Genomic DNA, 57,671 nt, shown 5'->3' with positions numbered 1-57,671 from the left:
TTAGCGCTCAGCGCGATAATGTTTTGAGGCACATCTTTAATCGCCACCCGCCCCAAATACGGCTGTCTCTGCTTTACAACGGTAATGTGTTCACTCTTCGTGTACGAAGCCTCGGTAGAAGGGAGGGCCGCCAATGCCACCGGTACAGACAACAACACCCCATAAAAGAAAGGAGGTGCCCAGAGAACGTATTTCCAAAACATCGCAAAAATCCATAAATTTATTTTTAATCTATAGACATTTTTTATGTGCGAAACATCGATAAAGTCTTAATGGAAACATAAAATTAATTACTTATTCAAAACAATTTCAAGGGCATGTATTATATCTTTCATATATAATGATCCGACCTTTTTTTACCTATTTGCGTATGATATACGCCAATACGCTTCTCAAGATGTCTAAAAGAAATACAAAATGACCGCTATTAATCAGAAAATAATATCACATAAAAATATAGACATAGAATATCTTCGTGGAATATCAATTTCCCTCATCCTGATCGAACACATTAAAAATATATTCCACAACAATACCCTCAATACCATTAGCTCAGATTTTTTATCTTTCTGGGGTGGAAATGATATTTTCTTCGCCATATCAGGCTATGTCATCTCTTTATCACTGTTTAAACAACGCTCAAAAACCGAGAATCATCTCGAAAAAATTATACAACTCGTCGTTTTCTGGATTAAGCGTGTATGGCGTTTATGGCCTTCAGCATGGCTCTGGATGCTCATCCCAGCCGTCGCCCATATGGCGACAACCCCTATGTTGCATGACATCAATGCTCTACGCAGTTTAATCGCCAGCACATTATGCGCGATTTTAAGTCTTTCTAATATCCAAGAGTTCTACGCAAAAATAGGTGCCGGAATACCCAATAATATGTGGGAGCATTACTGGAGCCTCTCCGCAGAAACTCAGTTTTATCTTATTATAGCACCCATCATACTTTTCTTACGCCAGAGAATTGTTGTTATTCTGATGCTGCTGGTCATTGCTGCACAATTTTTCTTAATCCGCCCTGCCAGTTCAACAAATCTCTGGTGGTTTATCCGGAGCGATGCCCTCGCATGGGGTGTTCTTTTAGGCACCCTTCAAACACATACCCCCTACAAAACACTGCTCGAACCAACATTTTTACGCCGTAAATGGGCTGCACGGAGCATAACAGTCCTGATGGTTTTATTTATTTGCGCGACACAATTACTTTATTTTTTACCTTTTTCAGTCGCTTTAATGGCTTTATCCAGCGCGGTACTTGTGTTCATAGCCAGTTACAACACATCCTATCTCGGATTTTCTGGAGTTATCGGAAAATTTTTGCTTTGGCTCGGAGATAGATCTTATTCTGTATATCTTCTTCATTATTTCGTTATATGGTCCGTTACGACCTTCACACCCATTGGTAAACTGCCTCAAAATTTCATGGGCACTTCCACCACCACGATCTCAATCTTGCTAGGAATCTTTCTCTTAAGTGAAATCAGCTACAGGTTTATTGAAGTACCCTCTCGCATGCGTGGTCACCAATTAGCGCGCCATTATGAAGAAAAGCACCGCAAGATCATCGCCGAGACTGGAGGTTCCAGGGGCTAATCCTGCACCAAACATGCATAGGGATAGAGAGCACTCTATCCCCCCCTCAATACAGGTGTGTCTCGCGAACGCATCTTATAACAAACCGCTTATAGCCCATCACACGATGCCCCATTTTACAAAGGTGCAGGCACTTCAGCCCGCAGCAGAGCATCGCGCTGGCGCACCTCCAAGGCTTCCACGCTGAAACCTTCAATCAGCTCCTGAAACATTTCATGCCAGTTCAAACGCGCACCTAACTTCAAAAATGCGCTCCCCAAGCCAATGGCTGAGCGATCTAACAGCACAAATTCACGTGGCAGCTTCACCCCGCCCGTGCGCTTCAAGCCTTCATAAACACGCCCTAGGACTGCTTTAGCGTCTGCCGGGTCATTGCTCTCCTGCATAGAGCACACCCGGTCCGTCATGAGTGGGCGATAAAAGAAGCGCGCCCATTCATTCAAAACTTGCGCCGTATCACGCGAAATATTCTGGAAGCCCCATTTTGCATACGCATGAAAGGCCAAATCGTCATCATTCGTTTGCAGCGCTTTGAACAACTGCACCACACCCTCCACAAAACGGGGAGAAAAAATACGAATAGCACCGAAATCTAACAGGTTCAGACCATCATCATCCCGCACAGTAAAATTACCCATATGCGGGTCACCATGAATGACACCGTAACGATAAACTGGCGTGTACCATCCCTTAAACAAAGCCCGCGCCAATGCATCACGTGACTCTTGTGACATATCCCCTTCCAACATGGAGCGCATACTGCGACCACTGACCCATTCCATACTCAAAAGTCGGCCCGTGCAGAGTTCTGGCACCGTCGAAGGCACAGTAACCTCTGGCACGTCCTTCAGCATATCGCGGTACAAACGCAGATGACTGGCCTCACGCCGGTAATCCAACTCCTCCCGCAAGCGGTCGGACAGTTCAGCATAGACTTCATCTTGCTGAATGGTTCCATCAATCTGCCGGAACACACTCAACGCTGCTTTAAACTGCTTCAGGTCCGTATCAACAGCGCCCTGCATGTCCGGATATTGCAGCTTACACGCCACCTCGCGCCCATCAACCAAACGCGCACGATGCACCTGCCCTAAAGAGGCCGCGGCCACAGCGTCATGACTAAACGAACGGAAGTGCCGCTCCCAATTCGCCCCAAGCTCCGCACGCATACGACGGCGCACAAAATTCCAACCCATAGGGGGCGCATTGGCCTGCAAATGTGCCAATTCATTCGCATACTCTTCCGGCAACGCCCCCGGAATGGTTGATAAAAGCTGCGCCGCCTTCATCAACGGCCCTTTAAGATTCCCTAAAGCCGCCTTCAAATCCTCTGCATGGCCCGCTCGGTTACCGCCAATACCCAACTTATGACCGGCCAAGCGTGCAGCAATTCCTCCCACAGCCCCGGAGGTCCGCGCAAAGCGCTGAACCCCGCCCAGAAAACCGGTATCGTCCAAATCACGCGCCATGAGAGATCACCCTTCCTGCTCAAGCTGATCAATCAGCCCAGAGATAACGTCCAACCCTGTTTTCCAAAAATCTGGCTGAGACGCATCCAACCCAAACGGAGCCAAAAGCTCTTTATGGCGCAACGTACCACCCGCCTTGAGCATGGTGCGATATTTCTCTGCAAACCCATCTGGCTGCGCACGATATACACCGTATAGCGCATTCACCAAGCAGTCCCCGAAAGCATACGCGTAAACATAAAAAGGTGAGTGTACAAAGTGCGGAATGTAAGACCAGTAATGATCATAATCCGGCGTAAAATGAAAAGCCGGACCTAAACTCCGTTCCTGTACCTCACGCCATATTGCGCCAAGCTTCTCCGACGATAGCTCTCCACGCGCACGCTCATCATGAACCTTAACCTCAAACTGATAGAACGCCACCTGACGCACCACCGTATTCAGCATGTCCTCAACCTTTGAGGCTAAGAGCAGCCGGCGACGCACAGGGTCCGTCTCACGCTCTAAAAGCGATTGAAACGTCAGCATCTCACCAAAAACGGAGGCCGTTTCTGCCAAGGTTAACGGTGTGGAAGCATTCAGATAACCCTGCGCCTCTCCCGCCAAAATCTGATGAACCCCATGCCCAAGCTCATGCGCAAGCGTCATCACATCACGCGCACGGCCATGGTAATTCATCAAAATATAGGGATGTACTGAAGGCGTCACGGGATGCGCAAACGCGCCAGAGGATTTCTCCGGCACCGCCGCCGCATCAATCCACGGCTTATCCAGAAAGCGCTCCACAAGCGCACCCAACTCAGGGTCAAACTGCGTGTACGCATCACGCACAATCCCGCAGCCCTCGCGCCATGACAGGTCCGCATCCACAACACCAGGCAGAGGCGCATTACGGTCCCAATGCTCCAATGTCTCCAGTCCCAACCACTTAGCCTTCAGCGCATAATACCGATGGGACAAACGTGGATAGGCCTCATCCACAGCAGACACCAATGCATCCACGACCTCATCTTCCACCATATTCGCCCGATTGCGCGACGATGTCGGGCGTGGATAGCCCCGCATCTTATCCGTAATGGCCTTATCTTTTGCCAATGTATTGGTAATCTGCGTGAGCAGCCGCGAGTTCTGGCCCAGAACATGGCTAATCTGCTCCGCAGCCTGCGCCCGGCGCGTCCGGTCACTGCTGGTCAGAGCATTAAACGCATCCCCCAGCGGGCGCGTTGCACCATCCAAGGTCACCGTTAGTTCCGCCATTGTCTCATCAAAGAGACGATTCCACGCATTACGCCCCGTGACGGATTTATCCATCAGGACCTGTTCAACCTCATCGGAGAGCTGATACGGACGAAAAACGCGCAAATCCCGCAAATATGGACGCCATTTTTCCATCTCAGGTGCCGCTACAAGCGCTTCCACCCGCTCATCAGACAAACGGTTCAGTTCCAGCGTAAAGAACAACAAATACCCGGAAATATCCGTCAAACGCTCTTGCACACCCTGAGAAAAACGCCCCCACACAGGGTCTGTCGTATGTGCCGCAAAACCTAGCTGTGCGAACGACCCAATACGGCCTAAGCCTTCTTCAATACGCTCATAAACGGCAAAAGCATCAGCCAAAGACCGCGCAGCGCTCTCACCCAGTTTGCCTTTCCATGCCTCTGCAAACGCTTGAGCCTCGCGCTCCAAAGCATCAAAATCCGACGTGATCTGAGGATCATCAACCGATGCATACAAATCACTTAAATCCCATCGTGGGGGAGTATCCGCCCCAGCATGAGACACCCCCTGCCCCGAAGCGGCAGAAGCAACAGAAAACGGGCGAGCAAAAAGATCGTATGTCATAAGAAAAGGATATTAGACGCCTTGCACGTACCGTCAAACGGATCTCTGCACATAAACCACCACTCTACAGCATGACGCCCCCTTCATCTTTTTCACAATTACGGGATATCGCCTTCATTCTCCCCAACAACCCTTGGCGAGGGACCTAAAAAGGCGTTAGCCCTCACAAGACATTCCTTTTCAGGATACGTGACCATGAGTATCCCCTTTGCGCTGTGCCTCGTCGTAGGCTCCATCCTCGCCTTGATTGTCCTCATCGCCCGGTTGCGGCTGAACCCGTTCATCACGCTCTTTTCTGTTTCCATTATTCTCGCACTCATCGCAGGGATGCCGGCAGATCACGTCGTCGCGTCGTTTGAGAATGGTGCAGGCCATGTGTTGGGTCATGTCGGCACGGTCATTGCACTTGGCACCATGCTAGGGAAAATGTTGACAGAGTCCGGCGGCGCTGATCGCATTGCCCTCACAGTCTCTGACCTCGCCGGCCGCAAACGCGTGGACTGGGCCATGATGGTCATCGGCCTACTCGTCGGTCTTCCAGTTTTCTTCGAAATCGGGTTTGTATTGCTGATCCCGCTCGCCTTCGTTCTGGCAGAGCGCACCAAAACACCTCTTCTACAAGTGGCCTTACCCATGGGGGCTGCCCTCTCCGTCACCCATGCCTTGATACCGCCACATCCCGCCACTTTGCTGGCTCTATCGGCTTATCATGCCAATATCGGGCGGACGATCTTCTTCGGTATTCTCATTGGCACCCCCATTGCCATTATCGCAGGGCCACTTTTTGGGCGCTTTGCCGCCAAACACGTCCCCCTCACCGAGCATAACCCACTCGCTGCACAATTCCTGAAAACCACTCCCCCAGAAAACCTGCCCAGCTTCAGCGCAACGGTCATTACGATCTTATTGCCCGTCGTACTGATGTTCCTCGGCTCCTCCGCAGATAGCATCAGCACGCCCCATAGCGGCATCAACCAAGCGCTCCATTTCTTCGGCAATACAGACATCGCCCTTGCCGTTGCCACCATCCTCTCATTTTACGTGCTCGGCCTCGCCCGTGGCTTCTCCCGTGAAACCATCTTACGCTTCACGAATGAATGCTTGGCTCCCACTGCCCTCATCATGCTGCTGGTTGGCGCAGGTGGCGGATTCGGCCGAGAACTGATTGACAGCGGCGCTTCTAAAGCCATTACAGACGCTGCACTGAGCATTCACATGCCCATGCTGCTACTCGGCTGGCTCCTCGCCGTCATTGTGCGTGTAGCCTGTGGTTCTTCCACCGTTTCCATGGCAACAGCCTCCAGCATTATGGGCCCCATTTTGGCCCATACACACGGCGTCTCCCCCGAACTCATGGTCCTCGTCACCGGCGCTGGCTCCGTCGCGCTCGGCCCCATGAACGACGCAGGCTTTTGGCAAATCAAAGAGTATCTTGGCCTCACGGTCCCACAAACACTCAAAACATGGTCTGTGCTGGAAACAATCATCTCCGTCTTCGGCCTGCTCTTTGCCTTGCTTGTCTCTGTGGTGGTTTAAAGCGGCACAGCTTTTCCAAACAAATACAGCTTCATGGTCCCTGCTGATATCCAGCGAGACTATGACGTTGTGAACATGTCTTTCCACACACTCTCAGCAGCACATAAAAAAAAGCCCGTCCTTCTGCGAATAACAGAAAGAACGGGCTTTTCTAAAAACTCTCGCTCGCAGCAAAAACTAAGCTGAGAGCTTCGACAAATCCTCCTGCACGTAACCAATCACCTTAGCGTAGTCACGCGGCACAACATGCCAGAACTGCTCCAGCGTTTGCTCCCAGCAGTGCAGAAGATCTTCCGCATAGGTGCTGCCTGTTTCTTGAACATGCGCCTCAACCAAGGCACGCAGTTCCTGATCCCAGCGGCTACCCGGCGCAACACGGTTCAACATCACCGTATCTGCATTCACCTGCGCTTCAAAACGCCCCGCGCGATCCAGAACATACGCCATACCGCCAGTGAAGCCTGCGCCAAAATTGTCGCCCGTTTCACCCAAGATCACCACGGTACCACCCGTCATGTACTCACAACCATTGGAGCCACAACCTTCAACCACCGTGATCGCACCGGAGTTACGCACAGCAAAACGCTCACCCGCTTGCCCGGCGGCAAAAAGCTTACCACTCGTCGCACCGTACAAAACGGTATTACCAATGATCGAGTTTTCTTCCGAACGCCACGGCGCTGATGGCGGCTTACGCACCACAATCGTCGCACCAGACAGGCCCTTGCCAACGTAATCGTTCGCATCACCCTCAACGTCCAGCTTCAAGCCCTGCACAGCGAACGCCCCAAGGGACTGACCGGCAGAACCACGTAGAGACAGCGTCAAATGCCCTTCTGGCAGCGTATGCATACCGAACTGGCGCGTAATCTCACCCGAAACACGGGTACCAATCGCGCGGTGCGTATTCTGCACTGTATAATGCAAATGCAGCTTCTCACGACGTGAGAAAAGCGGACGCGCATCGGCCATGATGTCTGCATCCAACGTGTCCGGCACTTCATTGCGCCCTTCACGGGTGCAATAACGCGCATGCTCACCCGGATCCGCCTGAACGAGCAAAGAGTTCAGATCCAAATCATCCAGATAATCCGCACCACGTGAAACCTGACGCAACAGATCCGTACGGCCGATCACATCCTTCAATGAACGGACACCCAAATCAGCCAGAATATGACGCACATCTTCCGCGATCAGCGTGAAGAGATTGATTACCTTCTCCGGTGAACCATCAAACTTCTCACGCAGACGCTCATCCTGCACGCACACACCCACTGGGCACGTGTTGGAGTGGCACTGGCGCACCATGATGCAGCCCATCGCCACCAACGCTGCCGTGCCGATACCAAACTCTTCAGCACCCAGCATCGCCGCCATCACCACGTCACGGCCCGTCTTGATGCCACCATCAGTACGAAGCACCAAACGGTGACGCAAACGGTTCAGCATCAGCACCTGATGCGCTTCACTCAACCCCATTTCCCACGGCAAACCCGCATAATGGATGGAGGATTGAGGGCTCGCACCCGTCCCGCCTGAATGACCGGAAATCAAAATAGCATCAGCATTCGCCTTGGCCACACCCGCTGCAATCGTACCAATACCCGTACGCGCTACCAGCTTCACCGTAACCGTCGCCGTCGGGTTCACTTGCTTCAGATCATAAATAAGCTGTGCAAGATCTTCGATGGAGTAAATATCATGATGCGGCGGCGGTGAAATCAGCGTCACACCCGGCGTTGCATGGCGCAGACGACCGATCAGTTCCGTGACCTTAAAGCCCGGCAACTGCCCGCCTTCACCCGGCTTTGCACCCTGCGCCATCTTGATTTCGATTTCACGGCAGTCATTCAAATACTGCGCTGTGACACCAAAACGCCCAGATGCCACCTGCTTAATCGCAGAAGACGCGTTGTCCCCATTCGGGCGCGGCGTCGCACGGATCGGATCTTCACCACCTTCACCGGAATCCGACTTCGCACCGATGCGGTTCATCGCAATGGCCAATGTCTCATGCGCTTCTGGGCTCAAAGCACCAAGCGAGATACCGGGAGCAACCAAACGACGGCGGATCTGCGTGATGCTTTCAACATCATCAATGGGGATAGGTGCATGTGCTGGCTTGAAGTCCAGCAAATCACGCAGCGCCACTGGCGCAGTCTGGCGCACGCCTTCTGCATAACGCTTATACAGCGTGAAGCTATTCGCCGTCACAGCCGATTGCAGCATATGCACCAACTGGCCGGAGAATGCGTGCGTTTCGCCCTTGCGGCGCAGCTTATAACGCCCGCCAATGGGCAACGCCTCAACCTTCTGGTCCCACGCCTGCTTATGCGCCTTCAGGATATTCCGCGCGATACCGGGCAGGCCAATACCCGAAATACGAGACGGCATACCGGGGAAAAACTCCGCCACCAGCGCACGAGACAAGCCAATGGCCTCAAAATTATACCCGCCACGATAAGCCGAAATAATCGAAATCCCAAACTTGGACATGATCTTCAAAAGACCCTTGTCCACGGCCTTACGGTAACGCTCCATCGCCTCCCGAATGGTCAACGTACCGAACAAGCCACGACGCAGGCGGTCCGCAATACAATGCTGTGCCAAAGACGGGTTCACCGTCGTTGCACCAACCCCGATGGTCACTGCAATGGCATGCACATCAATCGCGCCTGAACTCCGTACGTTTAGAGAGGTAAAGGTCCGCAGCGATGTCCGCACCAAATGCACATGCACAGCCGCCGTTGCCAGCACCATCGGAATACCTGCACGTTCTGCGCTGACATTCTCATCCGTCAGAAACAGGTGAGAACAACCACAACGCACATGCTCTTCCGCTTGCGCACGGATAGATGCAATGGCCGCACGCAGCCCTTCTTCTCCATCCGCAGCAGAGAACGTGCAATCAATTACCGCCGCATTTTCACCGCACACCCGGCGGAGCGCGTCAAACTCACCAATGGTCAAAACCGGGCTCGGCAATTGCAGCAAATCACACTGCTCAGCCGATTGGTCCAAAACATTACCCAAATTACCCAAACGTGTGATCAAGCTCATCACCCGTGTTTCACGCAGGGAATCAATCGGGGGATTGGTGACCTGACTAAAACCTTGGCGGAAATAATTGGACAAACCACGCTGCGTCTTGGACAAAACTTGCAACGGCGTATCGTCCCCCATAGAGCCCAGCGCCTCTGCCGCGGTCTCCACCATGGGGTGCAAAATCGTTTCCAGCTCTTCATGCGTCAGGCTGACAGAAACCTGCAAACGCCGTAGCGCCTCCCCTTCCGGTCCTGCAGGCTCCACCGCATCTCGCACCACAGGCGCGATATCCGTGATGCGCTGCGTCCATTCACTATAATCCTGACGATCTGCCAGCATTTCCAGAACATCACTCGGCTGATACAGCCGCGCTTCTTGCAGATCGAGCGCCAAAGTCTCCCCTGGGCCAAGTCGCCCACGGCGCTGAACACGGGATTCTGGCACCCGCACCATGCCCGTTTCGGAACCTACGATCAGCAGATTATCTGTCGTGATAGAATAACGCAGCGGACGCAAACCCGCACGATCCAACCCAGCAACAATCCAGCGTCCATCTGTGGCACATAACGCAGCCGGGCCATCCCACGGCTCCATCACCGCATTACAATAGCGGAACATCGCCCGTGCCTTTTCAGACATCGCGGAATCTGCACCAGCAGAGGCGGGCACCAATAATGTCTTCGCCATAGGCGCATCACGCCCAGAGAAGGTCAGTAATTCAAAGACATTATCCAATGCCGCCGTGTCAGAACCCGACGCCTGAATGACCGGCTTCAAATCATCCAAATACGGGTTCAAATTCGGGTGCGACAAACGCGTCTCATGCGAACGCATCCAGTTAGTATTACCCGAAATGGTGTTGATCTCACCATTATGCGCCACCTTGCGGAAAGGCTGCGCCAACTTCCACGTTGGGAACGTATTGGTCGAATAACGCTGATGGTAAATGGCAAAGCGGGAGACGAAACGCTCATCCAGCAAATCTGGATAAAAATCCGTCAGGTTTTCTGCCAAGAACATGCCCTTATAAATCAAAGAACGGCATGACAGTGAGCAGACATACAGATCCACATGATCCTGCGTCGCACGGCGTTCAATCCGGCGGCGGATTACATATAGATCGCGCTCAAACGTCTCTTCATCGCTCCCCAGAGCGTTGCGGATCATGATTTGTTCAATTTCCGGGCGCGTCTGGTTTGCTTTTTCACCAATGCAAGAGGCATCGATCGGCACCTGACGCCAGCCATAAATGCCGTAACCGAAGTTCAGAACCTCGGTCTCAACAATCTGGCGCCCGCGCTCCTGCGCGCCCAGATCCGTCTTCGGCAGGAAGATCATCCCAACCGCAATGCGGCCATCAATCGTGTCATCCTGCGCGCTGCTCTGCACAGCATCGGCAAAGAAATCTTGCGGCACTTCAACGTGAATACCCGCACCATCGCCGGTCTTACCATCAGCATCCACCGCGCCACGGTGCCAGATATTGCCCAGCGCCTCGATCCCGGCTTTCACAACGGCGCGTGAAGGCTGGCCATCTAGAGCAGCGACAAGACCAACACCACAAGAATCGCGCTCTTGTGACGGGTCATAAAGCCCTTCCAAGCGCTTCACATTGGCGGCGTATTCTGCGGTGAAATTTTCTGAAGTAGAATGCGTCATATCGTTCACTCCGCCGCTTCCAGCGTGTCCTGCCCCATCAGGGAACCATCTTCAAATGCACGGTGAATAGCGTCTGCCGCATCGCGCCCATCCTTAATGGCCCACACCACCAAGCTCGCCCCGCGCACAATATCACCGCCAGCGAAAACGCCCGGCAGACTTGTTTCAAACCCACGCGGCGGCACTTTCAACGTCCCCCAGCGTGTCACAGCCAAGTCAGGCTCTTCCCATTGTCCCGGCAAATCTTCTGGATCAAAACCCAAAGCACGGATGACAAGGTCACCTTCCACAATGGCATGTTGTCCTGTTGCCTCAATCGAGCGGCGGCCTGTCGCATCTGGTGTACCCAAACGCATCTTCTGCACACGTACGCCCGAAACCTGCTCATCCCCCAAGAACGCATCCGGAGCTGAGAGCCACTCAAACCGAGCCCCCTCTTCCTCAGCATTATACACTTCCTGGCGGGAGCCCGGCATATTAGCTCGGTCACGACGATACACGCAGGTCACTTCTGCCGCACCTTGGCGGATAGAGGTACGCACACAATCCATCGCCGTGTCGCCACCACCGATCACGACAACCCGACGACCTTTTGCATGCAGCGCCACATCATTACCGGGGTCTTCATGATAGCCACGACGATTAGACGCAGTCAGAAAATCAATGGCATTCACCACACCGGTCAACTCAGAACCGGGCACATTAATCGCGCGCGAACGATACACGCCCGTTGCTAAGAACACGGCGTGATGGCGCGTCCGTAAATCTGCCAGAGACATCTCACCAGTACCTGCGCCAATCGGCGTTGACAGATGGAAGACCACCCCCTGCTCTTCCAACAGCTTCCAACGGCGTTCAACCACATCTTTTTCAAGCTTGAAGCTCGGTATGCCGTAGGTCAGCAAACCACCGACACGGTCTTGGCGCTCATACACATGCACCTCATACCCTTTACGACGCAGGCGCTCAGCACATGCCAACCCTGCGGGGCCAGACCCGACAATCCCAACACTCCGTTGGATCTCATGATCTGGCTTAACCGGCTTCACCCACCCCTCGGCAAAGGCATTTTCCGTAACAAAGCGTTCAACAGCGCCAATCGTGACACTCTCAAAACCCTTATTGATCACGCAATTACCTTCACACAGACGATCTTGTGGGCAAATGCGGCCACAGATTTCTGGGAACGTATTGGTCGCTGCAGACATTTCATAAGCGTCCTGCAATCGGTTTTCCGCCGTGAGCTTCAACCAATCAGGAATATTATTCCCTAAAGGACAATGCACAGAGCAAAACGGAATGCCGCATTGTGAACACCGAGAAGCCTGCTCTTCTGCGCGGGCACGCGCGAAACCTTGATAGATTTCACCAAAATCCTGCTTCCGCTCCTCTGCGCTACGCTTCTCAGGCAGCTTTTGAGAGAGCTCGACGAATTGCAGCATTCGCTCCGTCATGCACCCACACTCCTCTTCTCAATGCTCAACACACGCAGCAAGTCCCCTCACCCGCGCCACAGAACACGTTATTTTTTAAGTTTCTCCCTGCTAAAACCTCACCCGCAACAATAATAGTCAGCATTGCTGACCTATTTTTTTATTCAATCGATCAAGAAATGATCAATGCGCCTCAATTTTTAATAACAAGGTCCTTTTCGGACCTAATTGTTGAGAATGACTATCAAAAACAACTAGTTTAGTTGTTTTATATCAATATCTTATGAGTATTTTTGTTTTTTAAACGTAATATCAAAAATTGGCCACCACACACCTTCAAGCATATGCCCCATTCCAAAAACTCATACCAAAGACACCTCAATTCATATTTTTTACATTTTTATGGATATTCACCATTTTCACCATTGACGCGGCCACCCCGTCGGGCTAAACGCCTCTTCACCGAGCCGGAGCGCTTCAGGAAACTGAAACGAAAACGGTGGCCTCTATGCCCAGATGGCGGAATTGGTAGACGCGCAGGTTTCAGGTACCTGTGTCCGAAAGGACGTGGAAGTTCGAGTCTTCTTCTGGGCACCATTACTTTATAGATCAGGCCGGATCGGCCCCCAACTACTGGCCGCATCGCCCTGCATCTTCAAAACAGCGGTGATACGACATGAGCCAGCAGAACGCCATCCATCTTCATGACGGCGACCTGCCGGCAGATCTCGACCTCGGATCAGTTGTCGCCATTGACACTGAGACCATGGGCCTCAACCCACATCGTGACCGTTTGTGCCTTGTGCAGCTTTCTTCCGGCAATGGCGAAGCGCATCTCGTGCAAATACGCCCCACGTCCCTTGGTGGCCGCGGCGCAGATGCCCCCAACCTTAAAGCCCTGATCAGCAACCCCAACATCACCAAGCTCATGCATTTTGCACGCTTCGATGTTGCCGTGCTTCAACATACATTCGGCGTTGATGTTCCATCCGTCCTTTGCACAAAAATTGCCGCACGCCTTGTTTATACCTTCACAGACCGCCACGGCCTCGCTTATCTGTGCCGTGACCTTCTTGGCGTTGAACTCAGCAAGCAGCAACAAAGTTCTGACTGGGGCTCCCCAACCCTAAACGAAGACCAAATGCGCTATGCGGCATCAGACGTCTTGTACCTGCATGCGCTTTGGGCCAAGCTCGAAGCTATGCTGATCCGTGAAAACCGCCGCGACCTCGCACAGTCTTGCTACGACTTCCTTTCCGCGCGCGCAAAACTGGATCTACTCGGCTACGAAGACCCCGATATTTTCTCACATCGCGCCTAACACCCAGATGTCCCAGCCTTCAGCAAGCCTGCACGCTCACCAGTCAGCATACCAAACCCTGCTCACAGAACGCGCAGGGCTGGAGGCTCTCAGCGCCGCGTTAAACGGCCCCCTCGGCCAATCATTTGATCATGCCGTGCACATTATTTACGCCTGCACAGGGCGCTTAGCCGTTACCGGCATCGGGAAATCCGGTCATATCGGCCGAAAAATTCAAGCAACCCTCGCCTCAACCGGGACCCCCTCCCTGTTTATCCACCCCGCCGAAGCCGCCCATGGTGACCTCGGTATGCTGGCAGAGGGGGATCTCATCCTCGCCCTCTCCAACTCAGGTGAAACCGCAGAACTCGCTGCCATCTTAACCTACGCAGCACGACGTAACATTCCGGTCATCGCCATAACGGCTATCGCCGATTCTGCTTTGGCGCGCGCAGCCTCTCTCACCCTTCTTCTCCCACGCACCCCAGAAGCCTGCCCAATGGGCCTTGCCCCCACCACAAGCACATTGATGCAGCTCGCTCTGGGAGATGCCCTCGCCATTGCCTTACTCGAACGCCGCAATTTCACCGCAGAAGATTTCGGCACATTCCACCCCGGCGGCCGCTTGGGCGCTCAACTGCGCCCCGTCCACGAACTCATGCACACGGGCGACGCACTCCCCCTCGGCAGCCCCAACCTCCCCTTGCAGGATGTTATTCTTGAAATGACACGCAAGACATTCGGCTGCATGGGTGTTATCAATGACGAAGGCGCTCTATGCGGCCTGATTACAGACGCAGATTTGCGTCATGCCCTTTTAGGCAACTTGCACACCACCACCGCAAGGGACGTCATGAACCATAAACCCATCACGACGACCCCATCGACATTAGCACAAGACGCATTACGCCAGATGAATGCACGCTCGAAGCCCATTACGAGCCTCTTTGTCCTTGATCAGAAGCAACATCCAATCGGCATTGTGCATCTTCATGACCTTCTTCGTGCAGGCCTCCGGTGAACCAAGACACCCCGCCGCCTAACGGCCACACGCCACGCGCCCAGCGCGATGATTTCAACCAAGAACGTCGCGAAACGATTTCACGGCTAGATGCTCTGCGTCAGGCAGCGCTTGAGCGGGACCGCGCCATCCCAAACGCGCAGGACCTTGCTCGCCGCCGCACAGTCGTTGCTTTTGCAAAAAAAGCTCTGCCCACTTTAGCTATTCTACTGCTCATTTCTATCGCCGCTTGGCCCGAAGTGACGCATCTCGTCAGCCAAAACCGCGCTGCAATGCGTGAAATGGCACGCCTCCGCGTCGAAAGCGGCAATATGGAAGATGCCATATATCGTGGCCTTGATGAACACCAACGCCCCTACACAATTTCAGCACGCATTACCCACCAAGAAGGCCCAGACCGCGTTGACCTGACCAACCCCGTGGCAGACATCATGCTCCCCGACGCCGGTTGGGCACAAATCCAAGCCGATCGTGGAGTCTATATGCAACACGAACAGACACTGAACCTAGACGGACATGTTGTTTTGTATCGTGACGACGGCACCCTTCTCAACGGCCCCTCCGCCGATCTAGACTTAAAACATGACGTCGTCGCCTCGCATGACAGCGTCCATGCAGAAGGCCCCTTTGGCACAGAAGATGCTCAGGGGTATTTTCTGGATCAACATGCGGGTATCATGCAGTTCACCGGTGCGGGACAAACCGTCCGGTTTGACGATTCCAGTACTGGGACACACTCTGGGCCTCAGCCCTCACCCAAAGGAGCACATACGGCACCATGATGCGTCCCTTTCAAACCCACTTCCTCAGCGCGCTGACCGCACTGCTTTGCACCGCAACACCACTTTGCGTCAGCACAGCCCACGCGACGGCAGGAGAACAAGACCTTTCACACGGCCAAACCGTCAAATTATTCTGGAAGGGTGAAGAGGTTTATGACCGCAACACCCAAACCGTTACGCTCAGTGGCGGCGCACGGGCTATTCGTGGGGATGTCACCGTCGATGCTGATACGCTAATCGGTTACCTCCGCAAAAAGAACCAACCGACCCAAGAACCGCAGCAAAAAAGCGACAGCTCCGACCCCATGAGCGGCTCGCTGGAACTTTACCGGCTCGAAGCCCGTGGACACGTCCATGTCTACAATCAGGCAGACCAAGCATGGGGGGACCGCGGCATGTATGACATGGACCAAGCCGTCATGCTGCTCACTGGCCATGCTCTACGCCTCACAACTCCACAAGACATTCTCACTGCGCGTGATGTCATGGAATATCATGCACGAGATCACATGTCCGTCGGGCGCGGCAATGCTACCGTGACCACCAATGACGGCAAACAAGTCCAAGCAGATGTACTCGCTGCTTACACCGCCCCACAAGGCACCACACCCACAACACCAGCCCCACAATCTGCCAATACGAATACCACCAATGGCCCACTGGGCGGCGGCAGTTCAAAACTGGACCGCGCCTATGGTTGGGGCCATGTCATTATTCGTACGCAGAACCAAACCGCCACAGGTGATCGTGGCGTCTATGTGGCCGATAGCCAAATCGCGCGTTTGATTGGTCATGTGCATGTGACACAAGGCCAAAATCAAAATAACGGTTCCCAAGCTATCGTGAACATGAAAACGGGCATTGCCACCATGCTGCCCGGCAGCGATTCTCCCATCCAAGGGCTTGTCGTTCCCAATGAAGCCGCCCCGTCTCAGCCGCATAAGTGACCAAACCACCGTGACTTCTGAAACCTCTCCCAGCACCACCCACACACTCAACACCAGCACTGGCTTGGTCGCAACGGGCATCGGCAAAACGTATAAAAAGCGTGCCGTTGTTCAAAACGTCTCGCTCAAAGTGCAGCGTGGTGAGGCCGTGGGCCTACTCGGCCCAAACGGAGCGGGCAAAACAACCAGCTTCTACATGATCGTCGGCCTCGTACAGCCGGACACTGGCTCCATCACACTGGATGGCGCAGAAATTACAGAACTCCCCATGTACCGCCGCGCCCGCTTAGGCGTTGGGTACCTGCCACAAGAAGCCAGTATTTTCCGTGGCCTTAATGTTGAGCAAAACATTATGGCTGCGCTTGAAGTCATTGAGGCGGACCCAGACGTACGGGAAACCATGCTCGACGGCCTCTTGGCTGAGTTTGGCATTACACATCTCCGTCGCTCCCCTTCTCTCGCACTTTCCGGCGGGGAACGTCGCCGCTTAGAAATTGCCCGCGCCCTCGCCAGCCAACCCAACTATATTCTCTTGGATGAACCACTCGCTGGCATTGACCCGATTGCCGTGGGTGAAATCCGTGACCTTGTCTCTCACCTCAAAGACCGTGGCATCGGCGTGCTCATTACAGACCATAACGTCCGTGAAACTCTTGAAGTCATTGACCGCGCTTACATCATGCATGGCGGACAAGTCTTAATGGAAGGTACCCCCGAGGCGATCGTGGCGAATGAAGATGTCCGTCGGGTCTATCTGGGCGAGAATTTTTCTCTCTAAAAACAAAAAAGCCACTCAATAGAGTTTTTCTATTGAGTGGCTTCTATAAGAATGAACCTTCATATTAAGGAAAGTTTCCATTCCCAACCAAAGGTGAATAAGAAACACCATCCGGAACACTTGAATGAGATACATTGCCAATAGAGGAGCATGCAGCCAACATTGACAATGACAAACCAATAATACCAACCTTAACAACAACACGGCTATTCTTTGACATGATACGAGACCTCCTTTTCTCAAGAAGGTTTATGCTTATTAGGTCTTATAAATAGAAATCGTTTGAGATTATATGTGTCATAAGCGCCGGTCACGCCGATCTTGGCCTCTCAATAGCTCCAGATCGCAAGCCAATGCCGTGACGCTATGAAGGCACTTTGTGCACGCCAAAAAGAACGCACCCGTCCCTAGCTATACATCATTAAAAGCATCATTGACGCAAAAGCGCCTAGGCATCCCAGGCTGTGTAAAAGATGCCTTGAACATTCGCATGCTTGCGGAGGCTCAGGCTCAATCGGCCAGCCCCCGCAAACATGCCGCCCTCACACTCGGATCAAGCGCGCAGCGAAGAACCCATCCATACCGCCGCGGTCCTGCCACAAGCCCGGATGTGTCCGGAAATAACCTTCCGCCGTGCGTGCCGCCGCCATAGATGACAGTTCATCTTCAGAGAACGGATCCAAACGCCAACCGCCACGCTCCAACGCAGCGGCGACACGTTCCGGCCCCTCTTCATCCTGAAGCGAACAAACGGCATACAGCATCATACCACCAGGCTTCAGCATATCACGCACAGCATCAATAAAGCTGTCTTGCGCTTCTGCCAGTGCTACAACATCACGCGGACGCTTAATCCACAGCACATCTGGGTGACGGCGGAATGTCCCTGTTGCAGAACATGGCGCATCCAAAAGAACCGCATCTACCGCTTCTTTCGGCTTCCAGGTCAGAGCATCAGCCTCAACAACCTGCACCGTTTCCAGCTTCAAACGCTTGATATTTTCTCGCAAACGCTCCGCTCGCGGCGCTTCTCGTTCAACAGCCGTGACCGTAGCCCCTGCATGCGCTAATTGCGCCGTCTTGCCACCGGGAGCCGCACACAAATCAACAACCGTTTTACCTGATACGTCACCCATCAGACGTACCGGCATCGCCGCAGCAACATCCTGCGCCCAGAATGCCCCGTCCTCAAAGCCTTCCAGCTCTGCAATACGTGTCCCGGCGGGAAAACGTACACTCCCAGTCGGCAATTCTTCGCCGTCATTCGGTACAGCAGCCCCCGGCTGCAACGTTAAATCCAACGGAGCCTCACGATGCAATCCACGTGAAATCGCACGGGCGCGCGCACCCCATGCACTCCACAACCAAGGCGGAACATCCAAACGCGCTTCATCCAACCCCTCACGCAAAGTCGCCCCTTCGCGTGAGACACGGCGCAGCACCGCATTGGCCAGCCCAGCGAAAGGCGCAAGACCACGACGGCGCAACAAATCAACAATCGTACCCACCGCAGCATGCGGCGGCGTCTCCAAATGCAAAAGCTGAGCCACACCCAGCAGCAACGCGCAACGCACGGGCTCTGGTGGCTCACGGCGCAATAAAGGTTGCAACAATTCCGTCATGCTGCCCATATGGCGGAGTGTCGTTGCCGCTAGACGATGCGCTGATGAGCGATCGCGCGCTTCCATCGCGCCTGCACGGTCTAATGTCGTCTCCAACATACGCCGATGCTCAACAACACCACAAACAATATCAAAAGCAAGATCCCGTGTTGGATCCGCAGACGGACGCGCGGAACGCCCAGAGAACTTGCCTGAAGGCTTGCCGGAAGGTGCTTTACGGGGACCGCGTGACCCGCGGTTGGTGGTCGGTTTATTCATATATGACGAAATCGCATCTTGCGGCGCTCGACGCAATGGCGTCATGTGCCTTCATGTCTGACATTATTGCTTGCAACCTCGATAAGATTCGAAACCGCATCCGTAACGCATGCGCCGAAGCAGGACGCGCGGCCGATGCCACACACCTTGTCGCCGTCAGTAAGTTCCACCCACTCGAATCGATTGAAGCAGCCTTAGCAGCTGGCCAACGTCTTTTTGGTGAGAACCGCGTACAGGAAGCGGCCACGAAATTCCCAGTGCTCCGATCACGCTATCCGGATCTATTGCTCCATATTATTGGTGGCCTGCAAACAAACAAAGCCCTCGAGGCCTGCCGTATTGCCGATGTCATCGAAACTTTAGACCGCCCCTCTCTCCTCACGGCCATCGACAAAGCTACGCAGAAAACTGGCCGTTTACCGCGCCTTTATGTGCAGATTAATACTGGCAATGAGCCACAAAAATTCGGCACCCCCCGAGAACAAGCCGACAAGTTCATTGAACAAGCTCTCCAAACCTTTGGCCCAGCCGTAAAGGGTCTCATGTGCATCCCGCCGGAAAATGAAGAGCCACACACGCATTTTCAGCTTCTCGCACAGCTTGCGCACCGCCACGGCCTCAAAACACTCTCCATGGGCATGTCCGCCGATTTCGAGGCCGCAATCGCCCACGGAGCCACACATGTTCGTGTGGGTAGCGCGATCTTCGGAGGCCGCCCTACACCCCCCACAAAAGAGTAAATTATTTTTCACTCTTAGACATGTCTTCACCGTCAGAATCGTATTACTTGCGTCAAAGGCGAAAATCTTGTCATGAAAGGGGCATTGGTGGTCGAGCCATTCTCAGATGGCTCGGAAGCAAAGCCCAAAACGGAACCCTTCATGTCCGATCAAAACGGCCAAAATACATCTTCGCCCTCTTCTCAGAAGGAGGCTCCTCACGACAATGGGGAGGCCCCCAAACCTGCCAGCACAAGCGCGCCGGTTACACTGGATGAAGGTAGAGACAGTACACACCCCTCCAAGCCCGCAGGTGCAGGCGCACTGGTGGCGGTCCTTGGCGTGGTATTCGGCGATATCGGCACGAGCCCGCTTTATGCGCTTCAATCTTCCGTTAATGCCATTGGTGGCGACAAACATGCCGTCCCCCATGTTGATATTCTCGGCCTCGCCAGCCTGACATTCTGGGCACTGATGCTTATTGTGACGATCAAATACGTCATTCTCATCATGCGTGCAGACCATAATGGCGAAGGCGGGATCATCGCACTGATGTCCCTTGCACAACGCGTCGCCAAATCTCCACGCTTACGCTGGCTCTTCGGCCTCGCAGGGATTGCAGGGAGTTGCTTATTCTTCGGGGATAGCATCATTACCCCTGCCGTCTCCGTTCTGTCCGCTATTGAAGGCATCGAAGTCGCGGTTCCATCGGCAAGCCATATCATTATCCCACTCGCCATTGTCGTCTTGGCGGCTTTATTCGCAGCACAAGGCTTCGGCACAGGGAAAATTGGCCGCGCTTTTGGCCCCGTCATGGTACTGTGGTTCGCGACCCTAGCCGTCTTGGGTATTCGCGGCATTATGCTCTACCCGCAGGTCGCGCTAGCTCTATCCCCCAGCTTTGCTTTGAACTTTATCGCCACTCACGGCACATTATCGTTCGTAGCACTCGGTTCTGTCGTGCTCTCCGTAACAGGGGCTGAAGCACTCTATGCCGATATGGGCCACTTTGGACGATCCCCCATCCGTAAGGCATGGATGTTCTTCGTCCTGCCGGCCCTCACACTCAATTATTTTGGCCAAGCGGCACTACTCATTAAAGACCCCAGCACGTTATCCAACCCATTCTACCACCTCGGCCCAGCATGGGCACAAGTACCGCTGCTCATTCTGGCAACATTTGCAACTGTCATCGCCTCTCAGGCCGGTATTTCGGGCAGTTTCTCTTTGTGCCGCCAACTGATCCAACTGGGTTACCTACCGCGCACGCGTATCATCCATACGAACCCATCAGAAGAAGCACAGATCTATCTGCCCTCCCTGAACTGGATCCTCGGCTTTGGTGCCATCGTCTTGGTGCTGGCCTTCCAGTCTTCTGCCGCGTTGGCCGCCGCATACGGCATCGCTGTGACAGGCACATTCTTGTGCACCTGTGTCCTCGCTATGGTTGTGTTCCGGCGTACGTTCAAATGGAGCGCCATCAGCGTTGGAATCGTCTTCGGCTTCCTCTTCATCGTGGACAGCGTCTTCTTCTCGGCCAACTTGCTGAAAATTCCAGATGGTGGCTGGGTCCCGCTGGCGATCGGCACCATCAGTACCATCCTCATGACCACATGGAAGCGTGGCCGTAGTTTGTTGACCAACCGTCAACAATCCGACTCTATGCCCATGGGGTCCTTCCTGAACCGACTGCCACAATCACGTACTGTGCGCGTGCCCGGCTTAGCCGTGTTCCTCACGGCAAACCCAGACAACGTCCCCAACTCGTTGTTACACAACCTCAAACACAATAAAGTCCTGCACGAGCACGTTCTCTTCGTCACCGTCCAAAACTTGGACCAGCCCGAAGCAGAGCGTGACCAACGCACCATTGTGGAAGAATTGGCCCCCAATATTTACCGGGTCATCGTGCGCTATGGTTTCATGGAAATGCCCAACCTACCGCGCGCACTGCAGGAACTAAAATCCTTGGATGTCGCTTTCGACCCCATCCAAGCCTCCTACTTCACCTCCCACGAACTCGTCGTTCGTTCACGCGTTCCCAAAATGTCGCTCTGGCGTATGTGGATCTTCCTGCTACTGTTGCGTAACGCAACATCGGCCACGGAATTCTTCCGTATTCCACCGGATCGCGTGGTCGAATTCGGCGTACGGATAGCCATTTGACCGACAGTCTCTCCCTCTACATCCACTGGCCGTTTTGTCTGGCGAAATGTCCTTATTGTGATTTCAACTCTCACGTCCGAGACGAAATCCCACAAAAGCGTTTCGCCGCAGCACTACGCCGTGAACTTGCCCATGATGCCGCCCGCCTTGGCCGCCGCCGCCTCAATGCCATTTTCTTTGGCGGCGGCACGCCATCCCTCATGGCCCCTGAAACGGTCGCCGCCTTAATCGAAGATGCAAAAACGCTCTTTGATCCCGTACCCGACCTCGAAATCACGCTCGAAGCCAACCCAACCAGCGTAGAGGCTAGCCGCCTCGCGGCTTTTCGAGAGGCCGGCGTAAACCGCGTTTCCCTCGGTATTCAAAGCCTCCGTGAAGATGCTTTACGCCTCTTAGGCCGAGAGCATTCGGCTCCCCAAGCCATCAAAGCTTTGGAGACGGCGCGCGCCCTCTTCCCCCGTATTTCGTTTGACCTAATCTATGCCCGCCCCGGCCAAAGTCCCGCAGATTGGCGCGATGAACTCTCCACAGCACTCGACCTCGTGGCAGATCACCTCTCCCTGTATCAACTCACCATTGAACCGGGCACGAAATACGAAGCCCTACACCGCCGTGGCGAAATTACCCTGCCAGATGATGAGACAGCCGCCACACTTTACACCCTCACCGGCGATGTCGCCGCCACCCGCGGCCTCCTACCCTATGAGGTGTCTAACTACGCAAAACCGGGCTGCGAAAGCCGCCATAACCTAACCTATTGGCGCTATCAGGATTACCTCGGCATTGGCCCCGGCGCACATGGCCGTATGACCTTTAACAGCACCCTCCACGCCACACGCCGCCACCGCGCCCCCGAACCTTGGGCCGAACTCGTTGAAAAATACGGCACAGGCAGCCGGGAAGAAACGCCCCTCAGCGCAGAGGAACGTGGCCGTGAATCGCTGCTTATGGGCTTACGCCTGACAGAGGGCATCAACGCTGCTGCGTTTCAAAACCGTACTAGCCGCTCCCTAACAGACTGCATGGACCCAGATATTCTCACCGCATGCCTAGAAGAAGATTACCTCTCTTTCGACGGCACAACCCTCCGTGCCACGTCAGAAGGGCGCTTACGCCTTGAATCGCTCCTAGCGCGGCTCGTGCTGTAAGACACACATCAACGAGCGGCCTATAGGGAGAACTCTTCACACGCATAGGCCGCTTACCGTAAAAACTCCCTCGAAAACACAAGCCTGTCACCATCCCACCTCGCCTGCACAGAAACGCTTGTCTTTTCCTATATAATTAGACGATTATTACGGTATCACGATATCTTAGGACGATAGACCTTGCTCCGTTTCCGTTCACTCGCGTCACTCGCCGCTCTTCTCACCTTCTCCGCCACCACAGCGGCTCTCCACGCGGCAGACACAGCCCCACAATACGTCGTGGAAGATAATGACTGGCTTGGCCCAGGCGGCTCAGACATCCAATCCGTCATCCCCCTGCTCAACCGCCCTAATGTCTCGGTCCTCGGCCTCACCGTCGTCATGGGGGATGACTGGGAAAACGCAGAATCAGCGCATATCCGCCGCTTTCTCGAGATTGCACACCAAACACAAATCCCCGTAGCCGAAGGCGCGACCCTGCCGCTCGTCAACACGGTTGAAGCAACACGCCTGCGCGAACAGCAATACGGCACCATTCCTTGGAAAGGCGCATGGGGCGGCCTCGGCAGCATTGATCATACACCAGCCACACAACCTGCTCTCGGCCACCTGCCAGAAGGCATGCCGCACCTCGCAGCAGACGCCACTCACGCCGCAGAATTCCTGATCCGCGCCGTGCACGCACACCCGCATCAGGTCACCGTTGTGGCCGCTGGCCCGCTGACAAACTTAGCCCTAGCCATTCGCATGGACCCCACCTTTGCGAGTACGGCCAAACAGCTTGTTTTCATGGGTGGCCTGCTTGATGCCAGCATGACATCCGTCACAGGCAACGCAGATTTCGCCTCTGACTTCAACATGATCACAGACCCAGAGGCTGCACATATCACTCTCACAGCACCTTGGGCGTCTATCACCTGCGTCGGCAATGTCTCTAACGATATCATGATGACCCCGGCTCTCATGAACCGTATGGATGCCAAACATACACCTGCGACTGACTACCTGAAGCGCTTCTTTTCCCCGCTGCCGCTATGGGATGAACTCACTTCTGCCATCGCCGTTGAACCTAACCTCGTCACCAAATCTGTTGACGCCTATATGGATATCAACACAGCACCGGGCATGGATTACGGCCACGCCCATGTCTGGCCCGACAGCACAGCACCTAAAAAAATGGGCCTCAACAAAGTCCATATCGTGCTCTCAGTCGACACCGCGCGTTTCTTGAATGAGTTTGTCGCTCAATCGCAAAACGCAATGGGTCAACACTAACAGCGTCACGAACGGCTCCGCTCCATGCTGCATATGATCAAACTTGCCGTTGGCTGTCCAACGATCGATGCACTGCGGGAGCGAATGCAACACCCACGCTTTCAAGGGCATGGTGCCATTACAACACGCACCATGCCCAAGCGCGCAGACGAGATCCTCAACAAAGGGTCTCTCTACCGGGTGCTCAACGGCCTGATCCTCTGCCGGCAGCCTATCATCGGGTTAGAGCCTTACGAACGCCCAGACGGTAGCACTGGCACACTCATCCTCGTCTCGGATGAGATTATACCTGTCCAGCCCCGCGCCATGCGTCCCTTCCAAGGCTGGCGCTACCTCAAAGCAGAAGATGCCCCCGCAGATCTCGGAGCCATCTCAGATGGCGTAGCAGACCTACCACCGCGCCTGCATAAAATTTTAAGCGAACTCGCCCTTTGCTAGGCGCAGACAGCACAAAGCGTTTCACCACGCACAAGAGAACCGCGAACTAATCACAAGCCGTGCGCCATTCAGGCGTGCTTTACCAACACACAACGCATTACGCGGCACCACTCCACTCACGCGCCGCCAAAGCCGCCGTCACACGGCCGGTCTCTAACTCTGCGGTCACAGGAGCCAAGGACGCCCCTTCCGTCAGAGCATCCGCCTTTTGCGTCCAATACGCCGCCAATGCAGCATTTCCACTGCAAAGTCCCGCCGCAATATCAAAGCGCAGCAAAGTAACCTCACCACTTAACAAGCGTATTTCCCGTAACAAAGCATGCGCCGCCTCATACTTCTGCCCGACAAAAGACATTCCGCCTAACAAGGGCAAAGCACCCCGCGCAAATTCCGCACGCGTCGTCGCAACGCCAGCCTGCCGCTGGAAGCGATCCACAACAATGTCAGACTTCTCATCCAAAACCGAAGCAAGATAACGAAAATTACTAATCAAGGACTGACGTAACAACCCACTCATATCTTGTGCTTGGTGCTGCGGAAATACGAGGAAGGCACAAACCACACCCACCACACTGCCCAACGTATTATCCACAATACGTAACCACGCCACTCCATGCGCAGGCATGATCATTTCCGTCACCACAATAAATTGAGCCGTCAAAAATAAGACAAGCATCGTATAATTCACGGCCCGCATCGCAATTGCCGCAACCACGAACAGCGCATCCGCAGCCATCATTTCAGGTGCAGCAGGCAAAAACGGCCGCGCTAAAAGCACTAATGCTCCACCACCAATCGTACCCAACACACGCTCCACGGCACGTATCAGTGTCGTATGACCCGAAGGTTGCACCACCAACACAACGGCAACCAGTGCCCAAAAGCCGTATTCTAACCCTAACCAAAACGTAGCCAAATGCGTCATAACCAACGCCACAGCCAACCGAAATGCATGCCGCCAATGCACACGCGTTAACCGGTGCTCCGCCCGCACAGTCTCCGTTTCGAAAGGCGCATGCACATCACGCAAAAGACCACGTGAAATCGTCGCCAATGTCCGCGCGCTCGAAGCCACCAATGCTGCAATCGGCCCGCTTTCTGTTCGTACATTACGCGCCAAATCATAGGCATGCTGCTCCAAAACAGCCCATTCCGGCACAGGAGCAATCACATGCTCACTCGCTTCTTGGCATAGCGCTGAAAACGCGGCCAAAATGCCCCGCGCTTCAAAATCCATGCCACGCTTCTGCGCCAAATGCTCCACGGCCAGCATCGCCGTAAATAAACGCTCAGCCCCGGTCAAAGACGCAATTAAACGCCCCCGAAGCACCGCACTCCCATGCCCGGAATCAATCTGTAGGGTGACCGCTCGCGCACGTTCAATAGCCGTACGCACCGTTTGTCGATGCAGCGTCTCACGTAAGCGCCCTGCGGCCATTTCTCCTGTCATCACCGTCAATAGACGGTAACATTGTGCAACAGCGCGTCTTGCCGGCGCATAGGGGTGCAATGGCCACAAAACAAGACACAACACCATGGCCCACACACCGCCTGACAGGTACGCCGCCACAACTTTTAGTGCGACTAACGGATCATGTGTCGGGAAGCCAACACCAGCAGCCATGGTGCACCCTAAAAGGGCACAAAGCAGAGCCGTCGTCGCAGAAAAAACGCGTCCTAGCCCAACGCCTATACCGGCCAAAGCCAGCCACAATAACACCACCCATAAAGGCCCCGCCGCAACCCACACCGTGGCCCCAGCTAGAGCAGCCCCCACCACCGTCAAACCGCCCAAAATGCGCAGTTCTTCACGTCGTGTACCGCCCGGCTCTAACAGACAGCTCCAAAACGCAACAAAGGACGCCCAGACCAGCGTTGCATCATGCCAATATAATGCTGGGAAAAGTGCCGTGACCGTCGCCACAGCAGCACGCCCTCCCTCAGTCGGCGCAATTTGCTCAGGACTAAGGGGAACGGAATGCTGCGCTAACCAATGGGAAAGCGCCATGAAGGGACTGGTGCGCGTAAACGCTGGTTTTTGAACCCCATCCCTCCATTTCATCGTGTTATTTACCTGTTAGAATACGCTCAACCAATTGCCCAACCGTCGGCACAAAACCATTCGCATAGAACGGGTCCGAACCAAAGCGCCAAGCCGATGTACCACCGAACATCAGATTGTTATCAACAACCTCATCCGCATGTTCATCATTGGCTGTATGCGCAATCGTCTGCAACGTCTTCTGAATACAGAAAGAACGTGGATCAGCCTTTTGACCATTCGTAAAAGGTTCACGCTGTAGCCAATTAGAGAAACGGCAAGCAGACAAACAGCCCATACAGGCTGCTTGATCCGCAAGAATAGTCCGCGCGTCCTCTGGCGTGACAAACACCACAGTATCATCCGGTGTTGGCAGTGCCTTCGTAAAGCCAGCCTCTTCCCACGCTGCAATCTTAGCACGATCATCCGCTGAGACGAACATCTCACGACGGCGTGCACCCATCGCATAAACCGTGTCATGCGCGTCATCTGCACTGCTACGAATAGAGACCTGACGCTCCGAACGCGCACGCAAATCCTGCATGAAGCTATTATTCACAGCAGAAGAATAGAAACCTGTTGGTGAGAAGCGATTGAGATAAACATCACCCTCTTTCAGGTTTTGCAGACGGCGCTTCCAAGCTTCAGGAATAGGGCTTTCCTGCGTCAAAAGCGGGCGTGTGCCAAACTGGAAAGCAACCGGGCCAACCTCGGGGTTGCCAATCCAGTGTTCCCATTCTTCCAAATGCCAAACACCGCCAGCCATAATGATCGGCGTCTCATCCAGACCATAGCGGCGCATCACCTTACGCAGTTCAATGACGCGCGGCAGAGGATCTTCTGGGCACAATGGATCTTCCGTATTGGAAAGACCATTATGACCACCAGCACGCCATGGATCCTCATAAACCACACCACCCAGCAACTCAGATGTTTTGCTGAATGACCGACGCCACAGCGCGTTAAAAGCACGCCCTGAAGAAACAATAGGATAATATGGAATGTTAAACTTCGCGGCGATGTCTGACAAACGATACGGCATACCCGCACCACATGTCACACCGTGGATCAAACCCGGTACGGCTTCTAAAATGCCCGTGATGACGTCTTCAGCACCACCCATTTCCCACAGAATGTTGGCGTGAATACGCCCCTTCCCGCCGGAAATTTCATGAGCAATTTTCGCCTGAGCAATACCCCCCTCGATCCCGTAACGGATCAATTCATGCTGACGCTCACGACGTGTCCGCGCATGATACACCTGAGGGATAGGGTTACCCTGCTCATCATAGCTGTCTGCATTCACAGCAGAGAGAGTGCCAATGCCACCTGCAGCAGCCCAATGCCCTGCAGAAACACCGGTCGATACGGCTACGCCCTTGCCTCCCTCGACCAAGGGTAAAACGTCTTGGCCACCAAAGCGGAGGGTATCAATCGACTTCATGGGGACTCAATGTCTCCGATACACAAAAAAACGGGAGCGGGGTTCACTTCCCCGCCCCCCATAACATCAGCCGAAACGCAGCTTATTCAGCGTCACGGCGGGGCGGACGTCCTGGCTTCGCACCAACACTTTCCGTGATATCGGCACCAGTTTGCTGATCGACAACCCGCATAGACAACTTAACCTTGCCGCGATCATCAAAACCAACAACCATAACCTTCACAGCATCGCCTTGCTTCACAACATCAGTCGTTTTCGCAACACGGCCTTGCGCCAGTTCAGAAATATGAACCAAGCCATCACGCGGACCAAGGAAGTTCACAAACGCACCGAAGTCAGCCGTCTTTACAACCTTACCGTCATAGATACGGCCGATTTCTGGCTCTGCAACAATTCCTTCAATACGAGAAATTGCTTTTTGTGCCTGTTTGTCATTCGCCGCAGCAATCGTGATGACACCGTCATCATTGATATCAACCTTAGCACCTGAGAACTCAACGATCTCACGAATAACCTTACCGCCAGAACCGATCACATCACGGATCTTTTCTTGAGCAATGTTCATCGTCGTGATCTTCGGCGCATTCGTGGAAACGTCTGTACGACCTTCCGTCAGAGCTTTCGCCATCTCACCAAGGATATGAACACGGCCTTCACGTGCCTGCTCCAGAGCGATCTTCATGATCTCTGGGGTGATGGACGTAATTTTAATGTCCATCTGCAGTGCGGTCACACCTTCAGACGTACCCGCAACCTTGAAATCCATGTCCCCGAGGTGATCTTCATCACCCAAAATGTCGGACAGAACAGCAAAGCCACGCTCTTCCTTGATCAGGCCCATTGCAATACCCGCAACCGGACGTGGCAGCGGTACACCCGCATCCATCAGCGCCAGTGAGGAACCACAAACGGTTGCCATGGACGATGAGCCATTGCTTTCCGTGATCTCAGAAACAACGCGCATCGTGTATGGGAATTGCTCCTTAGTCGGCAGCAATGGGTGCAACGCACGCCATGCCAACTTACCATGGCCAATTTCACGGCGGCCCGGGCTCCCCATACGGCCACACTCACCGACCGAGTAAGGAGGGAAGTTATAATGCAGCATGAAGTTTGAACGATATTCGCCTTCTAGGGCGTCAATCACCTGCTCATCCTGCCCCGTACCCAGCGTCGCAACCACGAGCGCTTGTGTTTCACCACGCGTAAAGAGTGATGAACCATGCGCACGCGGCAGAATGCCAACTTCGGAGAGGATCGGGCGAACCGTCTTCAGATCACGGCCATCAATACGCTGACCGGTCTTCAGAATGGAACCACGTACAACATGCGCTTCCAGTTCCTTCAGAAGCGGTTTAGCGATCGACAGATCGTGCCCTTCTTCTTCCAGCACTTCATTGATGCGCTCTTTCGCTTCCGCCACCTTCTGGTAACGCGCTTGCTTTACGCGTTCCTTGTACGCTTCCGCGATCAGCTTGGTGCCAACCTTATCAACGCGCTTACGCAGAGCAATTTCTTCCTTGCTCGGCGCTGGCAGATCCCAAGGTGCCTTCGCAGCATGCTCAGCCAGATCAATGATCGCATCGATCACAGCTTGGAATGACGTGTGACCGAGTGTCACAGCTTCCAGCATCAGTTCTTCTGAGAGCTCGCTTGCTTCTGACTCAACCATCAGCACGCCTTCAGACGTACCGGCCACCATCAGGTCCAGCGTGCTGTGCTTCATATCCGCCAATGCTGGGTTCACGACCAGCTTGCCATCCAGCAAACCCACACGCGCTGCTGCAATCGGCCCGAAGAACGGAATACCAGACAGCGTCAGTGCTGCCGAACAACCGATCATCGCAACCAATGCTGGGTCATTTTCTATATCATGGCTCAGAACCGTCGCCGTGATCTGAACTTCATTACGGAAATTATCCGGGAACAGCGGACGAATCGGACGATCGATCAAACGAGCCGTCAGCACTTCTGCTTCTGACGGACGGCCTTCGCGCTTAAAGAACCCACCCGGGATCTTACCTGCAGCGTAAGCTTTTTCTTGATAGTTCACCGTGAGAGGGAAGAAATCTTGCCCTGGGTTCACGCTTTTCGCGCCAACAGCCGTACATAACACAACCGTGTCGCCATACGTCACCATGACAGCGCCATCAGCCTGACGGGCAATCTTGCCGGTTTCAAGGATTAGCGGGCGGCCTGCCCACTCAATTTCCTTACGGAAGTAATCGAACATTTCGTTCTCCTGTCTCAAGGATCAATACCATCGTCTGGACGACCGGCTGGTGGCGGAGCAGCGTTTCGGACGGCATGGCGGTGGTGGCAGAGTCGTCTGGCACGACACCATGTGGCCTGAAACGCCGGTCGCGCACCCGCACCGCCGAGGGTCCGGATGGCACAACGGGCTGGATTGTAACAGAACAATCCAGCCCTTGCATAATTAGCGACGCAGGCCGAGGCGCTGAATCACAGCTTGGTAACGAGCCTGATTCTTACGCTTCAGATAGTCCAGCATGCTACGACGCTGACCAACCAGCATCAACAAACCACGACGTGAGTGGAAGTCCTTCTTATGGGTCTTCAGGTGCTCAGTCAGGTTAACAATACGTTCCGTCAGCAGTGCAACTTGCACTTCTGGCGAACCCGTATCGGTTTCGCTTTGACGGTATTCAGCGATAAGCGCCGTGCGGCGTTCAGCAGTAATCGACATCGTGTTCTCCAAAAAATTCGTGATTTTCTAGCATACGCACCGCTCTCAGCCGTCCATCACGGATCTGACAAAGACCAAGCACGTGCTCTCCGATCATCGCGCGCCACAAAAGATCACTCTCTTGCAACTGAGCCGGCATAGGATGCGTCAGAGTCATAGGATCAAGTGATTGACCCCAAACCAGCATCTTTCCCTCTGCTGCGGTAACGGCCAGCGCCGGGATGTCGACCAGCGCGGTCGCCGCCTCCAGCAAAGGAACCGGAAGAGCATCGGCGTTGTCCACAGTTTCGGCCGGTTTGTCCAGTGCTATCTCATCAAACTTACGCGCATGGCTCAAATCAAACGGCCCACAGCGCGTCCGGCGCAACACCGAAATATGCCCTACCGTGCCGCAAGCCAGCGCAATATCCCGCGCAAGAGAACGCATATACACCCCCTTACCAGACTGCACTTCAAACAATGCCGTATCCGCATCCGGGCGGCCTACCAAACGCACAGAATCAATACGCGCTGGCCGTGGCGGCAAATCAGGTGGCCGCCCTTCGCGTGCCATGTCATAAGCACGCCGCCCCTGAACGCGCAGCGCAGAAAAGACGGGAGGGACCTGCATCACATTCCCTGTCAAAGCAGGTAATACTGCACGAATCGCGTCATCCGTCGGCCGATGATCAGAGGTCGCCAACACCTCACCCTCACGATCATCCGTGGTACGACTCTCTCCCAAATGCAGCGTGAAGCTATAACACTTCGTCGCATCCATAATGTAGGGAATCGTCCGCGTTGCCTTACCAAAAGCAATTGGGAGAATACCGGAGGCCAAAGGGTCCAACGTCCCCCCATGACCTGCCTTACGTGCCCCGAACCCCCAACGTAGGCGATTCACCATATCGGTAGAGGTCGGGCCGAGTGGCTTATCTAGAATGAGCCACCCATCAATATCACGTCCACGTCGCTTGGACATGTTTTAACCTACTCTCAGTCCAGATCACGGCGCACTTCTGGAGAGCGCAGAATCTGATCGAGTTCCATCGCATTATCCAGCGCCGTATCCGGCTGGAAATGCACTTCTGGCACAATGCGCAAACGCATAGTCTTAGACAACGCTTTCCGCAAAAATGGAGCAGAACGCTTCAGTGCCGGCAAAACTTCATCGATATCCGTGCGCCCAAGACGAGCCACAAAAGCCGTCGCATGGCGGAAGTCCGGAGAAATCCGAACCTCCGTCACGGTCACATGAACATCAAACAACTCAGGGTCGCGAAACTCCGTGCGCGCGAAAACGTCCGAAAGAACGCGCCGCACTTCTTCCGCCACCCGTAATTGGCGTGTGCTGGGGCCGTCAGCAGCAATGCCAGCAGGCCCCTTTATGTCATGACGTGAACTCAAGCTGGGATCACTTCCATTTCATAGCATTCGACGACATCGCCTTCACGCAGGTCATTGAAACCAGCGAAGGAAAGACCGCACTCATAACCACGCGCCACTTCCTTGACGTCATCCTTGAAGCGCTTGAGCTGGCTGAGATCACCTTCATGGATCACAACGTTCTCACGCAGCAAGCGGACGCCACAGCCACGCTTGACCTGACCTTCGGTAACATAGCAACCAGCAACCTTGCCTGTCTTGGTAATATTGAAGACCTGACGGATCTCCGCATAACCCAAGAACTTTTCACGATGCTTCGGCGCAACCTTACCCTTAACCAACTGCTCAACATCATCAGCAACCTGATAAATAATTGAGTAGTAGCGGATATCCACGCTCTCACGCTGCGCCAATTCACGCGCTTGCGTTGTTGCACGGACGTTAAACGCCACAATCACAGCATTCGAGGCTTTCGCAAGCTGAATGTCACTTTCCGTAATCTGACCCACACTTGCGTTCAGAACACGTACCGCAACTTCTTCATGCGCCAGCTTCTGCACCGTCGCGGCAATCGCTTCAGCAGAACCCTGCACGTCCGCCTTGATCAGCAGTGCAACTTCCTTCTGCACGCCAGCCTGAATACGCGCCAACATCTGATCCAGAGTACCACGCGCCGCAACCTGTGCCGCAGCTGACTTCTCTTTGATCTTCCGCTGACGGAACTCACTGATTTCACGAGCGCGGGTATCGTTCTCAACGACGACAAACGCTTCACCAGCACCCGGCACCCCCGTCAGGCCCAGCACTTCTACTGGCACAGACGGACCTGCCTCTTTCAACTGGCGACCACGATCATCCAGAACCGCACGAACACGTCCCCACTCAGCGCCAGCAACAACAATATCACCACGCTTCAGAGTACCCTTCTGCACCAAGACAGATGCAACAGGGCCACGGCCACGATCCAGACGGCTCTCAATCACTGCACCTTCAGCAATACGCTTCGGGTTCGCCTTGAGGTCGAGCATCTCAGCTTGCAGCAGGATCGCTTCTTCAAGCTTATCCAAGCCCGTACGCTTCAGCGCAGAGACTTCAACATCCTGCGTGTCACCACTCATTGCTTCAACCACAATTTCATGGCTCAGCAACTCTTGGCGAACACGGTCAGGGTTAGCACCCGGCTTATCAATTTTATTGATCGCCACGATCAACGGCGCATTGGCTGCTTTCGCATGCTTAATCGCTTCAATCGTCTGCGGCATCACGCCATCATCAGCCGCAACCACCAGCACGACAATATCCGTGACAGACGCACCACGTGCACGCATTGACGTAAACGCTTCATGGCCCGGTGTATCCAAGAAGGTAATCTTCTTACCAGATGGCACCTGAACCTGATACGCGCCGATATGCTGCGTAATACCGCCCGCTTCACCAGCAGCCACGTCGGTCGTACGCAGCGCATCCAGCAAGGATGTCTTACCGTGGTCAACGTGACCCATGATGGTCACAACCGGCGCACGCGGTGCCAGATCTTCTGCGCGATCCTCAACACCTTCAATGCCGATTTCCACATCGCTCTCAGACACACGCTTCACACGATGGCCGAATTCTTCAACCACCAGCTCCGCCGTATCCGCATCAATGCTCTGCGCAGCCGTTGCCATCACACCCATCTTCATGAGGGCCTTAATGACTTCACCCTGACGGGAGGCCATACGGTTCGCAAGTTCAGCAACCGTAATCGTTTCTGGCACGATCACATCACGAACCACACGCACCTGGTCAGAACGCAGACGCTCCAACTCAGCCTGACGACGTTCACGATCACGCTGACGACGTACAGAAGCCAATGAGCGGGTCTTGCCGTCATCACCTTCAATCGCCGCGCGCACATCAATACGCCCGCTACGACGCGCACCACCTGAACTGCTCTTACGCTGTTGCGAAGAGGACGGTGACGAAGAACGGCGCGCTGGCGCACCGCCACCCGCATTCCCCTTACGAACAGGACGGCGCTCTTCTTCTGGACCAGCGGCTGCCGCAGCCGCATTGTTATTGCGCAGATGCAGCGTTTCCGCACGGTTACCACCCGATGAGGCCGGTGCCGCAGGACGTGCCTTCTGCACTGGGCGAGCAGGCATAATCGCACGCTCAGCCAATGGACGCAGTCGCTCCGTCGGCGCCGCAAGCTGCACACCACCGGTCGAGTGAGCACGCGGATCCAGAGGAGCACGACGCGCCTCTTCTTCTGCTGCACGTTCAGCCGCACGCTGTGCCGCCTCTTCTGCGGCAACCTTGGCAGCTTCTGCTGCTGCGGCATCACGCGCTTGCGCATCTGCATGCGCTTGACGCTCACTGGCCTCAGCCGCTTCACGTTCTGCGTTTAGGCGCGCTTCTTCATCCGCTTTACGCTGCGCTTCAGCCGCAGACATAATCTGAATTTTTTCAGCTTCGCGGCGCGCTGCTTCTTCAGCAGCAGCCTTACGCTGCGCTTCCAGCACACGCTGACGCGTTGCCAATTCAGCCGCCGTTAACGCACGACCACCAGCACCACCTCGGGCACCACGACCGGAACCACCCGGCCCACCCGAAGGACGCTTCGGTTTGCGCACTTCGACCTGCACCTCTTTGGAGCGGCCATGACTGAAGCTTTGACGCACTGACCCAGCACCGACCGTGCGGCCACCCTCTTTCCGTCCATTTGGACGCAAGGACAGTCGGGCCGATTTATTCTGCTCTCCACCCTGGGTAGGGGTCTGCTTTCCGTCCTGGTTGCGCTCGTTGCCGTCGCTCATAGTTCTGCCTGTTCCTCACTGCCCCCATCAGGGCCTGGAGGCAGCAAACCCGCTACCCCCGAAAATCTCTCATGCTCGGTGATCAAGCGCTGTGCCAACGCACCTTGCGTCAACACAACATAGACCGCCCGTTCCCGTCCGAACGCCGAGGTTAAGATCCGATCTGGGACCACAACCATCGGTATATCACGCCGCCCCGACATCAGTCGGGCACACTCATCGGGACTACCCGTCTGCGACCGAACGACCAGCGCTGCTTTGCCAGAAATCAACCATTCCCGGCACTTTTGAAAACCACAGACCGCCTGCCCCGCCCGACGCGCCAAACTGACGACATCAGCCATACGGCGAACCAACCCTGCTTCCACAAGATCAGCCAACCCTTCAGGGACAACAACCTGGGCTTTGGCCGCCCGGGCGAATGCCTGTCGTATGCGTGGGCTGTCTATCACATCCCGCCGCGCACTCAACCACATTCCTCGCCCAGGTAGGCGCCCCGCCACATCGGGGAACACCTGCTGACCAGGCCCCACAACGAAACGTATCATCGTTGCAGAGCTTTTCACCTCCCGTGTAACGAGGCAACGTCGCTCAGAAATAGGCTTTTTACCGCCTTTTTCTAGAGAAACATCGCCACCGTCTTCATCACGGTCAAGGGCAGTGCCATCAGTATCGGATAACTCAGACGTCGCCCGACTCCTCATGCGTTTCATTATGAGACGGTGCTTCACTTTCTGAGGATTCGTCCTCAAACCAGTGAGCACGAGCCGCCATGATCACTTCATTAGCCGTCTCTTCATCCATCGAATCGCCCCCGAGAATTTCAACCAGTTCATCACCGGCCAGATCCCCGAGATCATCCAATGTCTTCACACCCTTTTCACCGAGCGTAACCAGCATTTGGTTCGTGAATACGCCTAAATCAACCACCTGATCCGTCACGCCAAGGGCTTTACGCTTATCATCAAGCGCCTGCTCCTTGCTGGCCAGATAATCATTGGCACGATCCATCAGCTCTTCAGCAACACTCTCATCGAAACCTTCGATATCATGCAAATCTGCAGGCTCAGCGTAAGCCAATTCTTCAATGGTGTGATACCCTTCTGTCACCAGAAGACCAGCAATCACATCATCAACATCAAGCGACTCAACGAAGAGGTTAGTACGCTTACGGAACTCTTCCTGACGGCGCTCGGATTCTTCCGCTTCCGTCAAAATATCAATATCCCAGCGCGTTAACTGGCTAGCCAAGCGCACGTTCTGACCACGACGACCAATTGCCAAAGACAACTGCTCATCCGGCACCACAACTTCAACGCGCCCAGCTTCTTCGTCCATCACGACTTTGCTGACTTCCGCAGGTGCCAGAGCATTGACAACGAATGTTGCCGCTTCTGGGCTCCACGGAATAATGTCGATTTTTTCGCCTTGGAGTTCAGCAACCACCGCCTGCACACGTGAACCACGCATACCAACGCAAGCACCGACCGGGTCAATCGCCGCATCACGTGAAATCACCGCCATCTTAGCGCGCGAACCCGGATCACGGGCCACAGCCTTAATTTCGATGATGCCATCGTAAATTTCAGGCACTTCCTGAGCAAATAATTTCGCCAAGAAAGCCGGATGCGTACGCGACAGGAAAATCTGCGGACCACGCGTCTCATCACGTACATCATAGATGTAAGCACGGACACGCTCAGAATTACGGAACGCTTCACGTGGGATCAACTCATCACGGCGCAACAAAGCCTCCGTGCTACCGATCTCAACCATAAGGTTGCCGTATTCCGTACGCTTAACCGTACCGTTAACGACTTCGCCTACACGATCCTTGAACTCATCGTACTGACGTTTACGCTCATATTCACGCACACGCTGAACGATAACTTGCTTCGCTGTTTGCGCAGCAATACGGCCAAAATCGATCGGCGGCAGCGGATCAACCAAATGCTCACCGACGTTAATTTCAGGCTGAAATTTACGTGCGATATGCACCGGAATCTGCGTATCTTCGTTTTCCACCTCTTCGACCACTTCGGTCCAACGGCTCAAACGAACTTCGCCCGTCTTGCGATCAATCGTCGCGCGAATATCTTTTTCATGGCCATATTTGGCGCGACCAGCCTTCTGGATGGCCTGCTCCATTGCCTCCAGCACCTCATCACGATCAATATTTTTCTCGCGAGAGACCGCATCCGCCACCAAAAGCAATTCGGGACGGCTCACAGATGTGTCCATTACTTAGGACCTCCAACCAGCATGAAACAGGTCATCTTCAGTTCTTCCCTAAAGCTTTTTTGCCAGAGCCTTTTTTGCCCGGCTTACCTGCATTTAGCTTCGGCACACGACGCTCTTCGCCATCCTCTGCCTGATCTTGCTTCACACCAGACAGCGCTGCACTTGCTTCAATCAAAGCATCAGTCAGCACCAAACGGGCTTTGCGAATATCAGCCAAAGGCAAGACCGCTTCAGCACCATCATCCAGACGGATGAGCCCTGCGCCATCGCGCGTACCCATCACAACCCCGGTGAAACGACGTCGACCATCAATCGGCACATCCACTTCGGCTTTCACCAAATGCCCCGAAAAGCGGTCCCAGTCTTTTAGACGGGTCAAAGGACGGTCAATCCCCGCAGAGGATACTTCAAGCATCCACGCGCCGGGAATCGGATCATCCACGTCCAGAACAGCACCAACGGCATGGCTAATCTGCTCACAGTCCTCGACTGAGATCAGAGTACCATCCGCACGGTCTGCCATAACTTGCACAGTCGGCGTTTCGCGCCCGAGCACCGAAAGGCGCACGAGTTCGAACCCAAGATCCGCCAAAGTCGGCGCGATCCGCCCCGCAATACGAGCCTCAAGCCCGCCTAAATGCGGCATCTCCGGGTAAGCCGGAGCATCATCAGAAAAAGTGTCGCGTTCTGCCAAAACAAAAAAGGCGGCCCGTAAAGGCCACCCCCCGAAAAAAGAGCGGAAGATGAAAGGAATACCAACTTCAATAAGACAGCCCGCCCCCAAACGCAAGCTTTAGATATATGCGCACGCCACTCACCGAAAGAAACCACCCGCCATAATCAGAAAGAATAGTTTACATTTCCCTACAGGCCCAAAGCTTGCTTTCCAGCCCCATGATGGGTGAGATGACATAACCATGACATCGTACCCACCTCCCCAGCCCGAACTGCAAAAGCCACGCTCCCAGCAGACATCACACGCTGCCCCTCTCGCACTATGCCTTGCCTCGGTTTTCGCACTTGGGGGCGGGTTTTATGCTTACACACACGCTCAACCCGATACGACACACACGCACACCACCCCGCAAATCGCCCCCTTCCAAGCGGCGTCCCAGCTTGCAATGCTTTCTTTAGACCAAGCCCCAAAAGCCCTCGCACAAGCCCCTTTTGACCCCACAACACGCGCAAAAATTATGGCCGCTTTACAGCGCGGAGATATGCGCCTCGCACAACTCCCCCTCTTAGATGCCGCAGGCACCCCCGGCCAGATTATTGATGTTACCAGCGCAGGAATCACACAGCGCATTGTCTTGACCGGTAGTTTTCAGCCTGTTTTACTACCCATCACAATCGCAGGCGCCGTCACCATCACCCCCGTAACACCACCCCATAATGCCGCTTTGTCTATCATCGCCATGACAGCTCTCGGCCCACAGGCCCTGCCTTCTTTCACCGCGCTGAACCAAGCCATTGAACTTGGCGTTATCGTCCAATGACAAGGCTCTTATAAATGTTCCGCTCCCTCATTCCCGCCCTAAACCGCGCCATGCCTCTGATGATGGCCGTCTTTCTAATCCTCGCCGTTGTACAGGTCGCAGTCATGCTCCACCTGTCGCTCGCGGGACTAGAACATGCCTTTGAATGGCTGCGCCCTGCCTTCCCCTTCATCGCGGGACTGGGTACGCTCATGGCCATTGCGGGCCTTCTTTATGAAACATCTGCCGAGTCACTGGCCCGAAAAGGCCTTCGTCGCAGGAAAGGCTTTCTTATGGACATCCTCAGCCGCCTCACCAATCGCGGAGCCCTCGAAGAAATGATGGCACGCGAACAGCGTGAAACCGTTATAGACGCTGAAGAACTCGCCGCCTCTCTACGCGCACGCGTTATCGGACAAGACCGGGTCTGTGAGGATATTGCCCAACAGTTACGCCGCCGCTTAGCCCTGCAAGTCCGTGGGAAACCCGTCGGAGTCTTTCTCCTCGCAGGGCCACCAGGCACAGGCAAGACTTACCTCGCCAAACAAATCGCCAAACAAACAGAACGCCCCTTACAGCATTACGACATGACGCAAATGTCGAGCCCACACGCAGCCACGCTCCTCTTCGGCTCCCCACGGGGCTATGTCGGGTCGGATACGTTTGGCACCCTCACAGGCGGCCTCAAAAATACACCTGACGCGGTCGTTCTTTTGGACGAAATTGAAAAAGCACACCCTGATGTCTTCAAAAAATTTCTGACCGCATGGAATGATGGCCACATCACCGAAGCCTCAACCGGCGAACAGATTTCCACCACCCGCGCTATCTTCATTCTCACCTCCAACATCGCCACTGATGCCCTGACAGACATTGCCGAGCGTTTTGAGAATGAACCCGACCGAATGCGCGCAGAATCCGTTGAAGCTCTCAAACGCGCCGGATTCGCCCCTGAAGTTCTGAACCGCCTTGACCGAATTTTCGTCTTCCGCGCCCTACACGGCCTTGACCTCGCACGTGTCGCCGCACTCGAAATTGAAACTATGATCGAAAGCTACGGCCTGCATGTAGAGACAGGTGGCATTGACCCCGCATTGCTGTTCCAACTTCTACAAAAACAGAAAAATTTGGGTACCGGCGCCAGCGCCCGTGACCTCGTGCGCTCTATTGAAGATATGATCAGCGAAAGCCTGATCGTCGCACGTCAACAAGGCGCCAAAATGGTCCGGCTCACCAGTCATGAACAAGGCGTGACCGCAGAGATCAGCCGCGATTCTGACCTACAACTCGCCCGCTCCTCCGCACAACACCCCTAACCACTTACCCCGATCATCACTCCTTACCCGCTTCCAAGCGGGCCATGATCTGCATGCACAGCACTCTTTTATAAGATGAGATCCCCGTGACCGCTTTCACCCGCCTTTGGAAACGCGCCCCCCTCTGGCGCACAGCTCTTCTCCTCGGCGGAGCATCCGCCGGATTAACAGCTTTTTTTCCAACTGCCTCCGTGAAACGCCACGCCCCTTGGCTCCCCGGCCATGCGCCCACGTTACCCTCCACCGACAAGACCGATTCTTCTGCCCAACCCGTCGCTGATAACGACAAAGTCGGCGCACCTGACCCCAACATCACACAACACGGTGCCATTCGTATCGCAGGACACACCATCCCTTTACCAGCCGGAGATTGGCACCCGATCCTCACCGCCCAAAGCGGCCCACGCGGCGAACTCTCCGAACAATTTTTGGCACGCATGGATCGTGGCGTCATCACAGGCATCATCGTCGCCCGCGCAACACAGGTCCCAGTACCAGCCACCGCTGTCATAGGCTTCGACACACCATGCCATGATGACCGCAACTACTACGCGCATATTAGCGAAAAGCCCGCACCGTCTGGCCTCGCCGTCGAAGAATGTACCTTCACCTCAAACGCAATACTCAGCAATGCCTCCGTCAGCACCACCCCGTTTGATCAAGCTGCCTTTGATCGCTTACGCACACTGGCCTACCCCATCCCCCCCCTCATGCTCAGTATTGGGTGGTTTCACGTAGCCCCCGTCCCCGGCACACAAAACATTGAAGCCGAAAATATCATCACACTCATCGCTCCACTTGACCCACAGACAAATCAAGTTGTCGCGCCCCCACTGGCATGGACCAAAGAAAATCTTTCTAAATTCCCACAAGCCAAGCAATTTGTCAGTGACACGAATAGCTGGGCGAAAACATGGACCAATCTTCTCCTGACTGGCTTCGCGCAAAATTTGACTACAGCAGATATTGCTCCAGCAGCCCTCAATGATCCAGCTAGCCCAAGTCGACGAGGCGGCTAAAAAAGACGCGTCGCATTCGCGCTCATTAATGAGGCCGTCCCGCGCCGCCCATACTCCGCCCCATTCTCCGCTCAGCCATACGCGCCAAACGGACAAAAGGCAGACCCAGCAGCAAATACGCTGCGCCAACCATCAGTCCGGTACCAAAATAGTCATAATACGTAGCCGAAAGCCGCACGTAAGCTTGGCTCAACTCACTCAGCGTAATAACCGACACCAAGGAACTGTCCTTCAATAACGAAATAAAATCATTCGTCATGACCGGCACAACCGTTCGAAAAGCCTGCGGGACCACAACCAAACGCAGCGCCTGTAGCTGCGTCATGTTCAAGGCCACCGCCGCTTCTGACTGCCCCTTAGGCACAGACAACAGACCCGCACGATAATTCTCCGCTTCATATGCGGCATAGTTCAGCCCCAGAGACAAAACACCCGCCACGAACGGAGAGAGCCGGATACCAAAAATCGGCAAACCATAAAAAATAAATAACACCTGAATCAGCAATGGTGTGCCGCGAATGATCTCAACATACAGCCCGGCCGTCGTGCGTAGTACCCAACCACCATAATGCCGCGCCAACGCTAAGCTCACACCCAACGCCACAGCCAACACCATCGCCAGAGCTGAAACCGCCAGCGTCATCAATGCGGCACGCCCAATCAGCGGTAGGAAGCCAATATAACGCTTCGCAAGAGCACCCCAACCACGGCCGGTCGTCGCGTCCATTGCATCACGATAACGCTGCCATTCCGTCGGCGCGATATCCGGCTGCGTGTGATCGCCCGTGTAATCCGCCATAGCGGGCGTCCATAGATTCCACTTCGCCAAAATCCGATGCAAAGTGCCGTCTTGAGTAAGGTCAGCTAACGCGGCATCGACACGGCCACACAGTTTTTCTTCACCATGCCGGAACGCAATACCATAAGACGTATGGCCAATTGGCTTCCCAACAATCTGCATGTCCTGAGAGATACTGCCGTAATAAAGCGCAATCGGCTCATCAAGCAAAATAGCATCCAGCCGCCCATTCTTCAGGTCAGCAAACGCATTTGTCTCTTCAACATACGAACGAATTTTGACATGACCATCACGCCGCAAAATCCGTTCTGCCGATGTCTCTTTGATGGTCCCAACCGTACGCCCCTGCAAAGCATCCACCGTCAAAGGTGGATCCTTCATCTCTTTCCGGACAATGATACGGTTACTCGTAATGTAATAAGGGTGAGAAAAGAGAACCGCCGCCTTATGCTCCGGCGTCATCTCAATTCCATCCACCACCATCGCATAAAGCCCACGCGATAGGCCGGGGATTAACCCATCCCAGTCATTTTGAACAAACCGGGACTTTAGCCCCATATGCTCGCCCAGAGCCGCCACGAGGTCATATTCAAAGCCCGTAATGCGGGATTCTTCCGCCGGATCGTGAAAAGTGTAGGGTACGTTTGCCTCCCCATCAGAGGCCCACGGCAAATCCGTTGCGTTCAAAGCACCCGGCACATTGCTCGACGCGGCGCGCGCTGAAGCCGGCGCCAAAACCGATACCCCGACCAAACACGCACATATTAAGGAGAGAAAACGTTTCATCCGAGCAGCGTCCGCAAGAAACGCCGCGTCCGCCCGTCTCGCGGATCGGCAAACATCAGGTCCGGATCGCCACTTTCCACGATCTCCCCCCCCTCAAAATACAACACCCGGTCAGAAGCCGCCTGCGCAAACCGCATATCATGCGTGACCACCAATTGGGTCATTCCTTCCTCATCCAGCGCACGCATCACTGTCAGCACTTCTTCGGACAATTCTGGGTCCAAAGCGGAGGTCGGCTCATCATACAACATAACAGATGGTTTCATGGCCAACGCCCGTGCAATCGCCGCACGCTGCTTTTGTCCACCAGACAAACTATCCGGAAAACGCTCCATCACATGCTCTAAGCCAACTTTCGTCAGCAATTCACGTGCAACAGCCTCAGCCTCGGCCGCAGGCACACGCTTCACATGGATCGGGGCCATCATCACGTTATCCAGCACCGTACGATGTGGAAATAAGTTGAACGACTGAAAAACCATACCGACATGCTGGCGCAATTTATGGGCTTGCGCTTCATGCGCTCTGGTCCAGTGACCGCCTGAGCATGACACCGCGACATCTTCAATATGAACAGACCCAACATCCGGATGCTCAAGAAAATTCAAGCAGCGCAAAAAGGTTGATTTCCCACAGCCCGATGGACCGATAATGGAAATCAGCTCTCCTCGCTCTACATTAAGCGAAATTCCCTTAAGAATTGGGCTGCCACCAAAGGATTTGGCGATGTCACTCGCCCGAAGTACGAGATCAGTCAGTTCCAGGCCCCTCATTCAAAATAGTACATGGCATGAGCATCACACCATGACATACTCTAACACAGAAAACGAACCCCCTCTTAACGGACCTCCCCCATCGGGGCGAGTATTTTCCATCTTTCATGGCCTGAAAGCCCAACACGCGATACGTTTACGCAACACCCCCTTGCGCATCACGCCATTCACGGGTCTAAACTTTTTTGATAACGCTTCTTATTTGCAATGGATGACATGAGTAGCCCGGACACCCCCACGCCCATCCTTACAGTACAGGACCTCTCCGTCATCCGTGGGGATCGCCTCGTGCTGGATGCGGTCAACCTTACCCTTTACCCCGGCGAAGCAATGTTGCTCACCGGGCCCAATGGCGCGGGGAAATCAACACTCCTTCGTACAATCGCAGGGCTACGCCCCCCCACAGGCGGCCAAATCACCCGCGCAGCCTCCCTCTCATGGCTCGGCCATCAAGATGCTCTTAAACCAGCCCTCAGCCTTAGCCATAATCTTGCCCTCGCCGCACAACTCGGCGCAGCACCACTACATGATGTTTTGGCAGCATTAGACCTTACTCACCTCGCAGATCTCCCTGCACGCCTCCTCTCATCCGGACAAAAACGCCGCGCAGCCTTTGCCCGCGTTATGCTCTCCGGCGCAACCTTATGGCTCCTCGATGAACCAAGCGTCGGTCTGGATCAGGCCAGTATTGAACGCCTCGGGCACATTATGGCGCAGCACCGCGCCCAAGGTGGCGCACTCATCGCAACAACACACGTGCCCCTCCCATTACCGAACACACGCACACATCAACTCCCCGTCATCTCACCCAGCACAACGCCGTTAGATGATTTTGATTTGGATATTCTGTCATGACGGCTTTTCTCGCACTTATTCGCCGTGACCTTCTCCTCGCCTTTCGCTTTGGCGCTGATACCCTCGCGACACTCCTTTTCTTTATTCTATGCGGCAGCCTCTTCCCGTTAGCCCTCGGCCCTTCACCGGACTTGCTGCGCCATATGGGACCGGGCATCGTCTGGGTCTGCGCGCTGCTCGCATCTTTACTACCACTTGACCGACTTTTCGGATCTGAGCTGGATGACGGATCGCTGGACTTCTTAATGCTCACGGGCCTTTCGGCCCCATGGGTTGCCCTCGCCAAAATGATCGCTCATTGGCTTACAACGGGCTTACCTCTCATTATTGCTAGCTTACCACTTGGGCTCATGCTCGGCGTGACCGAACAGGAAATGCCCATTCTGCTCATCAGCCTCACACTCGGCACATTGTGCCTTTCACTCCTCGGCGGAATGGCAGCATCCGTTGTGCTGGGCGCACGCCGCGGTGGCGTTCTGCTGCCACTCTTAGTGCTCCCCCTCGCAACACCAATCCTGATCTTTGGCGCATCCGCCTCTTACGCGCCTTTGCTCGGCACATCTGCAGAAAGTGGATTAGACCTCTTGGGCGCGTGCCTCATGGCAGCCCTTCCCCTCAGCCCACTGGCCGCAGGCCAAGGCCTCAAAGCCGCCACTGAATAAATGGTAACTAAACACTCACAACAACTTCACACTCTACAACGCTGCCCCAAGAACCTTGGACGAAACAGCCACACCATATTAGTATCAGCGCCATTATCCCATTCATCCCCACCAGTTGTAAAATGATCAAGACAAGAAGAGCAAAACTCTACAGAAACAAAAAATTCTACGCTGTGACCTGTTCTGAAATCTGGAATGGAGATTTTTTCTCTCGTACGGGTTAGTCAGTATACACAGATCGGAGGTCTGCAACGCCTCAATGGATCGGCGAAAACTTTCGCCGGTCTTTGCACACAAGCGAAGATTTCAAACAAGATTCTTCGCTCTCCCCCGAGATCGTCCATAAAGTGAACTCCGAAACCGGCCGAGCCTTTTTAAACTTCTGGGACAAAATCGTCGTAGACTTTCAAATCAAAGATTGGCGAACCGCTATAACTAAAACAGCCTGCGTATTTTCATGCTGGGACTATGAAAATACAGATCAAATCGAGCTAACAGCCTCACGCGGCGGTGGTGGTGGCCACGGGGCGTGGGATTTGGATAAAAATGATGGAAAGGTTTTTCATGTTTCCATCCATGATACGGATGAAGCCATTGGTGAAACCATTCTGAGAGCGTTCAACGCCTGCAGGCCTCACTACGCCTAGGCGCCCGTCGACCCACACGCATATCCTTCTCTCCGACGCCTAGCACTATTCCACCGGCCAAGCGTCAGAAAGGTAGTCAAACAGCTACCTCACGCACAAAGAGCAACCTAAAACCAATCCTCTTCGGAACGAGGCTCACTTGATCAAAGCATCGTTTCCATGATCCCGTCACGGCGTGAGAAACGATGCAGCAACGCTGCGGTCACATGCCCTGCAATGAACACCCCCAGCACCCATGACACCAGCTGATGCAAAGCGGTAAAGAGCGGAGCCAAGACCGCACTCTTCGCCACTAATGGTGGCAAATGAATCACCCACAACATCGGCACCGGATAGCCGTGAGCAGAAGACATCAACCACCCCGTCACCGGCGTCAGCAGCATCAAACCGTACAAAATCCAATGCGCGACATGAACCACAAAACGCTGCTCTTCCGTTAATACCCCCGGCACTTCAGGCGGCCGGTGCGTAGCACGCCACGCCACACGCACCACAAATAATACAATAACAAACGTCGCAATTTCTTTATGAAACGTCAGCAAACTCAAACGCGTATGGGACGGCCCCACCGGCAGAATACGGTCTGCATAAAAACCAATTCCCCACGCCGCAATGATGATAAAAGCCATCACCCAATGCAAAATCCGCGCCGGCAAAGTATAACGTACCGCCATTTCCCAAAAACTTTCTGTAATGAAAACACTGCCCCAGCGGCAGCCTAAGAACGATTCTTCTTTAAAACAGAAGCCATCTCTCGTCTGCTCCCAGCAAACAACTTTCCATTTATACTGCGGAACGATACGAAAGAAGATACCCTAAAGACGCCCCGCATCCTGAGAGTTCTTGTGCTGACATCCCTTTACAACCGCCTCATGGCCCTCGCGGCATCACCACGCGCCCCTTTTTGGCTCATCATCGTTGCCGCAGCAGAAGCCTCTATCTTCCCAATTCCAGTGGATGTCATGCTCATTCCCATGCTGCTTGCACATCGTGAGCATGCACTACGCCTCGCCGGCTTGTGCACCGCGGCAAGCGTTGCCGGGGGCATCATCGGTTGGGGGTTAGGCGCCTTCCTCATGGAGCATATCGGCGCACCAATCGCTCATTTTTACCACGCCGAGAGCAAAGTCGCCTCGCTGGAAAGCTTGTTCCAACATTACGGGGTTTGGATCATTCTGGCCAAAGGCCTTACGCCACTGCCCTATAAATTCGTCACCATTGCTGCCGGGGCCGCGCATTTTTCGCTTATCCCCTTCATCGCCGCCAGTATCATTACCCGCGGAGCACGCTTTTACCTTGAGGCCATCTTACTCAAACTTTACGGAGAGCCCATCCGGCACTTCATTGAAAAGCGCCTGACCATTCTCCTACTCGCCGCTCTCATTCTCATCCTAGGCGGCGTTGCACTCATCACCCTGCTCTAAACAGAGGATCAATTCACAGCATGCTTCCGCGCCAGGGCCTCTTCCGCAGAAAATGACGGCCATTCAGACGCACTGAGCGCAGCCAAAGACGGCGCACCCACATGAAGGCGGTGCGCATATAGCCACGTATAGGTTAGCGCACGATGCACATAATCACGCGTCTCCGTATTGGGGAGCGTCTCCATAAAATATAACGGATCATGCATATCTGCCTGCTGCGCCGCTTCCCAACGCGCAATCGCGCCCGGCCCTGCATTATATGATGCCAATACCCGCACCAAATCACCGCCGGCTGGATGCGTCGCATCATCAACATGGCTCGACTGCCCAGCCAGATACACAACATACATCTGGCCAATCTCTAAATTGGCTGCTGGGTCACGCAAACGTGCCACCATCCCCGGCGCCACCGTATTAATGGCTACACCCTTGGAATCGTAAATCTGATGAGGATGCGTCACGAACGTCGCCGTTAAAGGACGAATTTGCATCAACCCCTCAGCCCCCACGCCAGAAACAGCACTCGCATCAAAGTTTGATTCAACACGCGTCAGCGCATAGACCAAGGCGGGATCAACCCGAAACCCATGCGCAGGCCGCAGGCTCGGCAACGGCAAAGAAGCCCCCGGCACACCGCTAGGCTGATGCTCTCCATCAACAATCAAAGACGCAAGCTGCTCTGACAAATCCTGAAGGCCCGCCGCCTGCGCCACCAATTGCAAAGACCGCGCACGCGCAGAATCACCCGCTATATCTGGCCATATCTGGCGAATAACAGCCTCTGCGCGGCCCGCCTCACCAATTTGCAGCAAAGCAAACAAACGCCGTCCATCCGGCAGAGCGTTCACCGCTTCAACATCAATTTCACTCAAAACGGGTACTGGGTCATGCAAAGTGAGCTCATGCGCCAAACCCGGCACTCGTGCATGGCCATGCCGACCCTGCTCCAAGCTTTGAGCCGCCAAAAGACCATAAAACGTCTCTTTATGCACCGCAGCCCGATGCAGCCAACTGGCATAACGCGTCATACCATGTACCGGCACCGAGGAACGCCCAGCCCAATACGCAGCAGCGGCCTGAGCTTCCGCCGTTGTCAACGGCGCATTGGCAGCATCTTCAAACAAAGAATAAGCCGCAGCATATTGCCCCGAACGCCACGCCGCCAAACCTGCGACGTAAGCAGGTAGAGCAACCTTATGTTGCCCACGCCCATACCCGGCACTCCCAATACGCAAAGCCGCGCTCGTAACCCCTTGGGATAATAAGCCGAGCGCAATTTCACCATAAAGCTGCCCAGCATAGACATCCGTCATACCCGGCGTTGCATCAACCAAGCGACGTGCACTCTCCGCTCCACGCTCACCCCGCGCAACCCGCTCTTGCACCGTGCGGTCCAACAAAGGGTTACGTGTGAAAGCATGCGCAAGCGGATCTGCTGGCACAGTCGAGCCCGCATGGGCAGAAGCAACCCCAGCATCTGGTGAGAGCGCACGACGAAACGACTGCACCAGCACACTACCCGGAGGAACCATTTTCAACAATTGCGCCTGAATATTTCCGGCATCTGGCAAAGACGCATAATGCTTCAGCCAGTCCTTCAACTCTTCCGACGCAGGCTGCGCTCCAGGCGAAAGGTACCGATCCGCTAAAACATCCCCCAACAAGGTCGTATCGGATAAATGCCGCTGCGTGATCTGCGCGAGGCGCACATCCCCTCGTCGTTGGGCTTGAAAGATCTGGCGATAATGAGCCGCCTCACCCGCAGATAACGGGTGCGGTAAAGACACAGCAGCATCATCTGGCATCCGCCCCTGTGCAAACGCCGTTTCATCATCATGCGCATCTTCTGTCTGGACGGTGCCAGCTTGTGCGAGTTGAGAACGCAGCGTTTGTGCACGCACAGATGCCAAAGAACCACCAGCCACGAGAAGCGCACTGACCACAACAGCACGTGTCGCATTATTACAATTTAGGGGAATCATCCATCGCATAGCGACGAGTGGCTACACGTTTTCACGCACCAAGGCAAGTTCGGCCAAATTTTATGGCCCGCGATGGTACGATCATAGCGAGGCTTTACGATTCGTTCCAGTGGTCAACAGCTTAATTTGGATGGTTTTTTTCTCTTTTGTGCATTTTTTTTGCCACACCTTCCTTCGTGTTACAAAACACCTGCCTTTTCCAAGTGTTCACGCAAAGATAAGAGATCTTCCCACGTCTTACGGCGCATCGGAGCACCAACCCTCAACTGCACAGGATGGTGCATCGGAAAAACAGGAATCGGCTCTTCCAAACCCGGAATTGTCACACTCGTCCAACGCCCCCGCATACGCCCCAACATCACAGCGCCGCACAACATTTTAAGAGGCGTCACACCCAACGTAACGATTCGTTGAGGACGCCCCTCCCGGATCACTTCTTGCAACAATGGCAAACATGCCTTCATTTCAGAAGCACTCACCGACCGTCCACCCGGCGGCCGCCACGGCACAGACGGCACCTGCGATAAAGCAGACCGCGTCACACCAATCGAGGCCAGCATACGATCAAGCAACAGGCCACTCTCTCCCGCAAAAAGAGAGCCCGTGCGATCCTCCTCCGCGTCAGGCACCTCACCGATCAACATCACAGGCGCATTCTCGGCATAAATAGGCCTCAAATGATGCGTCGCCATTCGTGCCAGAAAGGCTGTTTCCGAGAGTTTTTCGACCTCGCCCTGCCGCGCCACGCCGCGCACCGACACCGAACGTTCTACTGCCCGAGGAGCCTCCTCTCCTCCCCGCACAGACGCACGCCCCTCGTACGTCACGGCAGAGCGCGCCGCTTGCACCGCAGATTCGACCTCTGCGAAACGATCTTGCGGTGCCTCTAATAAAGCCTCATCTGCCCCCCAATCACGCAGAAGCGTTAAAGCAGCAAGGTACTCCGCTTGTCTTTGAATCACATCAGGGGTCATGCACTCTCCCGCTTCATGTCTGCTTTCAGTTGGCGACAGACCATACGCGGTCTAAAAGAAATCCATTATGCAGATCAACGGCCTTCCGCACAGGTCGCTTCGGCGCCCTCTCTCCCGCTCCCTTACGCTCCACCGCATAACATGCGGCTTGGCCGGGATCTCCCTCGCTCTTTCCACGACGCCGCATCAAGCCTACGGGCAGAGCATTTTACCAATACACACAGCCTCAACCAATATCACAACCCAAACCTCCCTCACCGGATGGCGCTTGGCGGCCCAAGTCATGATGCAGCGTAATGCCGTCACAGACGCATCTGACGCCCTCCTCCACCTCCTCCCACTTACCACCAATGACCCTACTCTATCGAAGCAAGCTCTAAGCTATGCCGCCATGGACGGGCGCAGCGCGACAGCCCTCGCCCTCGCACGCACCATGCCTGATAATGACATTGCCTCCTTTCTACTCGCCGAAGAAACCCTCGCTCAGCACCAAACGAGCGAAACGCGCCATATCCTCAATCGGAGCAGCCACCCCGGCCCACTCATTGCCCTCGTTGCACCCATTCTCACGGCATGGAGCCTCGTGGACGAACGTGAACCGCTCCGCAACCCCAGCACGTCCTCTATCCGACAGGCCATTACCCTTTTAAACAACGCCGCCTCTTTCGGACCAACGCACAGCCTCCTAGCCCTACACGCCGCGCTCATTGCGGAACGCGCGGCCACTCCAGACACAATCGCCACGCTCTATAGCCGGGTCACACAGAGCACCCCGAACTCTCCCGCCCTACAAATTCTCAACGCACAACTTGAAAGCGGCTGGCTCGCCCAAACCAACCACCGGCAGAATGCCCTCAAACGCTTGGCAGATCTCGGAACACAATCAGCATTAACTGCCCTCACTGTAGAACGCCTGCAAGAACAGCTCCACGCGCGCCCTCCCCTTTCTGCCGCTCAAGCCAGCGCCGTTCTTAATGTGCAAATTGCCACCATGTTGACCGGCACCACACATGACCCCGCCTCTCGGGAGGTCGCCATGATTGCACTTCAACATGCGCTCCACCTCGACCCAGATCTGACCGTCGCCCGTATTTTTCTGGCAGACTTATTCCGCGATGAAGGACAGGCTGAACACGGCCTCATGACCCTCAACCATATTCCTGACACAGACCCATTGGCCATCCTCGCAGCGCAAGAACGCGTCACTTTAGCAAGCCAAACCCACAACCCCGAGGCCACGCGCCACGCCCTACAGCACGCACTCGCCCTCCGCCCGGATGACCAAGTTTTTTTGACACAACTCGCTGATACCGAAGAAAATTCAGGCCTCTACCAAGACGCCATAAAGCACTACTCTCATGCCCTCATCGTCTCATCCCCACGACGCGATGACGTCTGGCCCCTCTTACTGGCCCGTTCCATGGCGTATGACAATGCAGGAGACTGGCCCCATGCACGCGACGACATGACACATGCCTTAGACCTTGCCCCGAGCGAGCCAGACATACTGAACTGCATCGGTTACGCTTCCATTGAACATAATGAAAACCCTGCCCTGGCATTCCGATCCCTCCAAAAAGCCCTGAAACTTCAGCCAGACAATACCGCGTTTCAGGACAGTTACGCTTGGGCGCTGATCAAACTCAAAAAAGACCTCAAAACCGCGACTCCTCTTCTCAACACAGCCGCCGAACATGCCCCTAATGACCCCGAGATTGCTTACCACCTTGGTGTTGCGTACTGGTATCAAGGCCGCCATACAGAAGCTCAAGATCAATGGAATCAAGCACTTGACGATACACCATCAGCACATGATCGCTCCCTCATAGAAGATGCATTGAGCCATAACGGCCCTCATCTTCCTATTTTTGAACACTCATCCGGGCTACTTCCATGACAACAACATTGACATTGCACGATACCGCTCACGCAAAAATCAACCTTTTCCTACACGTCACCGGACGTCGCCCAGACGGTTACCATCTCCTTGACAGCCTCGCCGTATTCGCCGGCGCAGGCGATCACTTAACGGCCAAACTCCATGATCATAAGTGCCACCTCTCCATCACCGGCCCCTTCGCCAACGGCCTTAGCGCATCAGACGATAACCTCATTCTCAAAGCTGCTCATGCACTCAAAGAAAAAACAGGCACCACACAAGGCGTTCATTTGACCCTTGAAAAGAACCTTCCTGTCGCATCTGGCATTGGCGGCGGCTCTGCCGATGCCGCCAGCGCCCTACGCCTGCTCGCCTCATTATGGAAGATCGACACCGCCTTATTACCTGATATCGCTCCAACTCTAGGGGCAGATGTTCCCGTGTGCCTCCATCAAACACCAACCCGCATGCTCGGTATTGGCGAGATTCTAGAACCAGCCCCCGCACTCCCACTCGGCGGCATCTTACTCGCCAACCCGGGGATCGCCGTCTCCACGCCTGATATTTTCCGCCGCTTTTCAGCCGCTGGCGGGCCACAACTCCGCACTCCCCCCATTCTGCCCACACAGTGGGACAACATGGAGCACCTTACCTCTACCTTGATACACACGACCAATGACCTCCAACCTCCAGCCGCCAGCCTCGCACCCGTCATTAATGAAACTCTCAAGGCCATTACTATACTGCCCCACTGTCTCTTATCCCGCATGAGCGGCTCAGGCGCGACGTGTTTTGGACTCTTTCCAACGCCTGAAGATGCCCAAAAAGCCGCTCAAATTTTACGAGAACACTACGATTGGTGGGTTTGGGGCGGCGCCTTCGCTTAACCGCTCATAATTGGGCAGAAGAGCATGGCACTAAATGCCTCTAAGCTGCTCAGAACCTATTGATGTTGGTAGGAAATTTTTCGTCAAACCCTCCAAAGAGACTGAAGATGAACGACCTGTTTTGGCTGACGAATGAACAGATCGAGCGCTACGGCCATTCTGTCCCAAGAGCTACTGCAAAACCTCACACCGCTAACCGCCGCATGCTAGGCGGCATCATTTTCGTGAGTCGCAACGGCCCGCGCCGGCGTGATGCGCCTCTTCACGTGGATGATAGATAGCCTATCTGCTACAAAGGCCGAGCCTCAGGCCATCATGATTGATGGAACCTACCTCACAGCACACCGCACAGCTTCTAAAACAGTGGATCCAGGTCACCTGACCGGTTGCGCCAAAGGCGATAGAATACCAGGCTGTGTACAATCACCGATCGGAACGAACGACTACTGAGCTTTTTTCAAACAGCAGAAGAGGTCAGTGATGACACCCGAGCCTCTGCTCTGCTGGGCAGCCTCCCCATGGCGAAGTGAATGTTGGCGGACCGATGTTATGACGCTAATCAATTCCGGTGCTGCCTAGAGGAAAGAGGGATTAGAGGCCTTGCAGCCCGGGGCGGAGACCCCGTGTAAAACCCGTCAAATATGACGAGCGAGCATACAAACGCCGCAACCGTCATGTTCTGAATATAAGCCTATACAAAACAGACATCATCCCCCACAAACCGGACCAAATACAGCTTCGATTCGTGATTTTAGTGTACTTGTTGTAAATGGCTTAGCCAAAAAATTATTAACACCCTCCGATATCGCTTTTTGTACTAGGTTTTTATTTGCGTGCCCCGTTAACATAATAAAGCCAATTTTTTGCGTGCTCGGCGATGATCGAATAGCGCGCAACAAAGCCAGACCATCCATATCAGGCATATTAAAATCTGAAATAATCAGATGCACTGTATTCGTACGAATATGCTCCAATGCTTCAAGTCCGTTTTTAACGCCCGCCACATGGACAAAACCCAATTGAATCAAACTATTTCTTAACAAAGATCGTATAGAAGTCTGATCATCTACCAATATTATTGACATAGATGCTGCCGTTACCATGATATATATCTTTCTATATTAAACATTTTTGTATTTCCTTTCCAATTTCACCTAACGGAAGTTGCTTACAAACAGCCCCACATTCGAATGCTTTCTTTGGCATGCCATAAACCACAGATGTGTTTTCATCTTGTACAATAGTAAGTGCCCCTTCATTTTTCATTGCCAACAAGCCATGGGCACCATCATCACCCATGCCAGTTAAAATCACGCCAATCGCATTATTCCGGTAAATAGTTGAAATAGAGTTAAATAGAACATTGATAGAAGGGCGATGACCACTCACTTTCTCACCAGAACATAAATGACACACCGCTCTTCCGTTTTTCATAATAATTTTTAAATGCCGCCCCTGCCCTGGCGCCACAAATACAACGCCGTTTTCCAATGGCATACCTTCTTCAGCCAAAACAACTTTTAAACCCATGATTACATTTAGTCTTTTAACCATCCCCTCCGCAAAATTTTGTAATATATGCTGAACAACGACGATAGGTGGCGAATTCACAGAAATATTTTTCAAAACATCTTCCAAGGCGGATATTCCTCCAGTAGAGGAACCAATCGCTATTACTTTATATTTCATCTGGTATCTCTGATAAGATAAGACAATATCCTCAGCCAATCCTGAAAATACTTTTCCACCTTCCTTTTTTGAGAAAAATGAGGTAGCCCCTAAACTATAGGCTGCCTCAGCAATTTTATTATTGCTATCAAAACTTGATACTATAACGACAGGCATAGGGCGAAAATTCATTATTTTCTTTAAAAATTGCAAACCATTCATCCCAGGCATCTCTATATCTAAAGTAATTATATCTGGAGATGTACTAATAATCATATCACGCGCTTCATACGGCGTACCCGCAGCACCAACCACTTGTAATCGTTTATCTTTTTTAAGAGTAAAAGAGATTAATGCACGAGCCGTTATAGAATCATCAATAATTAAGACTTTTATTTTTTTTTCTAATGTCATGTTATTTTCCTATAGGCATTAATCCCAAACATTTTCAACCCATATTGCTCTGGGTTATGTATTCTTTCAGAGTGACCTATGTATAACTCACCTCCCAACAATAACGTTTGTGACATTCTTTGCCACAACTCCTCCCGGCTGATTACATCAAAATATATTGATACATTTCTACAAAATATAACATCAACCTTATGATTAAAATTCCACCCATATTTTAAATTTATTATTTTAAAATCAATATTTTTAGTTATTTCTTCTGAAAAAGAAAAATTATCTTGATTTTTTATAATAAATTTATTGTATTTTTTATATATGTTTTTTATATCATCGTAGGTATATTGATTTTTTTTTGCCAAATTAACTACCCTGCAATTAATATCACTGCCGAGAATTTTATATTTTATATTATTAACACGACATAAGTCATGTATTGAAATAGCTATAGAATATACCTCTTCTCCTGTAGAACAACCAGCTGACCATATTTTTATTTTTTCCTTCACTCTTTTTAAGGCGTTTATTAAGTAAATGAAATGATGTTCTTCTCTATAAAATAGAGTAAAATTAGTTGTTAATTTATCTATTATTTTCTGATCATCATTTAGTAATATACTATAATCAACGTATTTATTAACATCATTAAATCCACTTCCATGAAAGAATTTTTTTATACTATTTCTTAGAAAATCATCTTTTTCCTCCGAAAAAGACAAACCATATTTTTTATTTATGGTTTGTTTTATATAATTAATATCAATATTATTCACCCACCATCACCTTTTCAACCAATTTTATCAAATTAATAGAAAATATTGATCTATTATCATTCTCTATAATTCCATTTATATAATTCATTCCATCTACAAAATTATTTGGAGCATTGCTTATATGATCGTATTCAATAATATCACTTACTGAAAAAACTGAAAATGCCACCAATTTGTTAAGACAATCAACTACAATTAGTGCTTTTTTATTCGATTGCTTTTCTTCTTTAATAATTTCCATGAAATCAAAGACGGGTATAATCTCTCCTCTTATATTGATAAAACCTTCAATATATTTTGTTGTCGACGGCAACACTGTAGGGGTGATCCACTCTTTAATCTCCTTAATGAAGGATATATTATATGAAAAATAGTGGTCGCCACATTTAAAAACCAAGTCTTTATTCACAGTACTCTCCCAATTTAGAGTTATTCTCTATTTTTTTTGCGAAGAAATTTACATCCACTATCAACGAAACACTTCCATCGCCTAATATAGTTGATGATGAAAATCCACCAACATTTTTATAATTTTTTTCTATGGATTTTATCACGAATCTATTTTTATCAACTATTTCATCAACTGCTATTATATACTTTAAACCATATTCAGATACCACACATACGCCGACCCTTGGCAAAATATTTCCTTCATTAAACAGGTGCTTTATATTAAAAACCGATACATATTCATTTCTATATTTATATATACTAACTTCATCTTTGATTTTTATAATTTTACTATAATCAATATCAAATGTCTCCATTACGTCTGATATTGGTATAATAAAATTTTTACTATTTACTCTCAGTAGAATACCCTCCATAACTGACAGAGTTAACGGTAATGAAAGACGAAATTTTGTTCCCTTATTCTCCTCTGAAGAAATACTAATTTTTCCTCCCACTTTATCAATTTCACGCTTCACAATATCCATACCCACCCCCCTCCCCGAAAGGTTCGAAACGGCCTCTGATGTTGAAAAACCCGATGAAAAAATAAGGTTATAAATATCCATCTCCGTCAGATTTTTTTCGTCCGTAATAATGTCATTATTTTTAGCTTTTTTTATTATTTTACTCTTTGATAAGCCACATCCATCATCTTCAACTTCAATGATTACTCTTCCCGAAATATGAAATGCCCTTAAATATATTTTTCCTTTAATAGGCTTAAAATTTAATTTTCTAATTTCACTATTTTCAATGCCATGGTCTACGGAGTTTCTGACCATATGCGTTAAGGGATCTATAATAGCCTCCAATATAGACCTATCTATACTTGTTTTTTCTCCCTCCAATATAAGATCAACTTCTTTATTAGATAACCGAGCCGCTTCTCGCACCACCTTCCTCATTCTTTGAAAGGCTAAATCAATAGGGTGCGCCCTCATCGAAATAATGTTTTCTTGCAATTCTTGCGTAATAACCTCTAGCTTGGATAAACAGTTTGTCTCCTTATTGAAAGTTAGTGAATTTTTTATTTCTTCTTGGAGAATTAAAATCTCTCCCATTAAATCCACTAACTTATCAATACGATATAAATCAACTCGCACACTGCCCCCTCTAGGCGTAGGCGTAGGCGTAGGCGTAGGCGTAGGCGTAGGCGTAGGCGTAGGCGTAGGCGTAGGCGTAGGCGTAGGCGTAGGCGTAGGCGTAGGCGTAGGCGTAGGCGTAAGGCGTAGGCGTAAGGCGTAGGCGTAGG

Annotated in this window: 49 protein-coding genes and 1 tRNA gene (1 of these 50 running past the window's edge); 22 read left to right on the top strand and 28 right to left on the bottom strand. The window is 53.1% G+C overall.

Features of this window, described 5'->3' with window-relative positions; translation table 11 throughout:
* Positions 1–203, bottom strand: partial view of a TonB-dependent siderophore receptor gene (locus NTH01S_RS03415; protein ID WP_068169467.1) — the beginning only. Its footprint begins 1,951 nt before the window's first position; only the first 203 of its 2,154 coding nucleotides appear in the window; its start codon is at positions 201–203; its stop codon lies off the left edge, out of view.
* A gap of 214 nt (positions 204–417) precedes the next feature.
* Here NTH01S_RS03415 and NTH01S_RS03410 point away from each other — a divergent pair, with 214 nt between their 5' ends.
* Entirely contained in the window at positions 418–1,602 is a 1,185-nt protein-coding gene (locus tag NTH01S_RS03410; RefSeq protein ID WP_068169465.1) for an acyltransferase family protein, read from the top strand.
* 116 nt (positions 1,603–1,718) lie between these two features.
* Here NTH01S_RS03410 and NTH01S_RS03405 read toward each other — a convergent pair whose 3' ends face one another.
* Entirely contained in the window at positions 1,719–3,071 is a 1,353-nt protein-coding gene (locus tag NTH01S_RS03405; RefSeq protein ID WP_068169463.1) for an ABC1 kinase family protein, read from the bottom strand.
* Positions 3,072–3,077: 6 nt separating this feature from the next.
* Positions 3,078–4,916, bottom strand: coding sequence for a M3 family oligoendopeptidase (locus NTH01S_RS03400; protein WP_068169460.1), 1,839 nt, complete (start codon positions 4,914–4,916; stop codon positions 3,078–3,080).
* A 195-nt stretch (positions 4,917–5,111) separates the two neighbouring features.
* Between NTH01S_RS03400 and NTH01S_RS03395 the strand changes: the two genes are divergently transcribed.
* Positions 5,112–6,452, top strand: coding sequence for a GntT/GntP/DsdX family permease (locus NTH01S_RS03395; protein ID WP_068169457.1), 1,341 nt, complete (start codon positions 5,112–5,114; stop codon positions 6,450–6,452).
* 177 nt (positions 6,453–6,629) lie between these two features.
* Here NTH01S_RS03395 and gltB read toward each other — a convergent pair whose 3' ends face one another.
* A complete protein-coding gene (gene gltB / locus NTH01S_RS03390; protein ID WP_068169593.1) occupies positions 6,630–11,156 on the bottom strand; it encodes a glutamate synthase large subunit in 4,527 nt (1,508 codons plus the stop codon).
* Between the two features lie 5 nt (positions 11,157–11,161).
* On the bottom strand, positions 11,162–12,610 hold the full coding sequence (locus tag NTH01S_RS03385) for an NAD(P)-dependent oxidoreductase (protein ID WP_068169454.1): 1,449 nt from the start codon (positions 12,608–12,610) through the stop codon (positions 11,162–11,164).
* Positions 12,611–13,099: 489 nt separating this feature from the next.
* Here NTH01S_RS03385 and NTH01S_RS03380 point away from each other — a divergent pair.
* The 6 genes from NTH01S_RS03380 to lptB all read left to right on the top strand — a co-directional run bounded on the left by NTH01S_RS03380 (position 13,100) and on the right by lptB (position 17,417).
* Positions 13,100–13,186: transfer RNA gene (locus NTH01S_RS03380), tRNA-Leu, on the top strand.
* Between the two features lie 79 nt (positions 13,187–13,265).
* Positions 13,266–13,910 carry a ribonuclease D gene (locus tag NTH01S_RS03375; protein WP_068169451.1) on the top strand — a complete coding sequence of 215 codons (645 nt, stop codon included), beginning with the start codon at positions 13,266–13,268 and terminating at the stop codon, positions 13,908–13,910.
* A gap of 7 nt (positions 13,911–13,917) precedes the next feature.
* On the top strand, positions 13,918–14,910 hold the full coding sequence (locus tag NTH01S_RS03370; RefSeq protein ID WP_068169446.1) for a KpsF/GutQ family sugar-phosphate isomerase: 993 nt from the start codon (positions 13,918–13,920) through the stop codon (positions 14,908–14,910).
* Positions 14,907–15,692 carry an LPS export ABC transporter periplasmic protein LptC gene (gene lptC, locus NTH01S_RS03365; RefSeq protein WP_068169443.1) on the top strand — a complete coding sequence of 262 codons (786 nt, stop codon included), beginning with the start codon at positions 14,907–14,909 and terminating at the stop codon, positions 15,690–15,692. Before NTH01S_RS03370 ends, lptC begins: the two co-directional genes overlap by 4 nt.
* Complete coding sequence (locus NTH01S_RS03360; protein WP_068169590.1) at positions 15,692–16,639, top strand: LptA/OstA family protein; 948 nt, start codon at positions 15,692–15,694, stop codon at positions 16,637–16,639. Before lptC ends, NTH01S_RS03360 begins: the two co-directional genes overlap by 1 nt.
* Before the next feature lie 10 nt (positions 16,640–16,649).
* On the top strand, positions 16,650–17,417 hold the full coding sequence (lptB, locus tag NTH01S_RS03355) for an LPS export ABC transporter ATP-binding protein (RefSeq protein WP_068169587.1): 768 nt from the start codon (positions 16,650–16,652) through the stop codon (positions 17,415–17,417).
* A gap of 64 nt (positions 17,418–17,481) precedes the next feature.
* Here lptB and NTH01S_RS11720 read toward each other — a convergent pair whose 3' ends face one another.
* Together NTH01S_RS11720 and NTH01S_RS03350 are read right to left on the bottom strand one after the other, a co-directional pair.
* A complete protein-coding gene (locus NTH01S_RS11720) occupies positions 17,482–17,637 on the bottom strand; it encodes a hypothetical protein (RefSeq protein ID WP_157070850.1) in 156 nt (51 codons plus the stop codon).
* A 322-nt stretch (positions 17,638–17,959) separates the two neighbouring features.
* On the bottom strand, positions 17,960–19,297 hold the full coding sequence (locus tag NTH01S_RS03350) for an RsmB/NOP family class I SAM-dependent RNA methyltransferase (RefSeq protein WP_068169584.1): 1,338 nt from the start codon (positions 19,295–19,297) through the stop codon (positions 17,960–17,962).
* Positions 19,298–19,350: 53 nt separating this feature from the next.
* On the opposite strand from NTH01S_RS03350, the gene NTH01S_RS03345 reads away from it, so the two are divergent.
* From NTH01S_RS03345 to NTH01S_RS03325, 5 genes are all read left to right on the top strand, one after another.
* Positions 19,351–20,037: a YggS family pyridoxal phosphate-dependent enzyme gene (locus tag NTH01S_RS03345; RefSeq protein WP_068169440.1), complete on the top strand. Its 687-nt coding sequence runs from the start codon at positions 19,351–19,353 to the stop codon at positions 20,035–20,037.
* A gap of 141 nt (positions 20,038–20,178) precedes the next feature.
* The gene (locus NTH01S_RS03340; RefSeq protein WP_068169579.1) at positions 20,179–22,182 is read left to right on the top strand and encodes a potassium transporter Kup; all 2,004 of its coding nucleotides are present in this window, start codon (positions 20,179–20,181) and stop codon (positions 22,180–22,182) included.
* The gene (gene hemW, locus NTH01S_RS03335) at positions 22,179–23,330 is read left to right on the top strand and encodes a radical SAM family heme chaperone HemW (protein WP_068169438.1); all 1,152 of its coding nucleotides are present in this window, start codon (positions 22,179–22,181) and stop codon (positions 23,328–23,330) included. The genes NTH01S_RS03340 and hemW overlap by 4 nt, the downstream gene beginning before the upstream one ends.
* Before the next feature lie 180 nt (positions 23,331–23,510).
* Positions 23,511–24,605, top strand: coding sequence for a nucleoside hydrolase (locus NTH01S_RS03330; RefSeq protein WP_068169434.1), 1,095 nt, complete (start codon positions 23,511–23,513; stop codon positions 24,603–24,605).
* A gap of 24 nt (positions 24,606–24,629) precedes the next feature.
* A complete protein-coding gene (locus NTH01S_RS03325) occupies positions 24,630–25,043 on the top strand; it encodes a DUF1489 family protein (protein ID WP_068169431.1) in 414 nt (137 codons plus the stop codon).
* A 97-nt stretch (positions 25,044–25,140) separates the two neighbouring features.
* Here the strand turns inward: NTH01S_RS03325 and NTH01S_RS03320 are convergent, their stop codons facing one another.
* The 10 genes from NTH01S_RS03320 to rimP form a co-directional block, all read right to left on the bottom strand.
* A complete protein-coding gene (locus NTH01S_RS03320; RefSeq protein WP_245642099.1) occupies positions 25,141–27,051 on the bottom strand; it encodes an FUSC family protein in 1,911 nt (636 codons plus the stop codon).
* Between the two features lie 58 nt (positions 27,052–27,109).
* A complete protein-coding gene (locus tag NTH01S_RS03315; protein ID WP_068169425.1) occupies positions 27,110–28,528 on the bottom strand; it encodes an NAD(P)H-dependent flavin oxidoreductase in 1,419 nt (472 codons plus the stop codon).
* 82 nt (positions 28,529–28,610) lie between these two features.
* The gene (pnp, locus tag NTH01S_RS03310) at positions 28,611–30,761 is read right to left on the bottom strand and encodes a polyribonucleotide nucleotidyltransferase (protein WP_068169423.1); all 2,151 of its coding nucleotides are present in this window, start codon (positions 30,759–30,761) and stop codon (positions 28,611–28,613) included.
* Between the two features lie 204 nt (positions 30,762–30,965).
* Positions 30,966–31,235, bottom strand: a complete 270-nt coding sequence (gene rpsO, locus NTH01S_RS03305; RefSeq protein ID WP_068169420.1) for a 30S ribosomal protein S15 — start codon at positions 31,233–31,235, stop codon at positions 30,966–30,968.
* Positions 31,219–32,196, bottom strand: coding sequence for a tRNA pseudouridine(55) synthase TruB (gene truB / locus NTH01S_RS03300; RefSeq protein ID WP_068169417.1), 978 nt, complete (start codon positions 32,194–32,196; stop codon positions 31,219–31,221). Before truB ends, rpsO begins: the two co-directional genes overlap by 17 nt.
* 14 nt (positions 32,197–32,210) lie before the next feature.
* Entirely contained in the window at positions 32,211–32,603 is a 393-nt protein-coding gene (gene rbfA / locus NTH01S_RS03295) for a 30S ribosome-binding factor RbfA (protein ID WP_068169574.1), read from the bottom strand.
* Between the two features lie 14 nt (positions 32,604–32,617).
* Positions 32,618–35,398, bottom strand: a complete 2,781-nt coding sequence (infB, locus tag NTH01S_RS03290; RefSeq protein WP_068169413.1) for a translation initiation factor IF-2 — start codon at positions 35,396–35,398, stop codon at positions 32,618–32,620.
* Positions 35,395–36,111: an RNA-binding protein gene (locus tag NTH01S_RS03285; RefSeq protein ID WP_245642097.1), complete on the bottom strand. Its 717-nt coding sequence runs from the start codon at positions 36,109–36,111 to the stop codon at positions 35,395–35,397. Before NTH01S_RS03285 ends, infB begins: the two co-directional genes overlap by 4 nt.
* Entirely contained in the window at positions 36,080–37,639 is a 1,560-nt protein-coding gene (nusA, locus tag NTH01S_RS03280) for a transcription termination factor NusA (protein WP_068169410.1), read from the bottom strand. The genes NTH01S_RS03285 and nusA overlap by 32 nt, the downstream gene beginning before the upstream one ends.
* 37 nt (positions 37,640–37,676) lie before the next feature.
* Entirely contained in the window at positions 37,677–38,285 is a 609-nt protein-coding gene (gene rimP / locus NTH01S_RS03275) for a ribosome maturation factor RimP (protein WP_157070853.1), read from the bottom strand.
* Between the two features lie 271 nt (positions 38,286–38,556).
* Here rimP and NTH01S_RS03270 point away from each other — a divergent pair, with 271 nt between their 5' ends.
* The 3 genes from NTH01S_RS03270 (at position 38,557) to NTH01S_RS03260 (ending at position 41,449) form a co-directional block, all read left to right on the top strand.
* Positions 38,557–39,135, top strand: a complete 579-nt coding sequence (locus NTH01S_RS03270) for a hypothetical protein (protein ID WP_068169407.1) — start codon at positions 38,557–38,559, stop codon at positions 39,133–39,135.
* A gap of 14 nt (positions 39,136–39,149) precedes the next feature.
* Complete coding sequence (locus tag NTH01S_RS03265) at positions 39,150–40,430, top strand: AAA family ATPase (RefSeq protein ID WP_068169403.1); 1,281 nt, start codon at positions 39,150–39,152, stop codon at positions 40,428–40,430.
* Between the two features lie 86 nt (positions 40,431–40,516).
* Positions 40,517–41,449 carry a hypothetical protein gene (locus NTH01S_RS03260; RefSeq protein WP_068169400.1) on the top strand — a complete coding sequence of 311 codons (933 nt, stop codon included), beginning with the start codon at positions 40,517–40,519 and terminating at the stop codon, positions 41,447–41,449.
* Positions 41,450–41,474: 25 nt separating this feature from the next.
* Here the strand turns inward: NTH01S_RS03260 and NTH01S_RS03255 are convergent, their stop codons facing one another.
* Positions 41,475–43,034 carry an ABC transporter substrate-binding protein/permease gene (locus tag NTH01S_RS03255; protein WP_068169397.1) on the bottom strand — a complete coding sequence of 520 codons (1,560 nt, stop codon included), beginning with the start codon at positions 43,032–43,034 and terminating at the stop codon, positions 41,475–41,477.
* Positions 43,031–43,807, bottom strand: coding sequence for an amino acid ABC transporter ATP-binding protein (locus NTH01S_RS03250; RefSeq protein WP_068169392.1), 777 nt, complete (start codon positions 43,805–43,807; stop codon positions 43,031–43,033). The genes NTH01S_RS03255 and NTH01S_RS03250 overlap by 4 nt, the downstream gene beginning before the upstream one ends.
* A 216-nt stretch (positions 43,808–44,023) precedes the next feature.
* On the opposite strand from NTH01S_RS03250, the gene ccmA reads away from it, so the two are divergent.
* The 3 genes from ccmA (at position 44,024) to NTH01S_RS11715 (ending at position 45,971) form a co-directional block, all read left to right on the top strand.
* A complete protein-coding gene (ccmA, locus tag NTH01S_RS03245; protein ID WP_157070849.1) occupies positions 44,024–44,662 on the top strand; it encodes a heme ABC exporter ATP-binding protein CcmA in 639 nt (212 codons plus the stop codon).
* Positions 44,659–45,324: a heme exporter protein CcmB gene (gene ccmB, locus NTH01S_RS03240; RefSeq protein ID WP_068169386.1), complete on the top strand. Its 666-nt coding sequence runs from the start codon at positions 44,659–44,661 to the stop codon at positions 45,322–45,324. Before ccmA ends, ccmB begins: the two co-directional genes overlap by 4 nt.
* Before the next feature lie 347 nt (positions 45,325–45,671).
* The gene (locus NTH01S_RS11715) at positions 45,672–45,971 is read left to right on the top strand and encodes a hypothetical protein (protein WP_157070848.1); all 300 of its coding nucleotides are present in this window, start codon (positions 45,672–45,674) and stop codon (positions 45,969–45,971) included.
* Positions 45,972–46,114: 143 nt separating this feature from the next.
* Here NTH01S_RS11715 and NTH01S_RS03235 read toward each other — a convergent pair whose 3' ends face one another.
* The gene (locus tag NTH01S_RS03235) at positions 46,115–46,645 is read right to left on the bottom strand and encodes a cytochrome b (RefSeq protein WP_068169383.1); all 531 of its coding nucleotides are present in this window, start codon (positions 46,643–46,645) and stop codon (positions 46,115–46,117) included.
* A 171-nt stretch (positions 46,646–46,816) separates the two neighbouring features.
* On the opposite strand from NTH01S_RS03235, the gene NTH01S_RS03230 reads away from it, so the two are divergent.
* Positions 46,817–47,395 (top strand): YqaA family protein, encoded by a 579-nt coding sequence (locus NTH01S_RS03230; protein ID WP_068169381.1) that lies wholly within the window; start codon positions 46,817–46,819, stop codon positions 47,393–47,395.
* A gap of 8 nt (positions 47,396–47,403) precedes the next feature.
* Here NTH01S_RS03230 and NTH01S_RS03225 read toward each other — a convergent pair whose 3' ends face one another.
* Together NTH01S_RS03225 and NTH01S_RS03220 are read right to left on the bottom strand one after the other, a co-directional pair.
* Positions 47,404–49,377, bottom strand: coding sequence for a transglycosylase SLT domain-containing protein (locus tag NTH01S_RS03225; protein WP_157070847.1), 1,974 nt, complete (start codon positions 49,375–49,377; stop codon positions 47,404–47,406).
* Between the two features lie 179 nt (positions 49,378–49,556).
* Complete coding sequence (locus tag NTH01S_RS03220; RefSeq protein ID WP_068169376.1) at positions 49,557–50,351, bottom strand: uracil-DNA glycosylase; 795 nt, start codon at positions 50,349–50,351, stop codon at positions 49,557–49,559.
* 67 nt (positions 50,352–50,418) lie between these two features.
* Between NTH01S_RS03220 and NTH01S_RS03215 the strand changes: the two genes are divergently transcribed.
* Together NTH01S_RS03215 and NTH01S_RS03210 are read left to right on the top strand one after the other, a co-directional pair.
* On the top strand, positions 50,419–52,248 hold the full coding sequence (locus tag NTH01S_RS03215) for a tetratricopeptide repeat protein (protein WP_157070846.1): 1,830 nt from the start codon (positions 50,419–50,421) through the stop codon (positions 52,246–52,248).
* Positions 52,245–53,117 carry a 4-(cytidine 5'-diphospho)-2-C-methyl-D-erythritol kinase gene (locus NTH01S_RS03210; RefSeq protein WP_068169370.1) on the top strand — a complete coding sequence of 291 codons (873 nt, stop codon included), beginning with the start codon at positions 52,245–52,247 and terminating at the stop codon, positions 53,115–53,117. Before NTH01S_RS03215 ends, NTH01S_RS03210 begins: the two co-directional genes overlap by 4 nt.
* 707 nt (positions 53,118–53,824) lie before the next feature.
* Here the strand turns inward: NTH01S_RS03210 and NTH01S_RS03205 are convergent.
* The 6 genes from NTH01S_RS03205 to NTH01S_RS12045 all read right to left on the bottom strand — a co-directional run.
* Entirely contained in the window at positions 53,825–54,220 is a 396-nt protein-coding gene (locus NTH01S_RS03205) for a response regulator (protein ID WP_068169369.1), read from the bottom strand.
* Positions 54,221–54,233: 13 nt separating this feature from the next.
* Entirely contained in the window at positions 54,234–55,199 is a 966-nt protein-coding gene (locus NTH01S_RS03200) for a chemotaxis protein CheB (RefSeq protein ID WP_068169366.1), read from the bottom strand.
* Positions 55,196–55,966 (bottom strand): CheR family methyltransferase, encoded by a 771-nt coding sequence (locus NTH01S_RS03195; protein ID WP_068169363.1) that lies wholly within the window; start codon positions 55,964–55,966, stop codon positions 55,196–55,198. Before NTH01S_RS03195 ends, NTH01S_RS03200 begins: the two co-directional genes overlap by 4 nt.
* Positions 55,959–56,375 (bottom strand): chemotaxis protein CheW, encoded by a 417-nt coding sequence (locus NTH01S_RS03190; RefSeq protein ID WP_068169359.1) that lies wholly within the window; start codon positions 56,373–56,375, stop codon positions 55,959–55,961. Before NTH01S_RS03190 ends, NTH01S_RS03195 begins: the two co-directional genes overlap by 8 nt.
* Positions 56,368–57,522, bottom strand: a complete 1,155-nt coding sequence (locus tag NTH01S_RS03185) for a chemotaxis protein CheA (RefSeq protein WP_068169356.1) — start codon at positions 57,520–57,522, stop codon at positions 56,368–56,370. Before NTH01S_RS03185 ends, NTH01S_RS03190 begins: the two co-directional genes overlap by 8 nt.
* Positions 57,489–57,671 (bottom strand): hypothetical protein (locus NTH01S_RS12045; protein WP_245642095.1); only part of this gene is annotated, 183 nt, incomplete at its 5' end. The genes NTH01S_RS03185 and NTH01S_RS12045, both read right to left, overlap by 34 nt.

The sequence above is a fragment of the Neokomagataea thailandica NBRC 106555 genome (assembly GCF_001598495.1).
Classification (GTDB): domain Bacteria; phylum Pseudomonadota; class Alphaproteobacteria; order Acetobacterales; family Acetobacteraceae; genus Gluconobacter; species Gluconobacter thailandicus_A.
This window is presented reverse-complemented; position numbering and strand designations above follow the sequence as displayed.

Coding starts and splice junctions, on each gene's coding strand:
- NTH01S_RS03360 (WP_068169590.1), top strand. CDS start 15,692: ATGCGTCCCTTTCAAACCCACTTCCTCAGCGCGCTGACCGCACTGCTT.
- NTH01S_RS11720 (WP_157070850.1), bottom strand. CDS start 17,637: ATGTCAAAGAATAGCCGTGTTGTTGTTAAGGTTGGTATTATTGGTTTG.
- infB (WP_068169413.1), bottom strand. CDS start 35,398: ATGAGCGACGGCAACGAGCGCAACCAGGACGGAAAGCAGACCCCTACC.
- NTH01S_RS03395 (WP_068169457.1), top strand. CDS start 5,112: ATGAGTATCCCCTTTGCGCTGTGCCTCGTCGTAGGCTCCATCCTCGCC.
- truB (WP_068169417.1), bottom strand. CDS start 32,196: ATGTCCAAGCGACGTGGACGTGATATTGATGGGTGGCTCATTCTAGAT.
- NTH01S_RS03325 (WP_068169431.1), top strand. CDS start 24,630: ATGCTGCATATGATCAAACTTGCCGTTGGCTGTCCAACGATCGATGCA.
- NTH01S_RS03225 (WP_157070847.1), bottom strand. CDS start 49,377: ATGATTCCCCTAAATTGTAATAATGCGACACGTGCTGTTGTGGTCAGT.
- NTH01S_RS03205 (WP_068169369.1), bottom strand. CDS start 54,220: ATGGTAACGGCAGCATCTATGTCAATAATATTGGTAGATGATCAGACT.
- NTH01S_RS03370 (WP_068169446.1), top strand. CDS start 13,918: ATGTCCCAGCCTTCAGCAAGCCTGCACGCTCACCAGTCAGCATACCAA.
- pnp (WP_068169423.1), bottom strand. CDS start 30,761: ATGTTCGATTACTTCCGTAAGGAAATTGAGTGGGCAGGCCGCCCGCTA.
- NTH01S_RS03385 (WP_068169454.1), bottom strand. CDS start 12,610: ATGACGGAGCGAATGCTGCAATTCGTCGAGCTCTCTCAAAAGCTGCCT.
- gltB (WP_068169593.1), bottom strand. CDS start 11,156: ATGACGCATTCTACTTCAGAAAATTTCACCGCAGAATACGCCGCCAAT.
- NTH01S_RS03345 (WP_068169440.1), top strand. CDS start 19,351: ATGTCTGACATTATTGCTTGCAACCTCGATAAGATTCGAAACCGCATC.
- NTH01S_RS03285 (WP_245642097.1), bottom strand. CDS start 36,111: ATGAAACGCATGAGGAGTCGGGCGACGTCTGAGTTATCCGATACTGAT.
- rpsO (WP_068169420.1), bottom strand. CDS start 31,235: ATGTCGATTACTGCTGAACGCCGCACGGCGCTTATCGCTGAATACCGT.
- NTH01S_RS03320 (WP_245642099.1), bottom strand. CDS start 27,051: ATGGCGCTTTCCCATTGGTTAGCGCAGCATTCCGTTCCCCTTAGTCCT.
- NTH01S_RS03315 (WP_068169425.1), bottom strand. CDS start 28,528: ATGAAGTCGATTGATACCCTCCGCTTTGGTGGCCAAGACGTTTTACCC.
- NTH01S_RS03270 (WP_068169407.1), top strand. CDS start 38,557: ATGACATCGTACCCACCTCCCCAGCCCGAACTGCAAAAGCCACGCTCC.
- NTH01S_RS03235 (WP_068169383.1), bottom strand. CDS start 46,645: ATGGCGGTACGTTATACTTTGCCGGCGCGGATTTTGCATTGGGTGATG.
- NTH01S_RS03375 (WP_068169451.1), top strand. CDS start 13,266: ATGAGCCAGCAGAACGCCATCCATCTTCATGACGGCGACCTGCCGGCA.
- NTH01S_RS03255 (WP_068169397.1), bottom strand. CDS start 43,034: ATGAAACGTTTTCTCTCCTTAATATGTGCGTGTTTGGTCGGGGTATCG.
- NTH01S_RS03215 (WP_157070846.1), top strand. CDS start 50,419: ATGCAGATCAACGGCCTTCCGCACAGGTCGCTTCGGCGCCCTCTCTCC.
- NTH01S_RS03200 (WP_068169366.1), bottom strand. CDS start 55,199: ATGACATTAGAAAAAAAAATAAAAGTCTTAATTATTGATGATTCTATA.
- NTH01S_RS03410 (WP_068169465.1), top strand. CDS start 418: ATGACCGCTATTAATCAGAAAATAATATCACATAAAAATATAGACATA.
- NTH01S_RS03405 (WP_068169463.1), bottom strand. CDS start 3,071: ATGGCGCGTGATTTGGACGATACCGGTTTTCTGGGCGGGGTTCAGCGC.
- NTH01S_RS03265 (WP_068169403.1), top strand. CDS start 39,150: ATGTTCCGCTCCCTCATTCCCGCCCTAAACCGCGCCATGCCTCTGATG.
- NTH01S_RS03220 (WP_068169376.1), bottom strand. CDS start 50,351: ATGACCCCTGATGTGATTCAAAGACAAGCGGAGTACCTTGCTGCTTTA.
- NTH01S_RS03350 (WP_068169584.1), bottom strand. CDS start 19,297: ATGAATAAACCGACCACCAACCGCGGGTCACGCGGTCCCCGTAAAGCA.
- rimP (WP_157070853.1), bottom strand. CDS start 38,285: ATGCCGCATTTAGGCGGGCTTGAGGCTCGTATTGCGGGGCGGATCGCG.
- NTH01S_RS03400 (WP_068169460.1), bottom strand. CDS start 4,916: ATGACATACGATCTTTTTGCTCGCCCGTTTTCTGTTGCTTCTGCCGCT.
- ccmB (WP_068169386.1), top strand. CDS start 44,659: ATGACGGCTTTTCTCGCACTTATTCGCCGTGACCTTCTCCTCGCCTTT.
- nusA (WP_068169410.1), bottom strand. CDS start 37,639: ATGGACACATCTGTGAGCCGTCCCGAATTGCTTTTGGTGGCGGATGCG.
- NTH01S_RS03250 (WP_068169392.1), bottom strand. CDS start 43,807: ATGAGGGGCCTGGAACTGACTGATCTCGTACTTCGGGCGAGTGACATC.
- ccmA (WP_157070849.1), top strand. CDS start 44,024: ATGAGTAGCCCGGACACCCCCACGCCCATCCTTACAGTACAGGACCTC.
- NTH01S_RS03340 (WP_068169579.1), top strand. CDS start 20,179: ATGTCCGATCAAAACGGCCAAAATACATCTTCGCCCTCTTCTCAGAAG.
- NTH01S_RS03210 (WP_068169370.1), top strand. CDS start 52,245: ATGACAACAACATTGACATTGCACGATACCGCTCACGCAAAAATCAAC.